This window comes from Helicobacter acinonychis (assembly GCF_900461455.1).
In the GTDB taxonomy this organism is placed as follows: Bacteria; Campylobacterota; Campylobacteria; order Campylobacterales; family Helicobacteraceae; genus Helicobacter; species Helicobacter acinonychis.
Genome location: NZ_UGIA01000001.1, coordinates 1 through 57,671, shown reverse-complemented (window position 1 = coordinate 57,671; position 57,671 = coordinate 1). Strand labels below are relative to the sequence as shown.

Here is a 57,671-nt window from a genome sequence, read left to right as displayed (position 1 = left end):
ACACCTCCCGCTGTTGTGAAACAAGAATGAGTCCATAAAGCGGATAGTTTTGTTCTTAAGTGGGTGGATTCTTGTCTTAATATCTTACTGCTGCGACCTTTAGCGGTTTTAATGAATTCCATCACTCCAAAACTTGGATCAATGCCCGCTAAAATGTGGATATGGTCTTTATCTGTTTGCATTTCTATGATTCCCACTCTTAATCCTTTAGCCACTTCTTGAATAATTTCTTTCAATCTTATTCCCACAGCTCCCACTAACACCTTGCGTCTGTATTTAGGACACCACACGATATGGTATTTGCAAGAATAAACAACATTATGATTGCTTTTGTATCAAACAGCGTTACTCATACTTAATATTATCCATAAAAAATAAGGAATACAATATAGTCATAACATTAAATCATTTTTGCCTGTCATATTAACTTAACGCTGATACGGCTATTTCATATTAACATTTTAACGCCTAAAGGCGTTTCGCCAACTATCCCCATGGCTAAAGCTAGGGGCTTTATGGCGTTAGGCGGTAAATAATTATTTCGCTTTAACGCATTCTTTACAAAACATTACTTTAAGGAACATTTTATGAAAAAAAACGATTCTACTCCCTCTATCCCTTATCGCATCGCTCTTAAACGCTGAAGATGATAGCACTTATATGAGCGTGGGCTATCAAATCGGTGAAGCCGCTCAAAAAGTGAAAAACACCAAAGCGATACAAAATCTTGCGGATAGATACGATCGATTGAACAACTTGCTCACGCAACACAATTACTTGAATTTATTAGTCGCTCAAGCCAACACACCAAGTGCAATCACCGGTGCGATCAATAATTTAAGCACGAGTGCAACAAATCTCACTAACGGCACCACCACTTCTTTGGCCTATCAAGCCGTCTCTTTAGCGCTCAATACTGCAGTGGGCATGCGGCAAGTCATAGCCTTTGGCATTAACTGCGGCCTTGACCCTAATGAGAAAGAAAATGCCGGCGTCCAATCATTCGGTAACACGCCCAACTACTACAACGGCGGAACAACCACCAACACTTGCAACAGTGCAAACACCGTAGGCGTCAATGATATCCTATCCACAGAAAAATACCAAGAACTCAACCAAGCCTATCAAATCATCCAAACCGCTTTAAACCAAAATCAAGGGGGTAGGATGCCTGCCTTAAATGGCTCAAAAGATAGGGTGGCCATCCTACAAGACACCATTATAAAAACGCTCAAAAAAATGGTAGTTGTCAAAATCAAAGTGGGAGCGAGCAATGCTATACAGGCGGATCAAATCTCCCACTCACCCTAAAAATCAAAATAGAAAATAACGCCGAATACCTTCTCAAGCAAGCTAGCATCATCATGGATGTCCTTATCAACCAAAAACCACAAATGGCAAAGTTGCAAACCGGTCACAATTCATGGCATTTAGGCACGAAAGTTGGGAATGTAATGGAGATTTTTGGCGAGAGTCTTAATGCGATTAAAAACATGATCAGTAACGCTCAAGCCGTTTTAGAAAAAACCAAACAACTCAACGCTAATGAACATATCCGAATACAACACCCAGACAATTTCAACCCCTACAACCCTAACAACAACAAGCAATTCGCCAAAGAAATGTTCGCTAGAGCCAACGCTCAAGCAGAGATTTTAAATTTGGCCCAACAAGTGGCGAATAATTTCCACAGCATTCAAGGGTCTATTCAAGGCGACTTGCAAGAATGCAAATCCGGAACCAGCGTGGTCGCTAACAACACTTATGGCACAGGTTGTGCGTTTGTCAAAGAGACTCTCAATCCACACACCTAGGCCACTACGGCAATCAGGTCAATCACACTAAAGATCTCGCAAACACCATTTTGAATTTTAAAGAAACTTTTAGCACTTTAGACAAAAACTCTGAAACGATCAATAAGGATCTCGCTAGTTTGCCTAACACCAAGTCTATCCAAGACATGACTAAAGTGTATCAAGCCAAACAAAGTCTAAACCACCCAGTGGGCTTGCAAAATCTCTGTTCTTTGGATACTAACAAATACGACCAATTCCAAGCTATCAGACAAGAACTAGGCAAAAACCCTTTTAGGCGCTTTGGCGTGATTGACGCAAAAACCAATAACGGCACGATGAATGGCATTGGCGTGCAGGTGGGTTACAAACAATTCTTTGGTAAAAAAAGGAATTGGGGATTAAGGTATTATGGTTTCTTTGACTATAACCACGCCTTTATCAAATCCAACTTTTTTAACTCCGCTTCTGATGTTTGGACTTATGGCGTGGGAACAGATCTCCTCTATAACTTCATCAACGATAAAAACACCAATTTCTTAGGCAAAAACAACAAGCTCTCTGTGGGGCTTTTTGGCGGTATCGCATTAGCTGGGACTTCATGGCTTAATTCTCAATATGTGAATTTAAGCATGATGAATGGCATTTATAACGCTAAAGTCAGCGCCTCCAATTTCCAATTTTTATTTGATGCAGGCATTAGGATGAACCTTGCCAGAGCCAAGAAAAAAGATGGTGATCATAGCACACAGCATGGCATTGAACTAGGCGTGAAAGTCCCCACACTCAACACGAGCTACTATTCTTTCATGGGTGCGAAACTAGACTACTGAAGGATGTATAGCATTTTCTTAAACTATGTGTTTGCTTACTAAAAACCCTCTTTTTAACCCCTCTTTTTTTGGGGGTTTGGCTTGCAAAAACACTAAAAGCGTTTTATAATTTTATCCCATAATCAGCTTGTGTAAAGTCGCTAAAATGCTTAAAGCATAAATGAGGAGCAATAAGACTTTATGCACCTTTTCATTAGCTAAAGCAATGAGTTTGATCCCAATGCCTACGCCTAAAAACGCGCCAATACCGGTGATCACCCCAGCTTGAACGCTTATATCATCAAGAACCCTACCATTATAAAGAGAAATGACCCCAGATAAAGAAGCGAACACCACAAAAAATAGCCCTAAAGGCACGATTTTTTTAGAATCGTATTTCAAAAAATAGCCCAAAAACGGCACCATTAAAATCCCCCCACCCATGCCTAGTGGGATAGAAAAAATGCCGGTAATAAAACCGGCGAGCATCAAAATCCCATGCGTTTTGTCCATAGACACAAAGGGGAGCGTGTGTTTTTTTTCTGGCGTTTTATCATTCGCATGCAAAGCAAAATGCATTTCCTCAAAATGCTTGGGCTGTTTATTGCTAGAAAAAGCGTATTTGATAAAGGTATAACACACCACCACCACAAACACGCTCATTAAAATCTTATCGTCAATGATTTTTAAGATAAAACTCCCTAAAACCGCCCCCATTAGCCCTCCAAGTGCAGCAAACAAGCCTTCTTTCAAATCCAATAAGCCCTTTTTGTAATTGATAACAGAGCCCACCACCGAAGAAAAAAGCATTTGCATGAGCGAAATCCCCACCGCATGGCTATAACTAAAATGAGCAAAAATCGCACTAGGGACGACAATCTCCCCCCCACCAATACCAAAAAACCCAGCGGTAATGCCGGTAAATAGCCCTACAAGAGCCAAAATAAACGCTGTTGATTCTTCCATAAAAAACTCCCTAAATTTTAAATTATTACTTTATCAAAAAAAAGTAAGACTCCTCTCTCGTTGAGTGTTGATCTTAAAAATGCTTTTAGCATTTTTAAAATGATCAAAGAGCTTGATTTTCATCAAGCGATAACCCCTTGAAAAAAGCGGTCTTCTTGGGTTAGGGGGATATTAAGGGGGTTAAAAGGGGGTATTATCGCAAAATACCCCCTAACCTCTTAAGAGAATGAGTTTTACTATAAAAATTGAAGTTAAAAAACCCTATTTTTAAGAAAATTAAAAAGTTTTAAGCATTTTTTCTTTAAAGAACAAATAAAAACCATAAAACTTAAAAAGAGAGAGTTTTTAAATTAAGAGTAAAAAAATGAATAGTTAAGGCAGTTTTTAGCGTTTTTGAGACAATCCAAACGCTTAACTACCCCAAAATTAGAGGGGTTAAGCGTTGCTTCTTAATGCGTTTTTTTATCGTGGATGTATTTTTTCAATTCACCCTTTTTAATGTAGGGGATAAACTCGCCATAGCCCTCTTTTTCCATGTCTTTTAAAGGGATAAATCTTAAAGATGCGCTATTGATACAATACCTTAAACCCCCCAACTCTTTAGGCCCATCATTAAACACATGCCCTAAATGCGCCTTACCAATACGGCTCAACACTTCAGTGCGCCTCATATTAAGACTCTCGTCGTCTTCGTATTTCACCACATCCTTACTGATAGGTTTAGAAAAGCTTGGCCAACCGCAACCAGAGTCGTATTTATCCGCTGAAGAAAATAACGGCTCGCCTGTGGTAATATCCACATAAATGCCCTCTTCTTCTTTGTTGTAATACTCGTTTTCAAAGGGTTTCTCAGTGCGTTTGTTTTGAGTCACTTCATACTGGAGTTGGGTGAGCTTTTTCTTTAAAACTTCATCGCTTGGTTTGGTGTATTTATCGCTATCCACAATCACTTCATCCGCCTTTTTCAAATCAATATGGCAATAGCCGTTAGGATTTTTTTTCAAATAGTCTTGGTGGTATTCTTCAGCCCTCACATAATTTTTTAAAGGCTCTACCTCAATGGCGATCTTACCTTTCACGCTTTTTTGCAATTCTTTTAAGGCGTTGTCTATCACCTTTTTATCCGCATTATCCACATAATAAATCCCTGTGCGATACTGCCTGCCCACATCATTACCCTGCTTATTCACGCTCACCGGATCAACCACTTTAAAATAATAGCGTAGCAATTTGTCCAAACTGATTTTTTTAGGATCATAAACCACTTTCACGCTCTCAGCATGATCACTTTCATGCAACTTTTGATAATTCGTGCTTTGAGTCTTGCCGTTAGCGTAACCAGAGCTTGCGTCTATAACGCCATAAATCCTCTCCATATACGCCTCTAGCCCCCAAAAGCACCCCCCAGCCAAATAAATCACTTTTCCATCGGTTTTAGGGAGTTTAGATCCCATGTTTTCATTCGCTTGCATAATCGCTCCCATTAGTAAAAAAAGATAAAAAATTTTTAAATAATGCAACATTTTCACCAAATAACCTTTATTTTGATTTTAATGATGGCTGTTATTATAACTAAATTTTGTTTTATGGCAAAAACTCATTTTTTAAGGGGATAGAGGGACATTTTGCGATAATGCCCCCCTTAACCCCCTTAAGATCCCCCTAATCCAAGACTGCTTTTTTCAAGGGGTTATCGCTTGATGAAAATCAAGCTCTTTGATATTAGATTGTAAAAAATGCTAAAAATAGAGCTTTAAACCTACATCCACTCAACAATCTTACCCACCACATTGGCTTCATAGCACTTGATAGAAGTTTTTTGACTGGGTTTTTTAGGCAAAATGGCTTTTAAAAACCCATAATTTTCCATTTCTTTCAATCTGGCGTTCAAATTAGGGGCTTCTAAAATCCTACCATTCAAACTCACTTCACCCAAAAAGGCGGTTTTATTGTCAATTTTTCTGTTTTTAAAGCTTGAAAGGATGCTGGCAATGACGGCTAAATCGCAAGCCGGCTCGCTGATTTTAATGCCCCCACTCACATTAATAAACACATCATGGCGATTTAAAGGGATTTCTAGCTTTTTTTCTAACAAAGCGATGAGCATGTTAAGGCGGTTAGTGTCAAACCCATTCGCCAATCGTTTGGGCACTCCAAAACTGCACTCGCTCACTAACGCCTGAATTTCTAAAATCAACGCCCTTGAACCTTCTAAAGTAATGGTAATCGCACTTCCCTCCATAGGCTCTTCTTTAGAAAAAAACAAGCTTGAAGCCTCTTTAGCGCTCACCAAACCCTGCTCTTTCATTTCAAACAACCCAATCTCACTCGTAGGGCCAAAGCGGTTTTTAAAACTCCTTAAAATCCTTAATTCCCTACTCGGATCGCCTTCAAAATACAGCACGCTATCTACCATATGCTCTAACACTCTAGGGCCTGCAATACTCCCTTCTTTAGTGATATGACCGATGATAAAAATAGCGATGTCTCTTGTCTTTGCCAAACGCATGAGCTCAAAAGTGATTTCTCGCACTTGCGAAATAGAACCGGGTGCTGAAGAAATCTCTGGCGAATAAAGCGTTTGAATAGAATCAATCACGCAAGCAAAATAATCCTCGCTTTCAATATTGGATTTAATCACAGGCCAATTGATTTCATTAAGCAAATACAATTCTTTTTCTATGCAATCTAATCGTGTGGCTCGCATTTTAATCTGGCTCAAGCTCTCTTCACCGCTCACATACAAAACCTTTTGCTGGTTTTTGGCTAACCCAGAAGCCACTTTTAAAAGCAAAGTGGATTTCCCCACCCCAGGACTCCCCCCTACTAAATACAGCCCCCCTTTAGCAATCCCCCCACCTAAAACAATGTCTAATTCGCTTTGAGTGGAAGAAAATTTCACCACTTCTTCATGCTCAATTTCCACAATAGAAACGCTTTTTTGTATTTTTGAAAGGGGGTTTTTAAGCGTGTTTAAAACTTCTTTTTGGGTTTGGTTTAATTCAATAAAGCTCTCCCATGAGTTGCATTGAACGCACTTACCCAGCCATTTAGGGCTAGTAAAACCGCAATGCTGACACTCAAATAAAGAAGTTTTTTTAGCCATAGCGATTGCCGTTTAAATCGGTAACACCCTGATATTGCGGTCCAGCAATTCTTGCAGGGCGTTTTCAATGGCAAATAAAGTTCCGGTAGTCGCGCTCATGCACCCATCGCATGCCCCCATGTAGCGGATATACACATCAATGTAATCATCGCTTTCTTTAATGTCTAAAATCTCTAAATCCCCTCCGTCCATCACAAGCATAGGGCGGATATTTTCATCAATGACTTTATCCACGGCCTTAATCTTTTGAACCATTGTCATTTCTCTGAAAACCAACTCCCCACTTTGAGATTTATTCGCTGCGGCTTTAAGTTTTTCAGCTTCCATTTCTTCGCGCACTTCTTTAAGAATATCCACCAAGTAGTAATCTCTTTTCTCATGCCCTCCTGGTTTCACACAGCTTTTACAAAAAGCACCGGCTTTGGTGTAGTTAGTGATTTCTTCAACGCTTTTTAAGTCATTGAGCTTGATCACTTCTTTAATCGTGCCTAAACTCACCCTAGCGCACTCGCACACGATGATTTCTTCTTCAAAATCTTCAGCGTTTTTCCCCAAATACATGCCGGCAGCTTTTTTGATCACATCATACGCCATCACCGAGCAGTGCATTTTTTGCCCAGGGACAGCCGGCGTGTCCGGATCGTCTCTTAAGCCTCTTTCCACATCTAAGTTCGTGATTTTTACCGCATCTTGGACTCTTTTATTCAAGCACAATTCTATCATCATATCCGAGCTTGCGATCGCAGTCCCACAACCAAAGCTTTTAAATTTCGCATCAATAATCGTATCCGTGCTTTCATCTACAAGCCAATACAACCTCACTGCATCTCCGCATGCCTCTGCACCATAATCAGCCACAATAAGCTTAGCGTTTTTGGCTTTAGCCTGCTCTTCTGTGATGACCCCTAAATGCGTAGGGTTATCCATGCGTCTTTGAACTTCTTTAGAATACGCATCCCAAAGGACTGATCCCACTAAATCATGTTTTGCCATTTTGATTCCTTTATTGGTATTTTAATAAGAGCTTGAAATATTTCTCAATCTTGTAGCCGCTTGAGAGAAAACTTCAATCGTTTTGTCAATTTCAGCTTCCGTGTTAAAACGGCTCAATGAAAGCCTGATAGCGGTATGAGCTAACTCCTTACTCGCCCCAATCGCCACCATTACAGGATTAGCCTCCAAATCCTCACTCGCGCACGCGCTCCCTGTGGAAGCGGCGATATTAGCGCGGTTTAAATCCCATAACATAGCCTCCCCTTCAATCCCTCTCACGCTGATTAAAGTCGTGTTAGGCACACGATGGACTCGATCGCCTACCACCATCACATCAGGGATTTTCAAAAGCGCTCCTTCTAATTTGTCGCGCAATTTCCCTACCACTTCTTTTTCATAGTCTAAATGCTCTACGGCTAATCTCATCGCTTCGCCCATGCCCACAATATAAGGCACATTCAAAGTCCCACTGCGCCTGCCATTCATATGCTCCCCACCATGAAAAAGAGGGGTCAATTCCACCCCACTTCTAATATATAACCCCCCAACGCCTTTAGGCCCATGAAACTTATGTGCGCTAAAAGAAAGGAAATCCGCATTCGCTTTTATCACATCTACAGGGATTTTACCAATCGCTTGCACCGCATCGGTATGGAATAACACGCCCTTTTCTTTACAAATAACCCCAATTTCTTCAATAGGGAAAATGAGACCGGTTTCATTATTCGCCCACATCACGCTCACTAAAGCGGTTTTGTCTGTGATCGCTTCTTTGACTTGCTCTGCGGTGATACTCCCATGCTCATTGATAGGTAAGTAAGTTACCTTTACTCCCAAGCTTTCTAAAAAATTACAAGTGGATCGCACCGCCGGATGTTCTGCAACCGTGGTAACAATATGATTCTTGCCTTTTTTCAAGCATTCATCAAAATACACACCCTTTAAAACCCAATTATTGCTCTCCGTTGCACAAGAAGTGATGATCACATCGTCTATATCTCTAGCGTTAATGCCCCTATAAAGCTTGTCTAAAGCTTCAGCAATGGCTGGGTGGGTTTCTGTGCCAAATTGGTGCAAAGAGCTAGGATTCCCATAGTGATCCCTTAAAAAGGGATCCATGATTGCTCTAACTTTAGGGTCAATTTTCGTTGTAGCGTTATTGTCTAAATAAATTCGTTGTAACAAATGAGCGTTCTCCTTAAAAATTTTGCATAGATTTCTTATCCAAGTCGGTTAGTGATATACAAGATATTTTCTTAATTTTAACTTAAAAATAAGATGAATTTTAAAAACATTTTGAGAAAGCCAAACCCTGCTTACTAAAAACCAACCATCTTGTTGATCACAAGAGATTATTTGGATCGTTAGCGTGCGCCAACAAAACCGCTTAAGATCTTTTAAAAGGCCTCCCACGCCTGTCTTTTAAAGCCTCTATCCCCCCTTTTAAATAACGCTTCTCCCACACATAGAGTTTTTGCAATTGTTTAGAGACTTCTTTTTTCGTGGGCTTAATGCCTTTAAGGTTATAAAGAGCGGTGATGATAATGGGCTTTGGGATATTGAATTTTTGGATAAATTCCAAACAATCTTTTTTGAGTTGGGGGTCTTGCTTGTTTTTAGTAATATCCACATGGCTTAAATACTCCAACACGCAAAGGCGTTTTTCTTCATCTTCTTGTGCGATTTCTGAGGCTAACTCCACCTCTTGACTAACGCTTTTAAAAAGCTGGCTTGAAACTTGGGGCGTGGGGTTTAGATAGGTTTCTAATAGCGCAACCATTCTCTCTTGCCGTTCTAACAACGCGTCTATTTTATCCATTAAAGTATCTATTCTATTTTTCATGCCCTAAATGGTAATAGTCCAAAATAAATCGTTGTTTAACCATTAAAAATAATTATTCTCATGCCCACCGCTCCAAATTCGCATGCATTTTAAAACCCACGATATGCTACAATAAGAACATTCAAAATAATTTCAAAAAAAGGGCTTAGAATGAAAACTTTTGAAGTGGTGATTCAAACCGATTCGCAAGGGTATTTAGACGCTAAATTTGGCGGTAACGCCCCTAAAGGGTTTCTCAATCCAAACGGCTTACCCACTTATTCGCCTAAAATCTCATGGCAAAAAATAGAAGGCGCTCAAAGCTATGCGTTAGAACTCATCGATCATGACGCTCAAAAAGTGTGTGGCATGTCGTTTGTCCATTGGGTTGTGGGCAATATTCCTCACAATGTTTTAGAAGAAAACGCTTCCATGATGGATAAAAGGATTATTCAAGGGGTCAATTCGCTCACTCAAGGCTTTATCCGTTCTCCGCTTAATGAAAGCGAAAAACAACGCTCCAACCTCAACAATAGCGTTTATATCGGCCCCATGCCCCCTAATGGTGATCATCATTACCTTATCCAAGTGTATGCCCTAGACATTCCTAAACTCGCCTTAAAAGCCCCCTTTTTCTTAGGCGATTTGCATGACAAAATGCGCAGGCATATTATCGCTATAGGGAGAAAGGAATTTTTATACAAGCAGTTTGTGAGAAAATAAACGGCGTGTTAGGTTTAGTCCAATAAACCCAATAAAAGTTGGTTATTGAGCGTCAAAACAAATTTAAGGCAAACGGAATTTTTGATACATCTCTAAAATTCTCTTTTCATCTAACATGCTTTCTTCAATCCTTGTGCCTATCAAATCAGCACGGCGTTTTTTAAATTCTTCTAAAGGGATCAAATTATCACAAACGATAGCGTTTCGCTCCTTTTTAGCTAAAGGGAAATGCCATTGCACCATTTCTTTATCTTTCACATGGTGTTTGTCTTTAGGCTTTAGGACTTCATAACTCTCATCATTGTCTTGCCAAATCTCAAAAGACCCACAATCGTTATACAATAACCATTGATCTCCATGCGCGTCTAAAAACCCAAAAACCCCATCGTTACGCACAAACACTTCAAAATCCTGCACCACAAAATTGATGCGCGAATACATCACAATCTCTTTGGTGTTTTTGGGGATATAAAAACTTTCATAAAGCTTCTTAGCGTCATAGATGTGATCGGCATCAATTTTAATAACCCACTCATTTTTAGGGATAAAAGAAAGCACATAATTAGAGTAATGATACAATTGGTGCCACAAACTCGGGCAATTTTTTAGAATGACCTCATAAGGATAGCTAATAGGGATGAACGAAGGGAATTTTTTACAAAACTCTAAAATCACTTCTTTAGAGCCATCGTCGCAATCATTGAAACCAATGACCCCCCTTTGAATGGCAGGAAGCATGGAAAACAAACTCTCTTCTAAGGTGGGGATTTCATTTTTGACTCTAATAAAAGCCCATGGGTTTAAAGGGCTTTTAGGGTTTTGGCTTTTTTGATCGTAATCAAAATAGCCTGAATGCGTGGGATGGGGTAAAGTTAAAGTGGGATGGATAACCCTATCGACTAAATCCCCCCCCCCATAATTATAATTAAGAGAACTATTTTTATAAATATCCTTGTTACGCTCAATGAAACTTTCATTATTTAAAGAGGCGATAGTCAAAAACACGCTTTCTTGATGATCATGGTTGAATAAAGCTTTTTGAAGAGAATGAAGTTTTTTAGCCTCTAACATTGCCTTTAACATTCCCTTAATCATTTCCTTGAATTGCGTTTTGGCCCCCCTAAAACTACGAACACACCTGACCACAAAGGGCATTCTCTCTTTAATAAAACCCTTGATTGTATTTTTTAATCCCATAAAAACCCCTAATAAAATAAAACGCTATGACAAGCAAAATCTTAATTATACTACACCTCTACCACACTTCAAGCCAAACGCTCCCTAACTTCTTTGTCTAATTCTAGCACTTCGTCTAAATAAGAGAGCTTGAAAGGCGTTTTAGCATACAATTCCAAGGCTTGAGAGATAATTTTGATAAGGCCTCCAAAGGCGATTTCTTGATTCAAAAACTTCTTTATCGCCACTTCATTGCTCGCATTCAGCACCACGCCAAGCTTTGGGTTTTCTAACAACAAATCTTTATAACGCCACAAAGTGTAACGCTCCAAATCAATTGGTTCAAACTTAATTGCGCCTAAAGCGTATAAATCCAAAGGCTTGATAGAAGCGCTCAAAGAAGCTAACTTGGGGTTAATAGCATAACTTATGGGTAATTTCATGTCTGCACTCGCTAAATGCGCGATCATAGAATTGTCTTCAAACTCCACTAAAGCATGCACGACAGAATTCCTTTCAATGAGCGCATCAATCTTTAAAGACGCGCCAAAAAGCCAATAGGTTTCTAAAACTTCAAAAAGCTTATTGACCATGCTCGCTGAATCAATGGTGATTTTAGATCCCATGCTCCAATTAGGGTGTTTGAGCGCGTTTTGAACGCCTTGAATAGGGATTAATTCTAAAGGCATGTCCCTAAAAGCCCCCCCACTAGCGCTAATGATTAAAGATTTGGGTTTTAAAGCCTTGTTTTGCAACAACGCCCACAAGCCAAAATGCTCGCTATCAACGGGCGTGATTTGTGAAATGTCTAACAAATGCCCCGCGCTCACTAAACTTTCTTTATTCGCTAAGGCTAGTTTTTTATTCCTTTGTAAGCTTTTAAAGCTCGCTCTCAATCCAGCCACGCCCACAATAGCGTTAAGGACTAAATTAGAAGCGCACTCTTCTATCATCGCATCAATGCCGTCTAGTCCCACAAACACTTTCGCGCCCAAAGGCTCTAAAAGATTCAAATCGTTAGGATCTAAAATCGCCACTTTTTTGGGTTTGAATATTTTAATTTGCTCATTGATTAAAGCGATATTCTTTCCGCAACTTAACGCTTCTATTTTTACGCCAAATTTTGTTGCGATATTAAGGGCGTTTTTCCCAACAGAGCCGGTGCTCCCTAAAACAACCATTTAATCCCCTAAAAACACCGCCGTCTCTTTCCAAACTTCTAAAAAATACAACAACACATGCAAGCTCAAAGCCCCAAAAAGCATGGAATCTAATCTGTCTAAAACGCCACCATGCCCAGGTAAAATCTTACCGCTATCCTTGATACCGGCTTTTCTTTTCAAATAGCTTTCATACAAATCCCCAAACACCGCTGCAAGAGCGATTAAAAAACTAAAGAACAGAGCCATAAAAAAGCCCCCACTCAATTTCCCCATGCCTACAAACGACCCAAAAACACTCCCGACAGTAACGCCAATCAATGCACCCTCTAAAGTCTTATTGGGTGAAGTGGGCGTGAAAGGGGTTTTGCCTAAAAGCTTTCCTCCAAAAAACGCCCCCACATCGTTTGCAACCACCACAACTAAAAGCCAGATGATCGCTACCGTGCCAAAATCCTTATAAACACCAAAAAGTGCAAAAAACCCAATGCCCGGATATAAAAAAGGTAAAATGGCTTCACTGCTATGCGTTTTTTGATAAGCGATGACACTAGCCATGACCATTGCACCTATTAAAGTGCATTCTATGGGGCGCCCATTAAAATACACCGCTACCCATGACAACACTAAAATAAGATACAAACTAAAGCTCGCTTTAACTTGAAACAACCTTAACGCTTCAGAAAATCCCACTATATACACCCCCCCTAAAACAGCCCAAAACAACAACAAATTGTCCGCATACAAAATCAAGCCTGACGCAATGATTAAAATAATCCCTGTGATATAGCGAGACTTTTCTTTAAATAACTTTTCTTCCACATTGTTCCTTAATGAATGAATATCAGTGAGACCAAACAATAGCTAAACGCACTGATTAAAACAACCCCTACCAGATTGAGCCACAAACCGGCCTTAATCATATCTGTTATTTTAACATACCCAGAGCCATAAGCTATCGCATTTGGTGGGGTGGCCACAGGGAGCATGAACGCGCAAGTCGCGCTCAAGGCCACAGGAATGGTCAATAACAAGCTTTCGCTATTCCCATAGCCCATGCCTACTGCAACCCCCCCAATCACCGGTAAAAACGCCGCAGCGGTGGCGGTGTTAGAAGTGATTTCGGTTAAGAAAATGACCATTAAAGTTACCAAAACAATAATGAGTAAAATCGGTAAATGCGAAAAGCCAGAGACCAAATGCCCAATCCACAAACTCAACCCAGTTTTAGAAAATTGCGCGCTCAAAGCTAACCCTCCGCCAAATAAGAGCAACACATCCCAAGGGAGTTTTTTAGCAGTGTCCCATTCAATCAGCCTTTCACCCTTATTGTTAGCGGGCAAAATGAATAGAAGTGCAGAAACCCCCATAGCGATCACTGAATCAATTTTATCTATCTTAATGCCCCAAGATTTTAAGATCGCGCCTAAAAAAATCCACCCTAAAGACGCTAAAACAAAAAGAATCCCCACAGAGATTTCCGCTTGACTCAAACGGCCTAATTTTTTCAACTCTAATCTGATGACTTCCTTACCCCCTGGGATTTCTTTGATCTTTAAAGGAAAAATCACATAAGTGAGCAAGAACCACGCTAAAATGAGCATGATAAAGGCTAACGGCGTCCCAAACACCATCCATTGAGCGAAATCAATTTCAATGTTGAAAGCGGTTTTCATATAGCCGGCTAATAAGGCGTTAGGCGGCGTGCCAATGAGAGTGCCTAAAGAACCAATGGAAGCGGCATAAGCGATACCAAGCATCAAGCAAATACTAAAATTCGTGCGATAAATCGTGGTCTTTTCTTGGATCACATTTGCAATATCCTTGCCCTTATGCACAATATTGCCCATAATACCTCCATGCGCTTTGGTGATTTCTTCTTTTTGATACCATGAATTGGGGGTGTTTTCTTTACCCACAAGTTTAGCGACTAGTTGCAACACGCTCATGCCAACAGGGAGCATCATCACCGCCGTTGCAGTATTACTCACCCACATGGACAAAAAGCCTGTGGCGATCATAAAACCTAAAATCAACCTTCTAGGGCTTGTGCCTACCAATAAAATGATGCTTAAAGCGATGCGTGTGTGCAAATTCCATTTTTGCATGCTTAAAGCCAAAATAAACCCTCCCATAAAAAGAAAAATAATCGGCGATGCGTAAGAAGAGCTAACGCTGGCGAATTGATCCACGCTAAAAACACTAAAAATCACCAAAGGTAAAAGCGCGGTTGCGGGCAAGTCAACGGCTTCTGTCATCCACCATATCCCCATTAAAATAGCCACCCCCGCCACAACAGGCATTGCTTTATAATTTAAAGCGCTAAGTTTGGGGATTTCTTCTATTGCATGGGGCATTTGAGCGTTTAAGGCGTAATAAACAATAAACGCGATCAATACCCCCCCTACTAACCCCAATAAGCGCACGATCTTGGTGCTTCTATCATCAGTGTTTGCATCAGTGCATGCATTAGTGTGTGAATAATCTTCCATTATGTTTTGCCCTTTAAAGTTATTGACTTACATGCTACAATAAAACTCATTTAAAAATAGGACTTTAAAAAAATAATATTAAAATAGGAAAAAAAGTGGTAAAAGAAAGTGATATTTTAGTGGTTGGTGGGGGACATGCAGGCATTGAAGCGAGTTTGATTGCTGCCAAAATGGGGGCTAAAACGCATTTAATCACCATGTTGATAGATACGATCGGTTTAGCGAGCTGTAATCCGGCTATTGGGGGCTTGGGTAAAGGGCATTTGACTAAAGAAGTGGATGTTTTAGGGGGGGCTATGGGGATTATTACGGATAATAGCGGTTTGCAATATCGTGTGTTAAACGCTTCTAAAGGGCCGGCGGTTAGGGGGACTAGAGCGCAAATTGATATGGATACTTACCGCATTTTTGCAAGAAATCTTGTTTTAAACACCCCTAATTTGAGCGTCTCTCAAGAAATGACTGAAAGTTTAATCATTGAAAATGATGAGGTAGTGGGCGTAACCACGAACATTAATAACACTTACAGAGCTAAAAAAGTGATCATCACCACAGGCACTTTTTTAAAAGGGGTAGTCCATATTGGCGAGCACCAAAACCAAAACGGGCGCTTTGGGGAAAACGCTTCTAATTCTTTAGCCTTGAATTTAAGAGAGCTTGGCTTTAAGGTGGAGAGGTTAAAAACCGGCACTTGCCCTAGAGTGGCTGGTAAAAGCATTAACTTTGAAGGTTTAGAAGAGCATTTTGGGGACACAAACCCCCCTTATTTTAGCTATAAAACCAAAAATTTTAACCCCACCCAACTCTCTTGTTTCATCACTTACACTAACCCTACCACCCATCAAATCATTAGGGATAATTTCCACCGAGCCCCCCTTTTTAGCGGTCAAATTGAAGGCATAGGCCCTAGGTATTGCCCCAGCATTGAAGATAAAATCAACCGCTTTAGCGAAAAAGAACGCCACCAGCTGTTTTTAGAGCCTCAAACCATTCATAAAAGCGAATATTATATCAACGGCTTAAGCACTTCTTTACCCCTAGATGTGCAAGAAGAGACCATTCATTCTATCAAAGGCTTAGAAAACGCCCTCATCACGCGCTATGGCTATGCGATAGAGTATGATTTTATCCAACCTACGGAATTAACCCACACTTTAGAAACCAAAAAAATCAAGGGGCTTTATTTAGCCGGACAAATCAATGGGACTACGGGCTATGAAGAAGCAGCAGCTCAAGGGCTTATGGCTGGAATTAATGCGGTGTTAGCCCTAAAGAATCAAGCCCCCTTTATTTTAAAGCGTAATGAAGCCTATATCGGCGTTTTAATTGATGATTTAGTCACTAAAGGCACGAATGAGCCTTATAGAATGTTTACAAGCCGAGCCGAATACCGCTTGCTTTTAAGAGAAGATAACACGCTCTTTAGATTAGGCGAACATGCCTATCATTTAGGGCTTATGGAACAGGATTTTTATAAGGAATTGAAAAAAGACAAACAAGAGATACAAGAAAACTTGAAACGCCTTAAAGAATGCGTCCTTACCCCTAGTAAAGAAGCGTTAAAACGCTTAAGCGAATTAGACGAAAACCCTATCAATGACAAGATCAATGGCGTTGACCTTTTAGCGCGCGATAGTTTTAGCTTGGAAAAAATGCGATCCTTTTTTAGCTTTTTAGCCCCTTTGAGTGAGCGGGTTTTAGAGCAAATCAAAATTGAATGCAAGTATAATATTTATATTGAAAAGCAACACGAAAATATCGCTAAAATGGATAGCATGCTCAAGGTTTCTATCCCTAAAGATTTTGTGTTTAAAGGCATTCCAGGCCTTAGTTTAGAAGCGGTAGAAAAGTTAGAAAAATTCCGCCCTAAAAGCCTTTTTGAAGCTTCAGAAATCAGTGGGATCACCCCAGCGAATTTAGATGTTTTGCATCTATACATTCATTTGAGAAAAAACTCTTAAAGGATTTTTAATGAACGCTTTAGGAATCACTCAAAAGCTCATCAGCTACCCTACTATCACGCCCAAAGAGTGCGGTATTTTTGAATACATTAAATCGCTTTTTCCTAGTTTTGAAGTCCTAGAATGTGAAAAAAATGGCGTGAAAAACCTTTTTTTATACCGAGTTTTTAACCCCCCCAAAGAACATACAGAAAAAAAGCATGCAAAAGAAAAAGTCAAGCCCTTGCATTTTTGCTTTGCGGGGCATATTGATGTCGTGCCTGCTGGCAATCATTGGCAAAGCGATCCCTTTAAACCTACCATTAAAGAGGGGTTTTTATACGGTCGTGGGGCGCAAGACATGAAAGGGGGCGTGGGGGCGTTTTTGAGCGCGAGTTTAAAATGTAACCCTAAAACCCCTTTCATGCTTTCTATTTTACTCACAAGCGATGAAGAAGGGCCAGGCGTTTTTGGCACTAATCTTATGCTAGAAAAGCTCAAAGAAAAAGATTTACTGCCTAATATGGTTATTGTCGCTGAACCCACTTGCGAAAAAATCTTAGGCGATAGCATTAAAATAGGCCGAAGAGGTTCTATTAATGGCAAACTCGTTTTAAAAGGCGTTCAAGGGCATGTGGCTTACCCAAAAAAATGTCAAAACCCCATTGATACGCTCGCTTCCATTTTACCCTTAATTTCAGGAATCAATTTAGATGATGGCGATGAATATTTTGACCCTTCAAAATTGGTTATCACCAATTTGCATGCAGGGTTAGGGGCGAATAATGTTACTCCAGGGAGCGTAGAAATTGTATTTAATGCACGCCATTCTTTAAAGACCACCAAAGAAAGTTTGAAAGAGTATTTAGAAAAGGTTTTAAAAGATTTGTCTTACACTTTAGAATTAGAGCCAAGCAGTTCGCCTTTCATCACCTCTTCTCATTCAAAACTCATCAGTGTTTTAAAAGAAAATATTTTAAAAACATGCCACACCACCCCCCTTTTAAACACCAAAGGCGGCACGAGCGATGCACGATTTTTTAGCGCTTATGGTATAGAAGTGGTGGAATTTGGCGTTATCAACGACAGGATCCATGCCATTGATGAAAGGGTGAGCTTGAAAGAATTAGAGCTTTTAGAAAAAGTGTTTTTAGGGGTTTTAGAGGGCTTGAGCAAAAAATAGATGGGACATTGGAGTTAATAAGGTTTTAATCACAAATCAAGGCATAGAAAAAGATGAAAAGCGAGCGATAGAAAACTTTAAAAAAGGTTGCAAGTCAAGAGTTAAAGAAGCATACAACACTCTCAAACCACTAAAAATAAAATTTTAGCCCCAATAAAGTCAAGCTAAACACTGTGTTTAGCTAGCTTTGATGCTTTTTAGTGTTTGAATGAAAGCAACCCCACAAGCTGATCTTTTTAATTAAAGGCTTTTATCACGCTCATTCACCTCAAACGCTAAAGGCGTTTTTAGACTTGTGTTTAAAGGGTTTAAAGCAGTTCTGTTTAAACCCCTAAAAAAGAGTTTTTCCCCCTACAACGCTTTCAATAGCACGCTGTTTAAACGCTCATTAAAGCTTTTGGCATCTTTTAAAGCCCCCTTTTCTAAAAGCTTTGCCCCATCATAAAGCAACCAAATAAAAGCGCTCAACTGCTCTTTATCTTCGCATTTTAAGAGTTTTTGTAAAATCGCATGGTTAGGGTTTAATTCCAAAGTTTTTTTGCTTTCAGGCATATTTTGACCCATTTGACGCATCAAATTAGCCATCATCGCATTTTGTTCATCACCTATTAAAGCCACCGCTGAAGTGAGATGGCTAGAAAGCTCCACGCCCTTAATCTCATCTTTAAGATTTTCTTCAAACGCCTTTATTAAATCTTTAAACTGGTTTTTCACCTCATCATTGATTTCTTCTAAACCAAGCTCTTTCAAGCTCTCGCTATGGCTAGCGTCTCTAAAAGGCATTTTGTCGTATTCATTCACGCTTGGCATCACAAACGCATCAATTTCATCGCTCAATAACAAGACATCATAGCCTTTTTGAGCGTATTTTTCTAAAATCGGGGACGCCTTTAGTAAATCCAATTTTTCGCCTAAAAGGTAGTAAATGCTTTTTTGATTTTCTTTTAGATTCTCTTTGTATTCTTTTAAAGAAATCAATTTTTCTTTGTCTTTAGAATAGAATCTTAACAATTCTAATAGTTTTTCTTTGTTTTCAAAATCCCCATACAAGCCTTCTTTTAACACTTTCCCAAAAGGCTCATAGAATTTATGGTAATTTTCATTATCCTTGCTTAATTTTTCAATCTCGCCTAAAATCTTTTTCACTGAAGCAGAACGGATATTGGCTAAAATCTTGTTTTGCTGTAAGATTTCACGACTCACATTCAAGGGTAAATCTTCGCTATCAATCACGCCTTTAATAAACCTCAAATAAGACGGCAGTAATTCTTTGTCATCATCAGTGATAAACACCCTTTTAACATAGAGTTTGACCCCACTTTTATAATCCACCCTAAACATGTCAAAGGGCGCAACGCTAGGGATGTAAAAAAGCGTTGTGTATTCTAAAGAGCCTTCCACTTTATTGTGGATATAGCTCAAAGGCTCGCTGTTATCATGTGCAAATGATTTATAAAACTCTTTGTAATCTTTGTCTTCCAATTCGCTTTTATTCATTTTCCATAAAGCACTCGCTTGATTGATTTGCTCGCATTTTTCTTCTTTAACTTCTTTTTTATGATCCCCTTCGCCTTCCATTTTCGTATCGGTGTAAGTTAAAAAAATAGGGAAAGGGATATGCTCAGAATACTTTTTAACAATGCTATCAATCTCCCAACGGCTCGCAAAATTAGCGTCTTCATCTTTTAAGAAGAGGGTGATTTCTGTGCCTTGCTCATCTTTGATACATTCATTGATTTCAAACTTACCCTTACCATCGCTCACCCATGCATAAGCTTGCTCGCTAGTTACTTTTTTGGTTTGAACGACAATTTTACTCGCTACCATAAACGCTGAATAAAAGCCCACGCCAAATTGACCAATTAAAGCGCTATCTTTTTTCTTATCCCCACTCAAAGCGCTTAAAAAACTTTTAGTGCCTGATTTAGCGATCGTGCCTAAATGCTCGATCAAATCGTTTTTATCCATGCCTATACCATTATCTTTAATGGTTAAGGTTTTTTTCTGGCTATCAAAACTCAAATGAATGCTAGGCGTGATCTTTAGCCCTTTTAATTTCTCATCGGTTAGCATTAAATAATTAAGCTTATCCAAAGCGTCGCTCGCATTAGAAATCAACTCCCTTAAAAAAATCTCTTTATTAGAATACAAAGAGTGGATCATCAAATCCAAAAGCTGGTTGATTTCAGTTTGAAAGGTGTATTCTTGATTAGACATTGACTTTTCCTTAGATAAAATTTTTAAGATTATACAATAAAAGCGTGTTTAAATAGTTGCTTGCATTTCTGTGGATCTGTCTTTTGCAAAAGCCGGATAATCAGCTAAAATAAGCGTTTTATTTTAAGGAAACAAAGGGATTGAATGGCTTTTAAGGTGGTGCAAATTTGTGGGGGGCTTGGGAATCAAATGTTTCAATACGCTTTTGCGAAAAGTTTGCAAAAACACCTTAAAATACCTGTATTATTAGATGTTACTTCTTTTAATTCTGGTAACCGCAAACTGCAATTAGAACTTTTTCCTATTGATTTACCCTATGCAAGCGCTAAAGAAATCGCTACCGCTAAAATGCAACACCTCCCCAAGCTAGTAAGAGACACGCTCAAACGCTTGGGTTTTGACAGAGTGAGCCAAGAAATCGTGTTTGAATACGAGCCTAAGTTGTTAAAACCAAACCGCTTGACTTATATCCATGGCTATTTCCAAGATCCACGATATTTTGATGATATATCCCCTTTAATCAAGCAAACCTTCACGCTACCCCCAAAAATAATAAAAATAAAAGAAGAAGCATACCAACGCAAGCTTTCTTTGATTTTAGCCTCTAAAAATAGCGTGTTTGTGCATATAAGAAGAGGGGATTATGTGGGGATTGGCTGTCATCTTGGTATTGATTATCAAAAAAAGGCTGTTGAGTATATGGCAAAGCATGTGCCAAACATGGAGCTTTTTGTGTTTTGTGAGGATTTAGAATTCACGCAAAACCTTGATCTTGGCTACCCTTTTATGGACATGACCACTAGAGATAAAGAAGAAGAGGCATACTGGGATATGGCGCTTATGCAATCATGTAAGCATGGCGTCATCGCTAATAGCACTTATAGCTGGTGGGCGGCTTATTTGATAAACAATCCAAAAAAAATCATCATTGGCCCTAAACACTGGCTTTTTGGGCATGAAAATATCCTTTGTGAGGATTGGGTGAAAATAGAATCTCATTTTGAGATAAAATCCGAAAAGTATAACGCTTAAGCCCACTCAAAAAGGGTCTATTGGATTCAAATCTTTGATTTTGGATCGGATTTCTTTATAGCGAGCGTCTAATTCTATTTTTCTATTTATTGATATTTTAATAAATTCGCTTTCTTTTTCTATACCGATAAATTTTCTCTTCAAAAGATTGGCCGCAATGCCTGTGGTGGAACTCCCGCTAAAAGGATCGCCAATGAGAGAATTTTCATTACTCGCCATTAAAAGCAAGCGCACAAGTAACGCAAGCGGTTTTTGAGTGGGGTGCTTGCCGTTTGTTTTTTCCCAAGGTGCGATAGCCGGGAAGCTCCATACATCACGCATTTGTTTATCGCTATTGATCTTTTTTAAAACCTCATAGTTAAAAACATGCTTGTGTTTGTGGCTTTTCCTCGCCCAAATGATTTGCTCGGCTGAATGCGTCAAATAACGGCAACTAAAATTAGGGGGAGGGTTGGTTTTTTGCCAAGTGATGAGGTTTAAAATCTTAAAATCCAATTTTTGTAAAATGCACCCCAAAGAAAAAAGATTGTGGTAAGTCCCGCTGATTAAAAGACTCCCTGTATTTTTTAAAGCTTTTTTAGCGTTGTTTATCCACTGATAATTAAACTCATCCATATCATTAATCCTCTCTTCTTTATCCCAATCGCCTTTATTGACGCTCACAATTTTACCGCTCTGTATACTTAAACCATCATTAGAAAGGAAATAAGGCGGATCGGCAAAAATCAAATCAAAAGCGTTTTCAAATAGGGGCAAAACCTCATTGCAATCCCCATGATAAAGGGTGAAAAGCTTGTCTGCACTTTCAAAAATGGGGTGTGGGGTTTGATTAGAATAAGGCAAATGGCTTTTTACTCCCCCTACTCTGCTTTAATGCCTTTGTCTTCAATGTATTTTTGCATCTTTTCATCACCTTCCACTGTATCAAAACCAAACATCGCCATTGGTTTATTAAATCCTACTTCAATTTGCCCGTTAATCTTTTCCATAAAAGGTTTAAAATCCTCCGGACTTTGTTCTATAAGCATGTTAAGTGTGGGTATATCAATCTCTTTTTCTTTAGCTGGCAACAAGATTTTGGAGTTTGAAACCTCAGATTCTAGCTTGATGATCCCTATACCAAAGCTTTGGTTGAGCCGCCTTAATTCGCCCAAAACTTCATCTTCAATCTCTTCAAAAACCACCAAATACTCCTCATTAGCCCAACTGGAATTGCTCACCGCTTGGAAATAGCTCGGTTTTAGATTGGAAAAATTAAGCTTGATTTTAAGCTCAAACGAAAAAAGCTTGTGTCTTTTTTGCCTAGTATGGTGTAAAAACTCCAAAGTTTCTTTTTCGTATTTATTATAGGGAAAATATTCATCATAGGGAAAATACACGCCCACGATGTCAGGATAATTCCACCGAGTCTTACCTGCAGAGATTTTTTTACATTTTTGATGGCAGATGGTTTTGCATAGGAGATTGAAATCTGGATTTTCGTGAAGGAATTTCACAAGCAATGGGTGCAAGTCTCTCTCCTTAAAAAGAGGTTTTTTGTTTTTCTGTTGCATTTAAACATTCGCTCTCTGTATCATTTTCTTCTTTTACATTTAGGGTTTCTTGTGGGGGAAATTCTCTTTCACGAGATTTGAGCCAATAGAAAAAGGTTCTTCCTTTTTTGTTTGCAACATAAAATTGCTTCTTGTCGTTAGGAATGTCGTGTTCGCCAAGCTGACTTCCAAGTGTGCGATCAGGTGTTTCTCCTATGCTTGAAAGTTCCTTATCCAATCCCATTCCACAAGCTCTCTCCCAAATTTCTTTAGCGCTCAAAGGCCTTTCTGCTTGTTCTAAAACTTTTTTACCTAATTCTTTGTAAGTCATGTTCTTTCTTTTTTATTATTAATGAAAATAATTATACTCAAAATGTTTGAAAATACCACAGCGGATTGATAGGGTTTAGGTTGGGTGTCTCTCTTCACCCAACCTAATATTATATTTGTAAAATCTGTAAAAGGAGTGTCGTAAAAGGAATGCCTAGAAACTATAGTGTCTCATCAATACATTCTAAATAAAAAGTTTTTAAAGGCAAAAAGGCTGGCGGACAGGGAGGGATTCGAACCCTCGGTAACCTTGACGGCTACGCATCCTTAGCAGGGATGTGGTTTCAGCCAACTCACCCACCTGTCCTTGTAAAAAGTAGAATTATAGTAAAAATAAGTTAAAATAAACCTTAAACTTTAATGGTTTCTAAACAAAACTAAGGGCTTTTATATTACAATCTTAATCTGCAAACTAAAATAAACTTTTAAGGATACACATGCAATACGCACTATTATTTCCAGGGCAAGGCTCGCAATGTATAGGAATGGGGAAATCATTCTATGATAGCTACACTCTGGCTAGAGAATTGTTTGAAAAGGCTTCTAACACGCTTAAAGTGGATATGAAAAAAACGCTTTTTGAAGAAAATGATCTTTTAAAAGAGAGTGCTTACACCCAGCCTGCCATTTATTTAGTGAGCTATATCGCTTATCAATTGCTTAACAAACAAATAGAAGGGGGGTTAAAACCCGTTTTTGCTCTGGGGCATTCGCTTGGCGAAGTGAGTGCGGTGTCTTTGAGTGGGGCGTTAGATTTTGAAAAAGCCCTTAAGCTCACGCACCAAAGAGGCAAAATGATGCAAGAAGCGTGCACAAACAAAGATGTGTCCATGATGGTCGTTTTGGGCGTTTCTGAAGAAAGCCTTTTAAGTCTGTGTCAAAGAACCAAGAATGTGTGGTGCGCGAATTTTAATGGTGGCATGCAAGTGGTTTTAGCCGGGATTAAAAACGATCTGAAAGCCTTAGAGCCGACTTTAAAAGACATGGGGGCCAAAAGAGTGGTTTTTTTAGAAATGAGCGTGGCGAGCCATTGCCCTTTTTTAGAACCTATGGTTTTTAAATTCCAGGAATTGCTAGAAAAAAGCTTGAAAGATAAATTTAATTTTGAAATCATCTCCAATGCGATTAACGAAGCGTATCAAAACAAAGCAAAAGCCGTTGAATTATTGAGCTTGCAACTCACTCAGCCGGTGCGTTATCAAGATTGCGTGAAGTCTAATAATGATAGAGTGGATGTGTTTTTTGAATTAGGCTGTGGGAGTGTGTTAAAAGGGCTTAACAAGCGCTTGAGCAACAAGCCCACCATAAGCATAGGGGATAATAAGGGGCTTGATGAAGCGGTTGAATTTTTAGAAGAATATGTGTGATTGAGGAAAAAGTGGTGCAAAAAATTGGCATTTTAGGGGCAATGAGAGAAGAAATAACCCCCATCTTAGAATTGTTTGGCGTGGATTTTGAAGAGATTTCTTTAGGGGGGAATGTTTTCCATAAAGGCGTTTATAATGATAAAGAAATCGTTGTCGCTTATAGCAAAATTGGCAAGGTGCATTCCACTTTAACCACGACGAGCATGATTTTAGCGTTTGGCGTTCAAAAGGTGCTTTTTAGTGGGGTAGCTGGGAGTTTGATTAAGGATTTAAAAATCAATGATTTGTTGGTGGCTCAACAATTAGTCCAGCATGATGTGGATTTGAGCGCGTTTGATCACCCTTTAGGGTTTATCCCAGAAAGCGCGATTTTTATTGAAACGAGTAAAGATTTAAACGCCCTAGCTAAAAAAATCGCTAACGAGCAAAATATTACGCTCAAAGAAGGCATCATCGCATCAGGCGATCAGTTTGTGCATAGCAAGGAAAGAAAAGAGTTTTTAACTAGCGAGTTTAAGGCGAGTGCGGTGGAAATGGAAGGGGCGAGCGTGGCGCTTGTGTGCCAAAAATTTGGCGTGCCATGTTGTGTTTTAAGGAGCATTAGCGATAACGCCGATGAAAAAGCCGATATTAGCTTTGATGCATTTTTAGAAAAAAGCGCTAAAACTTCAGCGAAATTCTTAAAAAGCATGGTAGATGAGCTTTAAGGTTGGTTTTCATCAAACATAAATACTCAAAGCTTTTTAATTTTTTTAAAAATAGGGATTTTTAACTTTATTCTTTATAGTAAAACTCATTTCCTTAAGGGGATAGGGGGTATTTTGAAATAACTCTCCCCCTTAAAACCCCCCCTGACCCAAGAAGACCGCTTTTTTAATAAATTATCGCTTGATTAAAATCAAGCTCTTTATTATTTTATTGTAAAAAATGCTTTTGAGCATTTTTTTAACTCCATTAAATAGAGCCAAATTCCAATAATATAATCAGAATTTAAGCTATTTTTAAATAAAATAACAAAGGAATAGGTGTATCTTATCTTATAGATCTTATAGACCTAGCTTGTTAAAAGCATGGGTTTTATTTTATGGAGTGTTCAATGAAAAAGAAAGCTAACGAAGAAAAAGCCCCCAAAAGAGCTAAAACAGAAGCCAAAGAGGGCAAAATCAAAGAGAACAAACCCAAAGAAACTAGAATTAAAGAAACCAAAGTTAAAGAAACCAAGCCGACTAAAAAGCCCAGCTTCAATGAAGAATTAGAAGAATTATTCGCTAATTCCTTGAGCGATTGCGTTTCCTATGAGTCTATCATTCAAATCAGCACGAAAGTCCCCACTCTAGCCCAAATCAAAAAAATCAAAGAATTGTGCCAAAAATACCAAAAGAAATTAGTCAGCTCTTCAGAATACGCTAAAAAACTCAACGCAATCGATCGGATCAAAAACACCGAAGAAAAGCAAAAAGTTTTAGATGAAGAGTTAGAAGATGGCTATGACTTTTTGAAAGAAAAAGAATTTTTGGAATGGAGCAGGAGCGATAGTCCGGTGCGCGTGTATTTGCGTGAAATGGGGAATATTGATCTTTTGAAAAAAGAAGAAGAAATTGAATTGAGCAAGCAAATCCGCTTAGGTGAAGACATTATTTTAGATGCGATTTGCTCGGTGCCGTATTTGATTGATTTCATTTATGCATATAAAGACGCTTTAATCAATCGCGAAAGAAGAGTCAAAGAGCTTTTTAGGAGCTTTGATGATGACGATGGAAATGATGAAAATAGTGTGAGCGATTCTAAAAAAAATGATGACAATGAAGAGGACGAAGAAAATGAAGAGGAAAAAAAAGTCGTTTCTGAAAGAAATAAAAAGCGCGTAGAAAAAGTTCAAGAGAGTTTTAAAGCCCTAGACAAGGCTAAAAAAGAATGGCTTAAAGCCCTTGAAGCCCCTGTTGATGAAAAAGAAGACGAGCTGGTGCGTTTATTGACTTTAGCGCACAAACGCCAAACGCTTAAAGACAGACTCTATGATTTAGAGCCTACTAGCAAGCTCATTAACGAATTGGTCAAAACGATGGAAACCACTTTAAAAAGCGGCGATGGGTTTGAAAAAGAATTGAAACGCTTGGAATACAAATTGCCTTTATTCAACGACACTTTGATCGCAAACCATCAAAAGATTTTGTCCAATATCACCAACATGACTAAAGAAGACATTATCGCTCAAGTGCCTGAAACGACTATGGTGAGCGTGTATATGGATCTCAAAAAACTCTTTTTGACTAAAGAAGCGAGTGAAGAAGGCTTTGATTTAGACCCTAACAAACTTAAAGAAATTTTAGAGCAAATCAAAAGAGGGAAATTGATTTCCGATCGCGCTAAAAACAAAATGGCTAAATCTAATTTAAGATTAGTAGTGAGCATCGCTAAACGATTCACGAGCAGAGGTTTGCCGTTTTTGGATTTGATCCAAGAGGGTAATATCGGCTTGATGAAAGCGGTGGATAAGTTTGAATATGAAAAGGGCTTTAAGTTTTCCACTTATGCGACTTGGTGGATCAAACAAGCTATCAGCAGAGCCATAGCCGATCAAGCCCGTACCATCCGCATTCCCATCCACATGATTGACACGATCAATCGCATCAATAAAGTCATGCGCAAACACATGCAAGAAAACGGCAAAGAGCCTGATTTGGAAGTGGTGGCTGAAGAAGTGGGGCTTTCGTTAGACAAAGTGAAAAATGTGATCAAAGTGACTAAAGAGCCTATCAGTTTAGAAACCCCAGTCGGCAATGATGATGATGGTAAATTTGGGGATTTTGTAGAAGACAAGAATATCGTAAGCTCCATTGATCACATCATGCGAGAGGATTTAAAAGTGCAGATTGAAGGCGTTTTGGATCAGTTGAACGAGCGAGAAAAAGCGGTGATCCGCATGCGTTTTGGGCTTTTAGACGATGAGAGCGATCGAACTTTAGAAGAAATTGGCAAGGAATTGAATGTCACCAGAGAAAGGGTGCGCCAGATTGAAAGCTCTGCGATTAAAAAATTGAGAAGTCCGCAATATGGACGCATTTTAAGAAACTATTTGCGCATTTGATTTAAGGTTTTTCTAAAGCATGCGTTATTTTGTTTTGGCTTTCTTGTTTTTGTTTACAAGTTGCGTGAATAAGAATTTCACGCTCAAAGATTTATCCTTATCCCAAAACGCTTCAAACTATCTTGCAAACTCTCAAAATGGTAGTAATAATGGCAATAGTGGTAACAATATTGACCCCCAGGCGTTAAGAGAGAGTTTAAAAGAGAGCTATCTCAAGGCGTGGTATTCCCCATGGCAAGATATGGAAGTCAAACGCAATAAAAAAGAAGTGTTTTGGATCCTTAAAGAGATGAATAGATCCACTGGTTATGGCGAAGATCTAAAGCCCAATGCAAAGGCTTTCAACGACGCGCTCATTAAAAGCATGGACATTGTGCATTATCCGAGCGCTAAAATTAAAGCCGTTGTAGTGCGAGATAGCGATGTGAGAGCCGTGCCCACTAACAAGCCTTATTACCGCTCTCAAAAAGGCTATCCCTTTGATAGGTATCAAAATTCCTTGATTTTTCAAGGCACACCGGTTTTGATCACGCATTTCAACACGGATAAAACTTATGCTCACATTCAAAGCAGTTTTGTTTATGGTTGGATTAAAGTTAGCGATTTGGCTTATATGCGTGATAAAGATATAAAATTTTTAACCCAACTTAAAAATTATGTCATGCCTATAAGAGATAAAATCCCCCTTTATACGGAGTATGGGAATTTTTACACGCAAGCGAGAGTGGGCGAATTGTTTCCCATCATCCCTAAAGATCAAAATCTGCCCAAGCGAGAAAAACAAGGGGAGCAAAAAAAACAAAAGAAACAAGAAAAAGAGTCCTTAAAAGTCTATGGCTTTTTAAAAGACTCTCAAGGCTATGCAACCTTACAAAGCGTGATCTTAAATGAAAAAGATTTTTTTGTTTTCCCCAAAGCGTTTAATGGCGAAAACATGGCGTATTTTATAAACACCATGCTAGGGCAAAAATACGGCTGGGGAGGGACATTGGGTAATAGGGATTGCTCGGCTTTCACTAGAGATAGTTTTGCTAATTTTGGCATTTTGCTCCCTAGAAATTCCTATGCACAAAGCCGTTATGCAAACAATTATGTGGATTTAAGCTCCATGAAAGCCAAAGAAAAAGAAGATTATATCCTTAAAAACGCCACGCCTTTTGGCACGCTTTTATATTTAAAAGGGCATATCATGCTTTATTTGGGCGAACGAGACCATCAAGCCATCGTCGCTCACAGCATTTGGTCATTGCAAACCCAAAAGCATTTTAAAACCTTGATCCATAACATAGGGGGCGTGGTGATCACTTCGTTATGGCTAGCTAGAGAGCATAATGGGGCGTTTTCTAAAAAGAAATTATTGATTGACAGAGTGCTTGGAATGAGCGATTTAAAAGATCTCATGCTCAAAACTTCAAGCCCTTTAAACGCGAATTGATTTTCTTATATTATGATTGCAATTTATCAATTTAAAATTTTGGAGAAAGACAATGAGTATGGAATTTGATGCCGTTATTATCGGGGGTGGGGTTTCAGGGTGTGCGACCTTTTATACTTTGAGTGAATACAGCTCCTTAAAGCGCGTGGCTATTGTGGAAAAATGCTCTAAATTAGCTCAAATTAGCTCCAGCGCTAAAGCTAATTCGCAAACCATCCATGATGGTTCTATTGAAACGAACTACACTCCTGAAAAAGCCAAAAAAGTGCGTTTGAGCGCTTATAAAACCAGGCAATACGCTTTGAATAAAGGCTTGCAAAACAAGGCGATTTTTGAAACCCAAAAAATGGCTATTGGCGTGGGCGATGAAGAATGCGAGTTTATGAAAAAACGCTACGAGTCCTTTAAAGAAATTTTTGTGGGGTTAGAGGAATTTGACAAACAAACGATTAAGGAATTAGAACCCAATGTGATTTTGGGGGCTAATGGCATAGACAGGCATGAAAGCATCATTGGGCATGGCTTTAGGAAGGATTGGAGCACGATGAATTACGCGAAGTTGAGCGAAAACTTTGTAGAAGAAGCCTTAAAATTAAAGCCCAACAACCAGGTGTTTTTAAACTTCAAAGTGAAAAAGATTGAAAAACGCAACGACACTTATGCACTCATTTCAGAAGACGCTGAAGAAGTGTATGCTAAATTCGTGTTAGTCAACGCTGGATCTTACGCTTTGCCTTTGGCTCAAAGCATGGGCTATGGCTTGGATTTAGGGTGCTTGCCTGTGGCGGGCAGTTTTTATTTTGTGCCGGATTTATTGAAGGGTAAGGTTTATACCGTTCAAAACCCCAAACTCCCTTTTGCGGCCGTGCATGGCGACCCTGATGCAATCATTAAAGGCAAAACGCGAATCGGACCCACCGCTTTAGCGATGCCTAAATTAGAGCGCAACAAATGTTGGCTTAAGGGCATTAGTCTGGAATTATTGAAAATGGATTTGAATAAAGATGTGTTTAAGATTGCATTTGATTTGATGAGCGATAAAGAAATCCGTAATTATGTGCTTAAAAACATGGTTTTTGAATTGCCTGTTATTGGTAAAAGGGAGTTTTTAAAAGACGCTCAAAAAATCATCCCCTCTCTTAGCCTAGAAGATTTGGAATACGCCCATGGTTTTGGCGAAGTGCGCCCACAAGTTTTAGACAAAACCAAGCGAAAACTAGAATTAGGCGAAAAAAAGATTTGCACCCATAAAGGCATTACTTTTAACATGACCCCTTCTCCAGGCGCGACAAGTTGCTTACAAAACGCCCTTGTGGATTCCCAAGAAATCGTTGCGTATTTGGGCGAAAGCTTTGAATTAGAACGATTTTATAAAGATTTATCTCCAGAAGAGTTGGAAAGTTAAAATGCAAGAAGGACAAGAAGCCCAAGAAATCGCTAGAAAAGCCGTTAAAATTGTCTTTTTTTTAGGGCTTGTGGTGGTGCTTTTGATGATGATAAACCTTTACATGCTTATCAATCAAATCAATGCGAGCGCTCAAATGAGCCAAAAAATCAAAAAAATAGAAGAAAGACTCAATCAAGGGCAACAATAGGGGCTTTGGTTTATTAAGCAGTAACGAAAGTTTTGTTTTAAAATAGGGTTTTTTAAATTTAATTTTTATAGTAAAAACTCATTCCCTTAAGGGGTATTTTGAAATAATTCTCCCTACAACCCCCAACTAAAAACCCCCTAACCCAAGAAGACCGCTTAAGAAACTATCACTTGTTATGCAAACTCTTTATTATACTCAACTTTAAACTTTCCTTAAATTCAGCAATATTTAAGTTTATTTTCTTATAATAGTCGCTTTAATTTTATCAAAGGATTCTTATGACAAAGACTGCTAAAGTCAGTGACATCGTTCGTGATTGGGTCGTTTTGGACGCTAAGGACAAAGTTTTTGGCCGCTTGATCACTGAAATCGCCGTGCTTTTAAGAGGGAAACACCGCCCTTTTTACACCCCAAATGTGGATTGTGGGGATTTTGTAGTCGTTATCAATGCCAATAAGGTTAAATTTTCAGGCATGAAATTAGAAGATAAAGAGTATTTCACCCATTCAGGCTATTTTGGCAGCACCAAGAGTAAAACTCTCCAAGAAATGCTAGAAAAAACCCCTGAAAAGCTCTACCATTTAGCCGTTAGGGGCATGCTCCCTAAAACGAAATTAGGGAAAGCGATGATTAAAAAACTCAAAGTTTATTGTGATGATAAGCACCCTCACACCGCACAAACTAGCAAAAAGGACGCTAAATGAGAAAAATCTATGCTACCGGTAAAAGAAAAACGGCTATCGCTAAAGTGTGGCTCACTCCGGGTAAAGGCGAATTGAGTATCAATGAGCAAAGCCTAAACCAATGGTTAGGTGGGCATGAAGCCATTAAAATGAAAGTCATGCAACCCTTACTTTTAACCAAACAAGAGCAATCCGTGGATATTAAAGCGGTGGTTTTTGGTGGAGGGTATTCTGCACAAGCGGAAGCCTTAAGGCATGGCATTTCTAAAGCCTTGAACGCTTATGATATTGTTTTTAGAGCCATTTTAAAACCTAAAGGCTTGCTCACTAGGGATTCAAGGGTGGTCGAGCGCAAAAAATATGGTAAAAGAAAGGCCAGAAGAAGCCCGCAATTCTCTAAAAGATAATTTCTTTTACTCCCCTTTTTGGGGGGGCTTTGGCTCTCTCTTATTTTATTTATTTTATTCTTTTCTCTTTTCTCATTTTATTAAAGTTTCAAAATAATGTATAATGATCATTCGTTATTGAATCAGTTGTAAAAGGCAAGGGCGATGAAATCTACAAAAATTGGTTTTAAAATTGTCATAATGGTGTGTGCGGTTGTTGTTGCTATTAGTGCTATTATGGGCGTTATTATCAACTACAAGGTTGAAAGCGTGTTGCAACACCAAGCCACGGAATTGTTGCAAAAAGAAGCCCGACTGACTGGTTTTAAAATTCAAGGCATTATGAAGCGCATTTTTATTGGCGTTAATACCCTTGAAAAATTTCTAAGCGATGAAAACGGCTCTGTCAATGACGCTCTAAAAAGGCGCTTGCTCTCTGAATTTTTACTCGCAAACCCTCATGTGCTATTGATTAGCGCTATTTATACGAAGGACAATGAGCGGGTCATCACTGCGATGAATACCCGTTCAAAAATCCTTTATCCTAGCATCGCACTCAATCCAAACATGACCAATCAAGCCAAATCGCTCAAAGAGGCGACCCACTCAGACCCCTATTATAAAGAGATCAACGGCGATAAAATCTATGGCATGGATATTACTCTTCCTTTAATGGATAAAAATCAAAATTCTATGGGCGCGTTAAACCTCTTTTTAAACATTGATGCCTTTTATACAGATATAGTAGGCACAAGTAAAAGTAACACCTTTTTAATGGGGAAAGACGGTAGGCTTTTAATCAACCCCAATCATGAGATCCAAAGTAAAATTTTGAGCGCTATCAATCCGGATAAACGAGTGGCTAAAGCCGTAGAATATTATGACAAAAACGAAGCAGGCACTTTGAGTTACCATTCATTGAGCGGGAATACAGAAACCTTTTTAGCCATACAGCCCTTTGATTTTTTTGAAGAAAAAGGGGATAACAGCCATCATTGGCGTTGGGCTATTGGGAAATACATCAATAAGTCTTTAGTGTTTGAAGAAGCGACAAACACCAGATACATTATTATCACCACTTTGATTTTAGGCGTGTTGGTATTAGCTTTTTTAGTCTTTGTCATTATTTCCAATCTTGTCACCAAACGCATCAATGTGGTCAATAACACCCTAAATGATTTTTTCAACCTGCTCAATAACCCTAAAAATAATCATGCCATAAGCTTAACACCCCCAAACGCCTATGATGAAATCGGTCATATGCAAGCTTCTATCAATGAAAATATCCTTAAAACTCAAGAAAGCATTCAAGCCGATAATGAAGCGATTCAAAACAGCCTTGAAGTGGCTAATTTTGTGGAAAGTGGGGATTTCACCCAAGAAATCGCATGCGTGCCTAAAAACAAAGACTTGCAAGCCTTAAGAAACACGATTAATAGCATTATTCAGTATTTTCGCAACCAAATTGGCGCTAACATAGAAGCTTTAAATAACGCCCTAGAGCATTATAAAAATTTGGATTTTACCCACCATATCCAAGACCCTAAAGCCAACATGGAAAAAGCGCTCAACACTTTAGGGCAAGAAATTTCTAGCATGCTTAAAGCTTCTTTAGGGTTTGCTAACACGCTCAATAATGAATCCAAAGACTTAAAAACTTGCGTGGATAATTTGACCAAAACCGCCCACAAGCAAGAAAGAAGCTTGCAAAACACCACTAAATCCTTAGAAGAAATCACTAATATCATTACAACGATTGATTCTAAAAGCCAAGAGATGATCTCTCAAGGCGAAGACATTAAAAGCGTGGTGGATATGATTAGAGACATCGCCGATCAAACGAATTTATTAGCCCTAAATGCTGCTATTGAAGCCGCAAGAGCCGGCGAGCATGGGAGAGGCTTTGCGGTGGTGGCTGATGAAGTGCGAAAGCTCGCTGAAAGGACGCAAAAATCGCTCAGTGAAATTGAAGCGAATATTAATATTCTTGTTCAAAGCATCGCCGATAACGCTGAATCCATTAAAATGCAAAATAAGGGCGTGGAAAATATCCACCGCTCCATTAACGCCTTGCAACAAGATGTGCAAGATAATTTGACTATCGCTAACCATTCTTTACAAGTCAGCGATAAAATTGATGGGATCTCCCAAGATATTTTAGAAGATGTGGGTAAAAAGAAGTTTTAATTCCAAAAATGGTGGGTTAAGCTTTATTTTATCGTTTTAGATTTATTTTATTATCAAAATCACAAGAGAATATCATTTTAAATTTTATGATAAAAATCATAAGAGAATAAAGGGCGTTTTAAAACTTCTCCCCCTACAGCCCCTTTTTAAAATCCCCCTAACTCCAAAAACCTCTTTTAAAAGCGGTTATCGCTTGGATTCAAATCAAGCCCTTTTATAAGATTATAAAAAACGCTTTTTCTAGCGTTTTTTAAATTTTGTTATCAATTCCCCATATCGCCCATATCGCCCATGTCACCCATATCATCGCTACCACCCATATCATCGCTACCACCCATATCATCGCTACCACCCATATCATCGCTACCACCCATATCATCGCTACCACCCATATCATCGTTGTCCCCCATATCACCAGAATCGCCATTACCCATGTCGTTTGTGCCACTCATGTCGTCATTCATGTCATCGTTCATGTTGCTTGAATCGTCGTTGGTATCATTGGAGCTATCGTTCATGTTATTCGAATCATCAGCGTTATTATCGTTCATGTTATTCGAATCATCAGCGTTATTATCGTTCATGTCGTTCGCATCAGTGTTATTGGTATCGTCGGTATTATCCATGCCGTTGGTGTTTTTATCGTCGGTGTCGTTAGCGTTGCTGTTATCGTTAGCATCAATGTTAGTGTTATCATCTTTATTGTCAGTGTCGCTCCCCTTTGTGTCAGCGGCGCCATCGGTTTTAATATCCGTGGGGTTGTTAGGGTTTATGAGCGCGTTATTTCCCTTGTCTTTGTCATCATCTGTGTGCATATTGTCTGCATCATTGATGGGCGTTTGAATGGGGTTATTCGCCAAATCGTCTGCATTGTCTCTATCATCGCCATCAATTTTCAAACTCCCATCTAAATAGTTTCCTACCACATCGCTGCTATGGCTTAATTGTTGCACACTGTCTAGCGCTTTATCCACTTGAGCTTGTTGCTCGCTTGAAAGCCCTTTTTGAGAGTCTTTTAAGCTGCTATCTAGTTGATTAAGGTTATTATCCAGCTTGTCTCTAACTTCCATAGCTTTATTAACAACTGCATCAATCTTGCTAGGGCTCGCCCCATCTTGCTTCATTTCTCTGATTTGCCCCACTAAATGGTCCAGCTCTTTGGCTTGAGAAGTGATCGCATTGACGCTTTTAGCGGGCATGGCATTAGTTTTAAAAAGCGCGTTGTCTTTGAGCGTATGGCCATTGTCTAAATTGATTAGGGCATGGTTTAAGCGGTTGGTTTGAATATCTTTACTGAATTTAGGATCACGATAAAAGCTCATGAGATCGGTTGGTTGTTGGGATTTATCATCAGTAGGTGCATTCAACTGGTTGTCATCCTCATGCTCCAAGCTTTCTTCGTTGTCTATTGCATACATGTAATCTTCTAACATCAAGTAATCTTGAACCTGTGCCATGAAAAACATGCTAGGGTAAAAGCCATACAATCCATCAAAAAATCCCCCATACAAACCGCCATACATGCCATACATACCCATCCCATACATGCCATAATAAGGGTTATAGTAATTCATGGGGTTGTAGTAATCATTCTTGTAATAAGGACTTTGGACTTTTTGGCTTTCTTGTTGCTTTTTGAGATACGCCGTGACCACACTCAAATTAGCGAGCATTTTTTGAGCCGTTTTTTGATCTTTTAAAGAAACGCCTAAAGGGATATAAATACCGGTGCGGTAACTGTAAAAAGAATCCCTAGCGATGATCTTAAGGTAGTATTGCAAATCTTTTTGCAATTTTAAAGCCTGTTTTAAACGTGCATGCATTCCTAAAGTCCCCAATAAATTAGAGCCAAAACGCATTTTTTCCACCAATGCACTGAATTTTTTCGCATCGCCATTAGCCGCATTAATATAATTTAAAGCGGTAGCCCCCCACTCTTTAGTGTTGCTTTGATACCCCCCAATATCCACCGCTTTAGAGACTAAATCCCCTTTTAATTGCGCATCTTTTAAATCAAACAACGCCTTATTCACGCTTATAGCGTTTAGGCTAATGGTTATCATCAAAAATATTTTTATAATCTTCATCTATAACCTTAAAATATCTCTTATGAGCATTATAGACTATTTTTAGAAACCTAAACGGGATTTTAAAAAAATGGGTTTTTTAACTTTATTTGATTATCTTAGTGGGGATTTTATTCAAACTGGCTTTGAGCATGAGCGATTAAAGGGTTGATCACTTCATCTAAATTCCCTGAAAGCATGATTTCTTCTAAACTATATAAAGTTAAATTGATTCTATGCTCGCTCAAGCGGTTTTGCGGGTAATTGTAGGTACGGATCCTTTCGCTCCTATCCCCACTGCCGACTTGCTCTTTTCTGTCTTTAGCGTTAGCGAGTTGTTGCTCTTCAATTTGTTTTTCATAAAGGCGTGCTTTTAAGATTTTTAGGGCTTTGTCCTTGTTTTTATGCTGCGATTTTTCATCTTGCATGCTCACGCTGATATTAGTGGGGAGATGCGTGATGCGAACCGCAGAGTCTGTGGTATTGACGCATTGCCCCCCATGCCCACCAGCACGAAACACTTCAATCTTTAAATCGCTAGGATTGATAGAAATTTCCACATCATCTACTTCAGGCATGATCGCTACCGTGATAGCGGAAGTGTGGATACGCCCTTGAGATTCTGTCTCAGGGACTCTTTGGACTCTGTGCGTGCCTGCTTCAAATTTGAGCCTTGAATACACGCCCTTGCCCTTAATCAAAGCGATGATTTCTTTATAGCCCCCTACGCTATTTTCACTAGAGCTCACAATCTCTACTTTCCACTTTTTCAAATCTGCATAACGGCAATACGCCTTAAACAAATCCCCTACAAAAATGCCCGCTTCATCGCCCCCTGTACCAGCTCTTAATTCTAAATAGATATTTTTATCGTCATTAGGATCTTTGGGGATAAGGAGTTGCTTAATCGTAGTTTCTAGCTCGCTTTTTTTAATTTCTAAAATTTTCAATTCTTCTTTGGCGAGTTCGCTCAATTCTTTGTCTTCTAAAAGCTCTTTATTTTCTTTGATATTTTCTAAAACGCTCAAATACTCTTTACTCGCCACTGAAATTTCTTCAATAGAGCTTTGCTCTTTGCTCAATTCAGTGAGTTTTTTAATATCATTAATTACTTCAGCACTAGAGAGTAAGGCTGTGAGTTCGTCGTATCGTTTGAGAATGGAAGAAAGCTTTTCGGCTAGAATGGACATGCAAGACTACCTATAAAATTAAAAAAAAAGATGCAACAACCTAAAAAACGCAAAACTTAAAAAGAAGCCCAATAATAAAATTTCATTATGAGCTAAAGGAGTTAAACCACCCTTCAAACTAAGCGAGAGCGATTTTTTTCACTGAAGCGTTAAGCCTTGAAACTTTCCTAGAAGCGGTGTTTTTCTTTAAAATACCCTTGCTGACAAATTTATGCAACTCCTTATTAGCGATCTTCAAACGCTCTTGAGCTTTTTCGACATCATTGACAGCGACCGCTTCACGCACGGCTTTAATGATATTTTTAATTTTGGTTTTATAGAACCTATTTCTTTCGGTTCTTTTAATGGTCTGTCTGATTCGTTTTTCTGCGGACTTATGATTTGCCATAGCCTTGTTTTAATCCCTTTGTAATGTAAAATTTGGCATAATCCTATCTAAAAATTGATTAAAAATAGTTTAAAAGGTCTTTTAATAACGATGAAAATTTTTGGAACTGATGGCGTGAGAGGTAGAGCAGGGGTGAAACTCACCCCCATGTTTGTGATGCGTTTAGGGATTGCTGCAGGATTGTATTTTAAAAAACATTCTAAAACCGATAAAATTTTAATTGGTAAAGACACTAGAAAAAGCGGCTACATGGTAGAAAACGCTCTAGTGAGTGCACTCACTTCCATAGGCTATAATGTGATCCAAATAGGACCTATGCCTACCCCTGCAATTGCGTTTTTAACTGAAGACATGCGCTGTGATGCAGGCATTATGATAAGCGCGAGCCATAACCCTTTTGAAGACAATGGTATTAAGTTTTTCAATTCTTATGGCTATAAACTTAAAGAAGAAGAAGAAAGAGCGATTGAAGAAATCTTTCATAATGAAGAGTTATTGCATTCTAGTTATAAAGTAGGCGAGAGCGTTGGCAACGCTAAAAGGATAGACGATGTCATAGGGCGTTATATCGTGCATTTAAAACACTCTTTCCCTAAACATTTAAACTTACAGAGTTTAAGGATCGTGTTAGATACGGCTAATGGCGCAGCTTATAAGGTGGCTCCGGTCGTCTTTAGCGAGCTTGGGGCTGATGTGTTAGTGATCAATGATGAGCCTAATGGGTGTAATATCAATGAGCAATGCGGAGCTTTACACCCTAACCAATTGAGCCAAGAAGTGAAAAAATACCGCGCGGATCTAGGCTTTGCTTTTGATGGCGATGCTGACAGGCTAGTGGTGGTGGATAATTTAGGGAATATCGTGCATGGGGACAAGCTTTTAGGGGTGTTAGGGGTTTATCAAAAATCTAAAAACGCCCTTTCTTCTCAAGCGATTGTCGCTACTAATATGAGTAATTTAGCCCTTAAAGAATATTTAAAATCCCAAGATTTAGAATTAAAGCATTGCACGATTGGGGATAAATTTGTGAGCGAATGCATGCAATTGAATAAAGCCAATTTTGGAGGCGAGCAAAGCGGGCATATTATTTTTAGCGATTACGCTAAAACCGGCGATGGCTTGGTGTGTGCCTTGCAAGTGAGTGCATTAGTGTTAGAAAGCAAACTTGCAAGCTCTGTCGCTCTAAACCCCTTTGAATTATACCCCCAAAGCTTGGTGAATTTGGATATTCAAAAAAAGCTTCCTTTAGAAAGCTTGAAAGGTTATAGCGCTCTTTTAAAAGAATTAGACAAACTAGAGATCCGCCATTTAATCCGTTATAGCGGCACTGAAAACAAACTGCGAATCCTTTTAGAAGCTAAAGATGAAAAATTACTAGAATTAAAAATGCAAGAATTAAAAGAGTTTTTTGAAGGGCATTTGTGCTAAAAACCACCCAAACAAGCCTGTTTATTTTTATAGGGGTTTTTCTCCTTATTTTTGGCACAGATCAAGCGATCAAATACGCTATTTTAGAGGGGTTTCGCTATGAGAGTTCTATTATAGATATTGTTTTAGTGTTCAATAAGGGCGTGGCATTTTCGCTGCTTAGTTTTTTAGAGGGGAGTTTAAAATACTTGCAAATCCTTTTAATTTTAGGGCTTTTTATCTTTTTAATGCGCCAAATTGAGCTTTTTAAAGCCCATACGATAGAGTTTGGCATGGTGTTTGGTGCTGGGGTTTCTAATATTTTGGATAGGTTTGTGCATGGGGGCGTTGTGGATTATGTGTATTATCATTATGGATTTGATTTTGCTATTTTTAATTTCGCCGATGTGATGATAGATGTGGGCGTGGGCGTTTTATTAATAAGACAATTCTTTTTTAAGCAAAAACAAAACAAAATTAAGGCATAATCGCCCTTTTTAACAAAAGGTCGCGTAGCTCAGTTGGTAGAGCACTACCTTGACATGGTAGTGGTCGCTGGTTCAAGTCCAGTCGTGGCCACCATTATTACATTACTCCAATTTTAATTCTCATTTTGCAAATTTTTGATTGCCTCTAAAATGATATTCAAAAATCGTTAAACACGCTAAAATAACGCCCTTAAAAGATAACACTAATTTGTTACAAATAACATTCAATGATAATCACTTTTGTTAATCTTAGTTAATTGAAAATGGCTACAATCACTCCAACCTTGATGCTTATGTCTTCAAGGAAAACACTTTAAGAATGAGGAGAAGGAGAGATGAAACTCACCCCAAAAGAGTTAGACAAGTTGATGCTCCATTATGCTGGAGAGTTGGCTAAAAAACGCAAAGAAAGAGGTATTAAGCTCAACTATGTAGAAGCGGTAGCTTTGATTAGTGCTCATGTTATGGAAGAAGCGAGAGCTGGTAAAAAAAGTGCGGCTGAATTGATGCAAGAAGGGCGCACTCTTTTAAAACCCGATGATGTGATGGATGGTGTGGCAAGCATGATCCATGAAGTGGGAATTGAAGCGATGTTTCCTGATGGGACAAAACTCGTAACTGTGCACACCCCTATTGAATCCAAAGGTAAGTTAGTGCCTGGTGAATTGTTCTTAAAAAATGAAGACATCACTATCAACGAAGGCAAACAAGCCATTAGCGTGAAAGTTAAAAATGTGGGCGATAGACCCGTTCAAATCGGCTCTCACTTCCATTTCTTTGAAGTGAATAGATGCTTAGACTTTGACAGAGAAAAAGCTTTCGGTAAGCGATTAGATATTGCGAGTGGGACAGCGGTAAGGTTTGAGCCTGGCGAAGAAAAATCCGTAGAATTGATTGACATTGGCGGCAACAGAAGGATCTTTGGATTTAACGCATTGGTTGATAGGCAAGCAGACAATGAAAGCAAAAAAATTGCTTTACACAGAGCGAAAGAGCGTGGTTTTCACGGCGCTAAAAGCGATGACAACTATGTAAAAACCATTAAGGAGTAAGACATGAAAAAGATTAACAGAAAAGAATACGCATCTATGTATGGTCCTACCACAGGCGATAGAGTGAGATTGGGCGATACAGATTTAATCGCTGAAGTAGAACATGACTACACCATTTATGGCGAAGAGCTTAAATTTGGTGGCGGTAAAACTTTAAGAGAAGGCATGAGTCAATCTAACAACCCTAGCAAGGAAGAATTGGATTTGATCATCACTAACGCTTTGATCATTGACTACACCGGTATTTATAAAGCGGATATTGGCATTAAAGATGGCAAAATCGCTGGTATTGGTAAAGGCGGTAACAAAGACATGCAAGATGGCGTTAAAAACAATCTTAGCGTGGGTCCTGCTACTGAAGCGCTAGCCGGTGAAGGCTTGATCGTAACTGCTGGTGGGATTGACACACACATCCACTTCATTTCACCCCAACAAATCCCTACAGCTTTTGCAAGCGGTGTAACCACAATGATTGGTGGAGGAACTGGGCCTGCTGATGGCACTAACGCAACCACTATCACTCCAGGTAGAAGAAATTTAAAATGGATGCTTAGAGCGGCTGAAGAATATTCTATGAATTTAGGTTTCTTAGGTAAAGGTAACGCTTCTAATGACGCAAGCTTGACCGATCAAATTGAAGCCGGTGCGATTGGTTTTAAAATCCACGAAGATTGGGGTACCACTCCATCTGCAATCAACCATGCATTAGATATTGCGGATAAATACGATGTGCAAGTCGCTATCCACACAGACACTTTGAATGAAGCCGGTTGTGTAGAAGACACTATGGCAGCGATTGCTGGGCGCACTATGCACACTTTCCACACTGAAGGTGCTGGTGGCGGACACGCTCCTGATATTATTAAAGTAGCCGGTGAACACAACATTCTACCCGCTTCAACTAACCCTACTATCCCTTTCACCGTGAATACAGAAGCAGAGCATATGGACATGCTTATGGTATGCCACCACTTGGATAAAAGCATTAAAGAAGATGTTCAGTTCGCTGATTCAAGGATCCGCCCTCAAACCATTGCGGCTGAAGACACTTTGCATGACATGGGGATTTTCTCCATCACTAGTTCTGACTCTCAAGCAATGGGTCGTGTGGGCGAAGTTATCACTAGAACTTGGCAAACTGCTGACAAAAACAAAAAAGAATTTGGCCGCTTGAAAGAAGAAAAAGGCGACAATGACAACTTCAGGATCAAACGCTACTTGTCTAAATACACTATTAACCCAGCGATCGCTCATGGGATTAGCGAGTATGTGGGTTCTGTGGAAGTGGGCAAAGTCGCTGACTTGGTTTTATGGAGTCCAGCATTCTTTGGTGTAAAACCTAACATGATCATCAAAGGTGGGTTCATTGCGTTAAGTCAAATGGGTGATGCGAATGCTTCTATCCCTACCCCACAACCGGTTTATTACAGAGAAATGTTTGCCCACCATGGTAAAGCTAAATACGATGCAAATATCACTTTTGTGTCTCAAGCAGCTTATGACAAAGGCATTAAAGAAGAGTTAGGGCTTGAAAGACAAGTATTACCGGTTAAAAATTGCAGAAATATCACTAAAAAAGATATGCAATTCAATGACACTACCGCTCACATTGAAGTCAATCCTGAAACCTACCATGTGTTCGTGGATGGCAAAGAAGTGACTTCTAAACCGGCTAATAAAGTGACTTTGGCGCAACTCTTTAGCATTTTCTAGGATTTTTAATTTTCTAAAGATTTTTGGGAGCATCGCTCCTTAAAGTCTTAGTTTGAAAATCTTAATTTGGCTCTTTGACTTTTTGTTTTCAAAAAGTTAGGAGCTTATTTTTTTGTTTTATTTTTTGCCAATTTACTATTTTTTTTTATGATTAACTCAAGCAACAAAATGCTATTTATAAGGTGTGTTTGTTGTGAAATTTTTGTTTCGGAAGGATAAGGCAATGCTAGGACTTGTATTGTTATATGTTGCGATTGTTTTAATCAGCAATGGGATTTGCGGATTGGCCAAAGTCGATCCTAAAAGCACTGCGGTGATGAACTTTTTTGTGGGTGGGCTCTCCATTATTTGTAATGTGATCGCGATCGTTTATTCCGCGCTCAACCCCTCAGCCCCTATAGAAGGTGCAGAAGACATCGCTCAAGTATCACACCATTTGACCAATTTCTATGGACCAGCTACTGGATTATTGTTTGGTTTCACTTACTTGTATGCGGCTATCAACCACACTTTCAATTTAGATTGGAGGCCCTATTCTTGGTATAGCTTGTTCGTAGCGATCAACACGGTTCCTGCTGCGATTCTATCCCATTACAGCGACATGCTTGATGACCACAAAATGTTAGGCATCACTGAAGGCGATTGGTGGGCGATCATTTGGTTGTCTTGGGGTGTTTTGTGGCTTACTGCTTTCATTGAAAACATCTTGAAAATTCCTTTAGGGAAATTCACTCCATGGCTTGCCATCATTGAAGGTATTTTAACCGCTTGGATTCCTGCTTGGTTGCTCTTTATCCAACACTGGGTGTGAGATGATTATAGAGCGTTTAACAGGCAATTTAAGGGATTTAAACCCCTTAGATTTCAAGGTGGATTATGTGGATTTGGAATGGTTTGAAACGAGGAAAAAAATCGCTCGCTTTAAGACCAGGCAAGGTAAAGACATAGCCATACGCCTTAAAGACGCTCCCAAGCTTGGTCTCTCTCAAGGGGATATTTTATTTAAAGAAGAGAAGGAAATTATCGCCATCAATATCTTGGATTCTGAAGTGATTCACATTCAAGCTAAAAGCGTGGCGGAAGTAGCCAAAATATGCTATGAAATAGGAAACCGCCATGCAACTTTATACTATGGCGAGTCTCAATTTGAATTTAAAACACCATTTGAAAAACCCACACTAGCTTTATTAGAAAAGCTAGGGGTACAAAATCGTGTTTTAAGTTCAAAATTGGATTCGAAAGAACGCTTGACCGTGAGCATGCCCCATAACGAACCTAATTTTAAGGTCTCATTGGCAAGCGATTTTAAAGTGGTAATGAAATAAATAGGATAAGATAAAGGAAAAAGCGTGAAAAGCACTAAAAAAAATGCGAGCGTACCACAGAAAACCCCTACTCTAGAAGTAGATAGTAAGCATGTGGATAATGAATTTTTAATCTTGCAAGTCAATGATGCAGTGTTCCCTATTGGCTCTTACACGCATTCTTTTGGGTTAGAAACTTACATCCAGCAAAAAAAGGTTACCAATAAAGAAAGCGCTTTAGAATATTTAAAAGCCAATCTCTCTAGCCAGTTCCTTTACACTGAAATGCTGAGTTTGAAACTCACCTATGAAAGCGCTCTTCAAAACGATTTAAATAAGATCTTAGAAATTGAAGAGATCATCGCACTATCCACAAGCCCCATGGAATTAAGATTGGCTAATCAAAAACTAGGCAATCGCTTCATTAAAACCTTACAAGCCATGAATGAATTAGACATGGGTGCATTTTTTAATACTTACGCTCAAAAAACCAAAGATCCAATCCATGCCACTAGCTATGGCGTTTTTGTGGCGAGTTTGAATATTGAATTAAAAAAAGCCTTAAGGCATTATCTTTATGCACAAACTTCTAACATGGTGATCAACTGCGTTAAAAGCGTCCCTCTATCCCAAAATGATGGGCAAAAAATCTTATTGAGCTTGCAAAGCCCTTTTAACCGGCTCATAGAAAAAACCCTAGAATTAGACGAAAGCCATCTGTGTGTGGCAAGCATTCAAAACGACATTAAGGCGATGCAGCATGAGAGTTTATACTCGCGCCTATATATGTCTTAAATTTTAACCTCAACATTGAAAGGAAATTTTATGGTAAAAATTGGAGTTTGTGGTCCTGTAGGAAGCGGTAAAACCGCCTTGATTGAAGCCTTAACACGCCATATGTCAAAAGACTATGACATGGCGGTTATCACTAATGATATTTATACTAAAGAAGATGCAGAGTTTATGTGTAAAAATTCGGTGATGCCACGAGATAGGATTATTGGCGTAGAAACAGGGGGTTGTCCTCACACCGCCATTAGAGAAGACGCTTCCATGAATTTAGAAGCCGTAGAAGAAATGCATGACCGTTTCCCTAATTTGGAATTGCTTTTGATTGAAAGCGGAGGCGATAACCTTTCGGCGACTTTTAATCCGGAGTTAGCGGACTTTACGATTTTTGTGATTGATGTGGCTGAAGGCGATAAAATCCCAAGGAAAGGCGGTCCAGGAATCACGCGATCAGACTTGCTTGTCATCAATAAAATTGATTTAGCCCCCTATGTGGGAGCGGACTTGAAAGTCATGGAAAGAGATTCTAAAAAAATGCGCGGCGAAAAGCCCTTTATTTTTACGAATATCCGCTCTAAAGAAGGTTTGGATGATGTGATCGCTTGGATTAAGCGCAACGCTTTATTGGAAGATTGATGACTACTTACGCTCAAGATTCCAAGCTCAGGCTAAAAACCAAAATAGGAGCTGACGGACGGTGCGTGATTGAAGACAATTTCTTCACGCCCCCCTTTAAACTCATGGCACCCTTTTACCCTAAAGACGATTTAGCTGAAATCATGCTTTTAGCGGTAAGCCCTGGCTTAATGAAAGGCGATGCACAAGACATGCAATTAAACATCGGTCAAAATTGCAAGTTAAGGATCACTTCGCAATCCTTTGAGAAAATCCATAACACAGAAGATGGGTTTGCTAGTAGGGATATGCATATTGTTGTGGGAGAAAACGCCTTTTTAGACTTTGCACCTTTTCCCTTGATCCCCTTTGAAAATGCACATTTTAAGGGTAATACCACGATTTCTTTGTATTCTGGCTCCCAATTGCTTTATAGTGAAATCATTGTCGCAGGGCGAGTGGCTCGTAATGAATTGTTCCAATTCAACCGCTTGCACACTAAAATCTCTATTTTACAAGATAATAAACCTATCTATTACGACAACACGATTTTAGATCCAAAAACCACCGACATGACTAACATGTGCATGTTTGATGGCTATACGCATTATTTGAATCTGGTGCTTATCAATTGCCCTTTAGAGCTATTTGGTGCGCGAGAATTGATTGAAGAAGCTGAAGTGGATGGGGCAGTGAGTGAGATCGCTAGTTCTCATTTATGCCTAAAAGCTTTAGCTAAAGGCTCAGAACCCTTATTAGCTTTAAGAGAAAAAATCGCTCGTTTAGTCACGCAAAAGATTCAAAAAGACTAAAACCCTTTTAGTCTTTTTGATCCCCCTTTTTTTTTTCACTCTAACAAAATAAAAGGCCTAAACTCAGTAACGCTGTCTTTAGAAGCATTTATGAAGAGCGCGTTGCGTTTGTTTTTTAATGGTAAATCGTTTTCCATAGCGTTTAAGCTTTTGATAGCCCTTAAGTTTTCCTCATTGCACTCAAAAGCTAGGCATTGCTTGAAGTGGTCTTTCAACAAATCTTTTAAACTACCACCAGGATTGTAATTTGAAGAAATTTGTTTGAGATCATGCACAAAAATGACGCAATACTGCTCGTTGTCTGTGGCTTTTTCTTCCATTCTTTGTTTGCACTTTTGATGTTTTGGGCTAAAAGTCTCATTAAGGTTGCACGAGCTTCTATGTTATTGCTCACCACTAATAAATGCGATTGGTTATTTTCAAACCCAACTATAAAGTCCTTTTGTTCATAATCCACCCCTTTTCCTAGATGCAAGTGCATTACCTTATCCTCAAGCATGTTGGGTATTTTTAAAAGCAATTCGCCATTATAGATTTTATGCTCTATGGGGCAAGATTTCTTTTTCCAAATTCAGTATGAATTTTGTTAATAAAGGCTTTGAAATCATCAGGGGCTTTAGGGATACTCATCTTGGTGTGGTATTTTTATGCCCTCCATTGTTGTTAAAAGTGCCTTCTGATCCCACAAGCTCACAAGCCACACCATCGCCTAAAATACTATCGCTATCTTCTGCATCCATAGTCAAAGCGATGCAGTTAGCGATTTGAACCTTAAGGCTACTACTGATATTATCGCCGTGCATGGTTTGAGTGGCTGAGATTAAATGAATCCCATGGCTACGACCCTTTTTGAGCGAATTGGTTAAATGCCTCTCCACTGCACCTTTTTCTTTACTGGAGCTGTTAAAAAGATCCTGAAATTCATCAACCACTACGATAAATCTAGGCATTTCCTTATGCTTTCTGTAATCTTGTAAATCTTTCACCTCAAATTCTTTGAAACAATTGGCTCTTTCTTGCATTTCTTCACAAAGTCAACTTAAGAAACTCATGCCAAAACTTACCGAACTTTCCACGCTCACTAATCTCGCATGCTTTAAAATCGGATCTGCATACGCGTTAAATTCTACCCTCTCTTTAATAGTCTAATAAAAAGAGTTGGACTTCATCAAGCGCATAGTAGAAGGCTAAATTTTGAATCAACACATGCAAGAAATTGGATTTTCCGTTCCCGTTGCACCCACAAATAAGCGTGTGGTTTTGTTCATTACCAATTTCAAAGCGCACTTCTTTAATGCACTTCTTTATGGTTAATATCCCACCCCACCGGCACAACCATTTCATGCTGAGAGCTTTTAGTCCAAAATTCACTATCTCTTTGTAAGTCTTTCAACTCCCTTTTAATTTCTTTTTTTGCTTGCAATACGCTTTAATTACATCAGCGAAGTCTTGCATGTGTTAGGATTTAATGCTAGAATCACTCACTGCTTCTATGTCAAGGCATTTGAAACGAAAACCATTATCTTTAAAAGGCTCTGCATAGCGTTTCCATTCTTCTATGGACTTATTTTTTTCGCTCTCCAAATAAAGAAATTGAAAGCTTAAAACATTGAAAAAAGATATAATTACGAAAACCCTTTTTAGTGGGTTCAATTTAAAGATTTAAGGGTTGTGTGTGCAAGATAGTGTGATTATCCCTATTGTGGTGGCTTTTGATAACAATTATTGTATCCCAGCTGGTGTGAGCTTATATTCTATGCTAGCGAACGCTAAAACAGAGAGAGAGAGTAAAACTCTTTTATAAAATCCATTGTTTAGTGGATGGTTTAAGCGCTGAAAATATAGAAAAATTAAAAGAAACTCTCGCTCCTTTTAGCGCTTTTTCTAGCGTAGAGTTTTTGGAGATTTCTACTCATAACACGCCCAAAGAAAACCAAGAAATAAAAAAGAACCAAACCATTAAAAGCGATCATTATCAAAACATTGATCCAATAATAGCCAATAAGATTGAAGAGTTATTCACAAAACTCAGCAATTATTCTCAAAAACGCTTTTCTAAAATGATCATGTGCCGCTTGCTTTTGGCTTCCCTTTTCCCTCAATATGACAAGATGATCATGTTTGATGTGGATACTTTGTTTGTGGGCGATATTAGTGAGAGCTTTTTTATCCCCCTTGAAGCGCATTATTTTGGGGCTGTGAGAGAAAAAGATTTGATCGCTATGAATAGGAATTCGGCTAAGGATTTATACGAATTACGCCAAAGGCGAGCAAAATCTATCGGCGTCGCTAACGCTTTCCCTAATTTAGAAGAAGCTCAAATCCTTTTTGACAACTACTTTAATGCAGGGTTTTTAGCCTTAAACTTAAAATTATGGCGTAAAGAAAATCTTGAAAACCAATTGATTGGATTTTTCATTTTGAAAAATGAAAAACTTTTATTTAACGATCAAGATGCTTTGTGTTTTGTGTGCCGTGGCAGGATTTTAGAATTGCCTTACCCCTATAATGCCCACCCTAGCTTCCTTGACACCCCCTCATTCCCTAGCATTAAAGAAGTGTGCATGTTGCATTTTTGGGGCGATAAGCCTTGGAAAATCTTCAGCGTCTTTGGCGCGAAAAAATGGCATGAAGTTTTGATGCAAACGCCTTTTAAAGATAAATATTTTAACACTCCCTTTTTAGATCACCTCTTTAATCATATTCAAAACAAAAACAACAAACTCCGCACTTTCAACAAAGCCCTATCTTTTGTAGACAAACGGCGTTCTTTTGCATTCCTTTTGCCTAGACTTTCTTCTAGACTCCTTATAGAATTTTTGCTTTTTAAAATCAAACAAAAAGTGAAGCGGTTGGTTAAAAAAATGCTAAAAGCATTTTCTATGATCTAATCATAAAAGAGCTTGCTTAAAGCAAGCGGTAGCTTTAAAAAAGCGATCTTTAAAAATCAATGCGAGCAAGCATGCGTTTGCGTGGGTTGGATGTCCTTATTGTCGGCTAATTTTTCCTTTTCTACTTTGTCTAAAAACGTGCTTAAATCCTGCGCCATTTTTTCAAAAATCTTAGCGCTCACGCTAGTAGGGTGAGAGATCACAATCGGTTCGCCCCTATCCCCCCCTAAACGCACTTTAGGCTCTAAAGGGAGCTTGGCTAAAATCTGCGTATTATAAGCTTCTAGTAATTCTTTCATAGAATTTGATCCAAAAATCTCGCTCTCTTTCTTGCAATGCTCACACACAAAATTCCCCATATTTTCTACAATGCCTGCAATAGGAATGTGTAGTTTTTTAAACATATCCAAACTCCGTTTAGCGTCATCTAAACTCACGATTTGGGGCGTAGTAACGGTGATCCCTGCACTTAATGGCACGGCTTGGGCTAGAGTGAGTTGCGCATCGCCTGTTCCTGGGGGCATATCCACCACCAACACATCTAAATCCCCCCAAATAATATCGCTTATCATCTGCTCAATCGCTCGCATGAGCATAGGTCCTCTCCAAATGAGGCTTTGCCCTTCCTCATATAAAAGCCCCATGCTCATTACAGAAACGCCAAAAGCCTTTAAAGGAATGAGTTTTTTACCGCTGGGATCAGTGATCACATCAGCGTTTTGCAAGCCCATCATTCTAGGGATATTAGGCCCATACACATCAGCGTCCAATAACCCCACTTTTTGATTCAAATTCGCTAAAGCGATGCTTAAATTCACGCTAGTTGTACTTTTACCCACACCGCCCTTACCAGAGCTTACCATGACCACATGCTTGATATTTTTAGCCAAATTTTTGGTAGCGGACTTTGGGGCTTGCGGTTTGGGTGGGGTTTTAATATCTAAATTCAAAGCTTTCACGCCCATCTCTTGCATCGCTTTGGAGATATTTTCTCTTAAAATCGCGCTCGTTTCTTCAGAGCTTGAGGGGATTTCTATTAAAAGCCCTAATTGATTGTCATGCAAAGTGATGTTTTTAACAAAACCAAAGCTGACAATATCCTTTTCAAAATTAGGGTAGATAATCGTTTTTAACGCATTTAAGACATCTTCTTGTGTGAGCATTTTAATCCTTAGAATGATTTAAGGCTTCTTTATAGCATGTTTTGTTTAATTTTGCATTATAAATTGATGCATTGTCAAAAATTTGCCTTAAATGAGTTTGTGCTATATTAAGTAGCATGAAAAGAAAGGGGCAAGGCATGAAACTTTATAAGCGTGTTTTGAAATTGTGCAATTTTAGGAATTTGAGTAAAAATTCAGAATTGCTTTTAAATTCAGATTTTGAAAACAAGCATGGGGGGTTAGTGATTTTAGTGGGGGAAAATAATGTCGGCAAAAGCAATGTTTTAGAGGCTTTGAAGTTATTTGATGGTATGGATGTTAAACTTTGTAGTGAGGAAGATGATTTCAAACTCCTTGAAAATAAAGACACTATTTTAAGCTTGGAAGAAGAAACAAGCTTTAATAATAAAACCACAGATTTTTCTTGCGTGGATTTGAAAATCCAATTTAAAGAAATTAACGAAGAAGTAAAGGAATTATCAAAAATATTAATCATCTACCCTTTTAGTGTTTTTATAGGGGGTTTTATAAGTCTCATCATGTCTTATGGTACATTAGATTCGTTTTTAAAATTCTACAAAGAAAAATCAAAATTGAGCGAATTTGCAAAAGAAAAATCAAAATTGAGCGAATTTGCAACTAGACAAGCCAACAATCTGCTTTTCAAAGAATTAATTAAACATTTAAGTGGTAATAATCAATTGGTTAAAAATTTTTGTCAGTGTATAAGAGAAATTATAGAATACAACGCTCCTAATAGAGAATACAAACCCAATCAATTTTTTGTAATAGGGGAAGGCAAACAAAAACAATTAGTAAAAATTTATTCTTATTTAAAAGAACTTAGCGAAAGAGAAATTGAACCAAAAGATATGGGAACCATCTTAAAAAAGATAGAGAGTTTAGATAAATTTTTTAAAACTACTGACTCTAATGAAAAATTTGCACCAAAAATTGAAGTTTTACAAAATGTACAATCTCAAGAAAGATTATCAGAGTTGGTTAAGGATATTATTAAAGAGATAGATAAAAAATACCCTATCAATGAAAATTTTAAGAAACAATTTGAGCGGTTTGAATCAAATATCAATATACATGATAACATACATGATAAAAGAAAAAAGGATTTTGAGCGAAAAAAAGAGCTGTGGATCCAAGAAATTGAACACCACTGCAAAAATCAAAAAACGCTAGATCCTAATTTAAATTATGATGTTTTGCTGAATAATATCCAACAAATATGCAAAAAATATGTAGCAAGTCATGTTACTAATGATATATCTAAAGATATTAAATACATGATGTGTCAGTTTTATTTGAAACAGATAGACTTATTATTCAATTCAGAAATTAAGCGACACAGAGACAGGAATTTTTTTGAATCAGCAAGAAAATCTCTTTGGGAGACTATAAAAACTTTAGATGAAAAAAGCAACGCTCATTTGTTCCCTAAAAATATTGATGAAATCAAAAAAAAATTTGAAGCAAACAAGGAAAAATTCAAACAAAGTAAAAATTATTCTGAGTTCGCAGAGCATTGCCGAGAGTGTAACCCTTATACAGCGTTTCAACACTTACATTTCCCTTTAAGCGGTGGTTTATCTTATGAATTTGATAAACTCGTGCCAATCGTTAAAGAATATAAAGAGCTAAAAATCACAGATAATGACCTTGAGACTACATTATTGACTTGTATTGATTATTCTTCCCCTTCTGAATTTAACCAATCGGATTGGTTCTTTAGAAATTCATTGTTTAGGAAAATGGACTTTCACCCCAATACAATTTGGGATACTTTTGGGAGAATTTTAAATTATAAAAATTTTAATCAAAAAAACTTAAAATATGAGCAAGGGTTAGAAATAATGTTTGATAAAAATAATGATTTAGAAATTTATTCTATTTATAATAAATCGTTCAATATCCCTAAAAAATACTTGCAAGAAATAGACCAAGAATTACTAAAAGAAATTAAACAATCAAAATATCCTTTTCAAATTCAAATAAAAGGTGAGTGTGATAATGATATATGTCAACTTGAATTTTTTAATGATAAAAGCTCTCTTTTATTTAAGGTAAATTTTACAGAAATATTAGAAAATATTGCAGAAATTTTAGAATACAACTTGCAATTAAAAATGGATTCTTTAATCACAAAAGAATTTAACAGACTTTTAGCGATCGCTCAAGACGAGCGTCAAGATAGTTACCCATTAAAAATTCGTGTCGGACACAACAAGAAGCTTTTTAGAGAGAAATATACGGCATATGAAATGAAACTTGAAGTTTATGATTGCAGAAAATCCCACGAGCAAAATAAACCAATCATCTTAAGCCAGCAAAGCACCGGTTTTCAATGAGCGTTTAATTTCATGTTTGGTTTTCTCTATAATGTGGGATCAAGTTTTAGTTTTAACAATAATATTATTTATGTCATGGACGAACCAGCCACTCATTTAAGCGTGCCAGCCAAAAAAGAATTCAGGAAGTTTTTAAAAGAATACGCTCATCAAAATAATGTTACCCTTATCCTAGCCACCCATGACCCCTTTTAGTGGATACAGATCATTTAGATGAAATAAGGATTGTAGAAAAAGAAATAAAAGGCTCTGCGATTAAGAATAACTTTAATTATTCCCTAAATAATGCACGCAGAGACTCCGATGCCCTAGATAAAATCAAGCGCTCTTTAGGGGTGGGTCAGCATGTTTTTTGCGACCCTAAAAAACACCGAATCATCTTTGTGGAAGGCATCACGGATTATTGTTATTTGAGCGCTTTTAAATTGTATTTCAATAAGCGAGAATACAAAAAACGCCCCATTGATTTCACTTTCTTACCCATTTCAGGGCTTAAAAACGATTCAAACGAGATGAAAGAAACCATTCAAAAACTCCTTGAGCTAGATAATAGACCCATTGTTTTGATAGATGATGATAGAAAAGATGATGCTGACCAGCAAGCAACTAGCGAACAATTTAAAGAAGCTAATGAAAGAATGGGAAATTCTATCATAATCCTACAACTCTCACAATGCGATAAAAAATTCAAGCAAATTGAAGATTTGTTCAGTGAACACGATAAAAAAGAATACGCCCAAAGCAAGCGTATGGAATTAGCCATAGCTTTTAAAACAAGGCTTTTGCATAGCAAAAAAGATGCGATAGAAGGCGAAACAAAAGATAATTTTTCATGCTTATTTGAATGGATAAAAGAAAAAACGCAACGACTCAAACGATCAAAAAGGATAATAAAATTTGATTATAATACCCCACAAATATTACTAGCGAAAGGATTTTGATGTTTAAAAAAATGTGTTTGAGCTTGCTGGCTATAAGCGGTGTTTATTTGGGGGCGAAGGATTTGGATTTTAAGTTGGATTATCGCGCGACTGGGGGGAAATTGGTAGGGAAAATGACGGATTCTAGTCTTTTAAGCATCACTTCTATGAATGATGAACCGGTTGTGATTAAAAATCTCATTGTCAATAGAGGAAATTCATGCGAAGCGACTAAAAAAGTGGAGCCAAAATTGAGCAAGAAGTTTAAAAAAGAAAAGCTTTTTAACCATGAATTAAAATATTCGCAACAGATTTTTTATCGCCTGAATTGGCAAGCCTAATCAATTGCTAGAAATTAAAATCATCACGGACAAGGGCGAGTATTACCACAAATTTTCTCAATAAAGCCTATCAAGCGTTTTTAATGTAATGCAAAGCGATTTTGAGTGCATTGGTGGCTGCCCCCACTCTTAGTTGATCTGCCACACAAAAGCCGTGCAAAGTTTTCTTGTCAAACAAATCCTTTCTCAAGCGCCCTATAAAGGTGGTATCAGTGTTACTCGCTTTTAAAGGCGTGGGGTAAAGATTATGGCTAGGGTCATCGCAAACAACCACGCTAGGGGCATTTTTTAGCACTTCATAGACTTCTTTAAGATCAAATTCTTTTTCAAAAGTGATACTCAAACTCTCGCTATGACTCCTTAATACCGGCACGCGCACGCAAGTCGCGCTGATAGGGAAATCCACGCCCATGATCTTATGGGTTTCGTGCACCATTTTTAGCTCTTCTTTAGTGTAGCCATTCTCCTTAAAAGCATCAATATGAGCGATCGCATTAAAAGCAATTGGATAAGCGAAAGCCTCCGCTTGCAAGACTTGGTTTAGATCGATAGTGGGGTCTTTTTCTAAACATTCTAAAGCGGTTTTTAGCTCTCTTTTCAAGCTCTCTATCCCCTTATTCCCTGCCCCACTTACGGCTTGATAAGTGCTAACCACCACGCTTTTTATCTTAAAATGAAGGTGCAAGGGGTTTAAGATTTGCGTCATTTGAATGGTAGAGCAATTGGGGTTAGCGATGATATTTAAGGGAGCGTTAAAAATTTCTTTGGCGTTGATTTCAGGCACGACTAAAGGCACTTTTTTATCCAACCTAAAAAAACTCGTGTTATCGATCACTAAAGAAGTTTTTGAAGCACTTGTGGCAAACTCTTCGCTCACGCTCCCCCCAGCGCTAAAAAAGGCGATGTCTATCTTTTCTTTTCAAAAACCTCATGCATGGTTTCTAAAATTTCATAATCTTTATTGAACGCTTTGATCTTTTTACCGGCACTTCTAACGCTAGCGAGCGGGACAAACTTTTTAATAGGGAAAGAAGAATTTTCTAAACCCTTAATTAACTCTTGCCCTACCGCCCCACTAGCTCCAACAATGGCGATATTATAAGTCTTCATCGTTTTCTCCAATGATTTCAAGGGCTTTTAAAAAGCTCAAACAATTCAGTTGCATGCCTGAATGCATGTTTTTTAAGCTTAAAGTTTCGCTTTTAAATTCTTCTTCGCCAATGATGGCCACAAACTCATGCCCCTTATGGTTAGCATAAGAAAAGGGTTTTTTGATTTTTTGGGCTTCTGGATAGACTTCGCTAAAAATACCGCTTTGTCTTAAAGACTCCGCCAAGCGGTTTGCATAAGAAAAATATTCTTCATTCATGCAAGCGATTAGCACTTTAGCTTGTGTGGAACGCTCATCTAATAATTGCATTCCACTTAAAGCCACAATCAATCTATCAATCCCAATAGAAGCCCCACCCCTTGCAAATCTTCTTTAGAAAAATTTTAGTCAAATGATCATAACGACCCCCTGAACACACGCTCCCTAAAGACTTCATGTCATTAAGCGTGGTTTCATACACAATCCCTGTATAATACCCTAAGCCCCTAGCGATAGAAAAATCAATCTTATACAGGTTTTGAGAAATTTGTAAATCCCCTAGCAATTGGTATAGTTTTTCTAAATCCTGTATGCCCTTTTTTAGATTTTCATTACAGTCTTTCAAATAAGCAATTTTTTCAAAAAATTCCGCATGGCTTAAATCGTCTTGCTTGATTTGAACCATTTCTAAAAGCCCTTTAATGGTGTTTGGATTTAAATCGCACTCTTTTTTTAATTCTTCTTCAACCCCATTTAAGCCAATCTTTTCTAATTTATCCACAATGCGCAACACTCCAGTCACTTGAGAAATGCCAAAATATTCGCATATCCCATTCAAAATTTTCCTGTGATTGATAGAGACGCAAAAATCTTCTAAATCCAAAGCTTTTAAGGAAGCGATAACCACTTGGATGATCTCAGCATCGCACACCAAACTCTCGCTCCCTATAAAATCAAAATCGCATTGCGTGAATTCTCTATAACGCCCTTTTTGTGCCCTCTCACCCCTAAAGACATTGCCTATGGCGTAGCGTTTAAAGGGCATTCCTAACGTTTGATGGTACAAAGAGACAAAGCGCGCTAATGGCACGGTCAAATCAAACCTTAAAGCCACATCCCTACCCCCATGATCTTTAAAGCGATAAATCTCTTTTTGAATATCGCTACTCGCATCAGGTAATAGCGTTTCAGCGTATTCCAAATGAGGGGTTTCAATCGGCACAAAACCAAAACTTTGAAAAACAACTGAAACTTTAGAAAGCAACTGAGCCTTTTGTATCGCATCTTTAGCAAGCGGTCTTTAAACCCACTCAACACTTTAGGGGTAATCATTCCATTTCCTTGTATTTGTATGTTAAAATTTTAGCTTAAAATCTTTAAAAAAGGGGCTATTGATGAGCGTAAGTGCACCCAAACGCATGCGCATTTTATTGCGTTTGCCTAATTGGCTGGGCGATGGGGTTGATGGCAAGCTCGCTTTTTTACACCCTTAAAAACCACTACCCTAACGCGCATTTTATCTTAGTGGGTCCAAAAATCACTTGCGAACTTTTCAAAAAAGATGAGCAAATAGAAGCCGTTTTCATAGACGACACCAAAAAATCCTTTTTTAGGTTATCAGCCACCTACAAACTCGCTCAAAAAATAGGGCGGTTGCGATATGGCCATCGCTTTAAACAACCATTTTTATTCCGCTTTTTTGCTCTATGCGACAAAAACGCCTATTCGCATCGGTTTTGCCCAATTTTTTCGTTCTTTTTTTCCTTAGCCATGCAATAACTGTTGCCCCCAAAGAGTTCATCAAGTGGAAAAATATTGCTTTTTGTTTTCACAATTTTTAAAAAAAGAATTAGATAAAAAAAGCGTTTTACCCTTAAAACTAGCCTTTAACCTTCCCACTCACACCCCAAACACCCCTAAAAAAATCGGCTTCAACCCTAGTGCAAGCTATGGGAGCGCTAAAAGGTGGTTAGCTTCTTATTACGCTGAAGTCGCTGCTATTTTGTTAGAAAAAGGGTATGAAATTTATTTTTTGGGGCTAAAGAAGATGCTATCGTTTCTGAAGAAATTTTAAAGTCCATTAAAGGCTTGTTGAAAAACCCCTTATTATTTCATAACGCTTTATAATCTGTGTGGGAAAACCAGCATTGAAGAATTAATAGAGCGCATCGCTACTTTAGATTTATTCATCACTAATGATAGCGGTCCTATGCATGTGGCTACTGGCACACAAACCCCCTTAATCGCTCTTTTTGGCCCCACTAATGAAAAAGAGACTAGCCCTATAAAGCCCAAAAAGCCATTGTATTAAACCATCATTTAAGCTGTTCGCCTTGCAAAAAACGAGTCTGCCCCTTAAAGAATGGAAGAAACCATTTGTGCATGAAATCCATCACGCCCCTTGAAGTTATTCAAGCCGCCTCTACTCTTTTACAAGAAAGTTAAACGCCTTTTTTAGAAACACAACTATATCGAACAAAAATTAAAAAATCTGTATACGAAAAATTTAAAAAGTAGTAAAAATTGATAGAATTGATAAGTGGGTTTAAAGAAAGCGTTTTTTTAAACGCTCCCCTTAGATTTAAAGCCCTTAAGCTACTGATTTTTTGGGTTTTTTAGTGTCTTCTTTGCCTTTGTGAGCCACTAATTGAGAGCTTAACTCAGGTTTTTTAGTGTCTTCTTTGCCTTTGTGAGCCACTAATTGAGAGCTTAACTCAGGTTTTTTAGTGTCTTCTTTGCCTTTGTGAGCCACTAATTGAGAGCTTAACTCAGGTTTTTTAGTGTCTTCTTTGCCTTTGTGAGCCACTAATTGAGAGCTTAACTCAGGTTTTTAGTGTCTTCTTTGCCTTTGTGAGCCACTAATTGAGAGCTTAACCCAGGTTTTTTAGTGTCTTCTTTGCCTTTGTGAGCGTATGCAGAACTCACCGCTAAAACTGATAACAAAACGCCTGTCAAGATTTGCTTTTTCATACGAAAACTCCTTCTCATGTAAATTTAAAAAGCGAACGAATTATATTTTTCAAAAGTAAATGAATAGAAACCAATCAAATTTTTGACGAGTTTG

At 38.4% G+C, this 57,671-nt stretch carries 41 protein-coding genes, 2 tRNA genes and 10 pseudogenes (1 of these 53 running past the window's edge); 30 read left to right on the top strand and 23 right to left on the bottom strand.

What is annotated here, in order from left to right:
- Window positions 1-293, bottom strand: partial view of an IS200/IS605 family transposase gene (tnpA, locus tag DYI00_RS00260; RefSeq protein WP_225236265.1) — the 5' portion only. It extends 115 nt beyond the left edge of the window; the window shows 293 of its 408 coding nt (coding positions 1-293); it begins with the start codon at window positions 291-293; the stop codon falls past the left edge of the window.
- Window positions 294-600: 307 nt separating this feature from the next.
- Between tnpA and DYI00_RS08195 the strand changes: the two are divergent.
- Window positions 601-2,626 (top strand): annotated as a pseudogene (locus DYI00_RS08195) (outer membrane protein).
- A 111-nt stretch (window positions 2,627-2,737) separates the two neighbouring features.
- Here DYI00_RS08195 and DYI00_RS00250 read toward each other — a convergent pair.
- The 6 genes from DYI00_RS00250 to DYI00_RS00225 form a co-directional block, all read right to left on the bottom strand.
- Entirely contained in the window at window positions 2,738-3,571 is an 834-nt protein-coding gene (locus tag DYI00_RS00250; RefSeq protein ID WP_011578302.1) for a sulfite exporter TauE/SafE family protein, read from the bottom strand.
- A gap of 449 nt (window positions 3,572-4,020) precedes the next feature.
- Window positions 4,021-5,100 (bottom strand): peptide-methionine (R)-S-oxide reductase MsrB, encoded by a 1,080-nt coding sequence (gene msrB, locus DYI00_RS00245; RefSeq protein WP_041600232.1) that lies wholly within the window; start codon window positions 5,098-5,100, stop codon window positions 4,021-4,023.
- Between the two features lie 230 nt (window positions 5,101-5,330).
- Window positions 5,331-6,677: a DNA repair protein RadA gene (gene radA, locus DYI00_RS00240; protein WP_011578304.1), complete on the bottom strand. Its 1,347-nt coding sequence runs from the start codon at window positions 6,675-6,677 to the stop codon at window positions 5,331-5,333.
- Between the two features lie 12 nt (window positions 6,678-6,689).
- Window positions 6,690-7,670: an iron-sulfur cluster assembly scaffold protein gene (locus DYI00_RS00235; protein ID WP_104687682.1), complete on the bottom strand. Its 981-nt coding sequence runs from the start codon at window positions 7,668-7,670 to the stop codon at window positions 6,690-6,692.
- Between the two features lie 21 nt (window positions 7,671-7,691).
- Complete coding sequence (locus tag DYI00_RS00230; protein ID WP_011578306.1) at window positions 7,692-8,855, bottom strand: NifS family cysteine desulfurase; 1,164 nt, start codon at window positions 8,853-8,855, stop codon at window positions 7,692-7,694.
- A gap of 202 nt (window positions 8,856-9,057) precedes the next feature.
- Window positions 9,058-9,513 carry a helix-turn-helix domain-containing protein gene (locus DYI00_RS00225; protein WP_104709238.1) on the bottom strand — a complete coding sequence of 152 codons (456 nt, stop codon included), beginning with the start codon at window positions 9,511-9,513 and terminating at the stop codon, window positions 9,058-9,060.
- 150 nt (window positions 9,514-9,663) lie between these two features.
- On the opposite strand from DYI00_RS00225, the gene DYI00_RS00220 reads away from it, so the two are divergent.
- The gene (locus DYI00_RS00220; RefSeq protein ID WP_233755644.1) at window positions 9,664-10,215 is read left to right on the top strand and encodes a YbhB/YbcL family Raf kinase inhibitor-like protein; all 552 of its coding nucleotides are present in this window, start codon (window positions 9,664-9,666) and stop codon (window positions 10,213-10,215) included.
- Window positions 10,216-10,278: 63 nt separating this feature from the next.
- On the opposite strand, the gene DYI00_RS00215 is transcribed toward DYI00_RS00220, so the two are convergent.
- The 4 genes from DYI00_RS00215 to DYI00_RS00200 all read right to left on the bottom strand — a co-directional run bounded on the left by DYI00_RS00215 (window position 10,279) and on the right by DYI00_RS00200 (window position 15,043).
- Window positions 10,279-11,412 carry a beta-1,4-N-acetylgalactosaminyltransferase gene (locus DYI00_RS00215; protein WP_104709240.1) on the bottom strand — a complete coding sequence of 378 codons (1,134 nt, stop codon included), beginning with the start codon at window positions 11,410-11,412 and terminating at the stop codon, window positions 10,279-10,281.
- Between the two features lie 68 nt (window positions 11,413-11,480).
- Entirely contained in the window at window positions 11,481-12,572 is a 1,092-nt protein-coding gene (gene dxr, locus DYI00_RS00210) for a 1-deoxy-D-xylulose-5-phosphate reductoisomerase (RefSeq protein ID WP_104709241.1), read from the bottom strand.
- The gene (locus tag DYI00_RS00205; protein WP_011578312.1) at window positions 12,573-13,373 is read right to left on the bottom strand and encodes a phosphatidate cytidylyltransferase; all 801 of its coding nucleotides are present in this window, start codon (window positions 13,371-13,373) and stop codon (window positions 12,573-12,575) included. It lies immediately after the preceding gene.
- 8 nt (window positions 13,374-13,381) lie between these two features.
- The gene (locus tag DYI00_RS00200; protein WP_104709242.1) at window positions 13,382-15,043 is read right to left on the bottom strand and encodes an SLC13 family permease; all 1,662 of its coding nucleotides are present in this window, start codon (window positions 15,041-15,043) and stop codon (window positions 13,382-13,384) included.
- A gap of 95 nt (window positions 15,044-15,138) precedes the next feature.
- Between DYI00_RS00200 and mnmG the strand changes: the two genes are divergently transcribed.
- Window positions 15,139-17,004, top strand: coding sequence for a tRNA uridine-5-carboxymethylaminomethyl(34) synthesis enzyme MnmG (mnmG, locus tag DYI00_RS00195; RefSeq protein ID WP_104709243.1), 1,866 nt, complete (start codon window positions 15,139-15,141; stop codon window positions 17,002-17,004).
- A gap of 10 nt (window positions 17,005-17,014) precedes the next feature.
- Window positions 17,015-18,166, top strand: a complete 1,152-nt coding sequence (gene dapE / locus DYI00_RS00190) for a succinyl-diaminopimelate desuccinylase (RefSeq protein WP_104709244.1) — start codon at window positions 17,015-17,017, stop codon at window positions 18,164-18,166.
- Window positions 18,167-18,517: 351 nt separating this feature from the next.
- Here the strand turns inward: dapE and htpG are convergent, their stop codons facing one another.
- Entirely contained in the window at window positions 18,518-20,383 is a 1,866-nt protein-coding gene (htpG, locus tag DYI00_RS00185; protein ID WP_104709245.1) for a molecular chaperone HtpG, read from the bottom strand.
- Between the two features lie 144 nt (window positions 20,384-20,527).
- Here htpG and DYI00_RS00180 point away from each other — a divergent pair, with 144 nt between their 5' ends.
- Complete coding sequence (locus DYI00_RS00180; RefSeq protein WP_104709246.1) at window positions 20,528-21,415, top strand: alpha-1,2-fucosyltransferase; 888 nt, start codon at window positions 20,528-20,530, stop codon at window positions 21,413-21,415.
- Window positions 21,416-21,421: 6 nt separating this feature from the next.
- Here the strand turns inward: DYI00_RS00180 and DYI00_RS00175 are convergent, their stop codons facing one another.
- The 3 genes and pseudogenes from DYI00_RS00175 to DYI00_RS00165 form a co-directional block, all read right to left on the bottom strand.
- Window positions 21,422-22,258 carry a DNA-methyltransferase gene (locus tag DYI00_RS00175; protein WP_104709247.1) on the bottom strand — a complete coding sequence of 279 codons (837 nt, stop codon included), beginning with the start codon at window positions 22,256-22,258 and terminating at the stop codon, window positions 21,422-21,424.
- A 17-nt stretch (window positions 22,259-22,275) separates the two neighbouring features.
- Window positions 22,276-23,278, bottom strand: a pseudogene (locus DYI00_RS00170) (HTH domain-containing protein).
- Window positions 23,279-23,492: 214 nt separating this feature from the next.
- Window positions 23,493-23,584 (bottom strand) — tRNA-Ser (locus DYI00_RS00165).
- A gap of 130 nt (window positions 23,585-23,714) precedes the next feature.
- Here DYI00_RS00165 and fabD point away from each other — a divergent pair.
- The 9 genes from fabD (at window position 23,715) to DYI00_RS00120 (ending at window position 34,018) form a co-directional block, all read left to right on the top strand.
- Entirely contained in the window at window positions 23,715-24,644 is a 930-nt protein-coding gene (gene fabD / locus DYI00_RS00160; protein ID WP_104709248.1) for an ACP S-malonyltransferase, read from the top strand.
- A gap of 11 nt (window positions 24,645-24,655) precedes the next feature.
- Window positions 24,656-25,351 carry a 5'-methylthioadenosine/adenosylhomocysteine nucleosidase gene (locus DYI00_RS00155; RefSeq protein WP_104709253.1) on the top strand — a complete coding sequence of 232 codons (696 nt, stop codon included), beginning with the start codon at window positions 24,656-24,658 and terminating at the stop codon, window positions 25,349-25,351.
- A gap of 389 nt (window positions 25,352-25,740) precedes the next feature.
- Window positions 25,741-27,732, top strand: coding sequence for an RNA polymerase sigma factor RpoD (rpoD, locus tag DYI00_RS00150; RefSeq protein WP_104709249.1), 1,992 nt, complete (start codon window positions 25,741-25,743; stop codon window positions 27,730-27,732).
- A gap of 19 nt (window positions 27,733-27,751) precedes the next feature.
- Window positions 27,752-29,167: a C40 family peptidase gene (locus tag DYI00_RS00145; RefSeq protein WP_011578325.1), complete on the top strand. Its 1,416-nt coding sequence runs from the start codon at window positions 27,752-27,754 to the stop codon at window positions 29,165-29,167.
- Between the two features lie 52 nt (window positions 29,168-29,219).
- Complete coding sequence (locus tag DYI00_RS00140; protein WP_104687692.1) at window positions 29,220-30,572, top strand: FAD-dependent oxidoreductase; 1,353 nt, start codon at window positions 29,220-29,222, stop codon at window positions 30,570-30,572.
- A 1-nt stretch (window position 30,573) separates the two neighbouring features.
- The gene (locus DYI00_RS00135) at window positions 30,574-30,762 is read left to right on the top strand and encodes a DUF5408 family protein (RefSeq protein ID WP_011578327.1); all 189 of its coding nucleotides are present in this window, start codon (window positions 30,574-30,576) and stop codon (window positions 30,760-30,762) included.
- A gap of 278 nt (window positions 30,763-31,040) precedes the next feature.
- The gene (rplM, locus tag DYI00_RS00130; RefSeq protein WP_104687693.1) at window positions 31,041-31,466 is read left to right on the top strand and encodes a 50S ribosomal protein L13; all 426 of its coding nucleotides are present in this window, start codon (window positions 31,041-31,043) and stop codon (window positions 31,464-31,466) included.
- A complete protein-coding gene (rpsI, locus tag DYI00_RS00125; protein ID WP_011578329.1) occupies window positions 31,463-31,852 on the top strand; it encodes a 30S ribosomal protein S9 in 390 nt (129 codons plus the stop codon). Before rplM ends, rpsI begins: the two co-directional genes overlap by 4 nt.
- Window positions 31,853-31,996: 144 nt before the next feature.
- On the top strand, window positions 31,997-34,018 hold the full coding sequence (locus DYI00_RS00120; RefSeq protein WP_104709250.1) for a methyl-accepting chemotaxis protein: 2,022 nt from the start codon (window positions 31,997-31,999) through the stop codon (window positions 34,016-34,018).
- Window positions 34,019-34,281: 263 nt separating this feature from the next.
- Here DYI00_RS00120 and DYI00_RS00115 read toward each other — a convergent pair whose 3' ends face one another.
- The 3 genes from DYI00_RS00115 to rpsT all read right to left on the bottom strand — a co-directional run bounded on the left by DYI00_RS00115 (window position 34,282) and on the right by rpsT (window position 37,662).
- On the bottom strand, window positions 34,282-36,105 hold the full coding sequence (locus DYI00_RS00115) for a dentin sialophosphopreproprotein (protein WP_104709251.1): 1,824 nt from the start codon (window positions 36,103-36,105) through the stop codon (window positions 34,282-34,284).
- A 110-nt stretch (window positions 36,106-36,215) separates the two neighbouring features.
- Window positions 36,216-37,274, bottom strand: a complete 1,059-nt coding sequence (gene prfA, locus DYI00_RS00110) for a peptide chain release factor 1 (protein ID WP_011578332.1) — start codon at window positions 37,272-37,274, stop codon at window positions 36,216-36,218.
- 118 nt (window positions 37,275-37,392) lie between these two features.
- Window positions 37,393-37,662: a 30S ribosomal protein S20 gene (rpsT, locus tag DYI00_RS00105; protein WP_001273618.1), complete on the bottom strand. Its 270-nt coding sequence runs from the start codon at window positions 37,660-37,662 to the stop codon at window positions 37,393-37,395.
- Window positions 37,663-37,752: 90 nt separating this feature from the next.
- Here rpsT and glmM point away from each other — a divergent pair, with 90 nt between their 5' ends.
- From glmM to DYI00_RS00055, 10 genes are all read left to right on the top strand, one after another.
- On the top strand, window positions 37,753-39,090 hold the full coding sequence (gene glmM, locus DYI00_RS00100; RefSeq protein WP_011578333.1) for a phosphoglucosamine mutase: 1,338 nt from the start codon (window positions 37,753-37,755) through the stop codon (window positions 39,088-39,090).
- The gene (lspA, locus tag DYI00_RS00095) at window positions 39,084-39,557 is read left to right on the top strand and encodes a signal peptidase II (protein ID WP_011578334.1); all 474 of its coding nucleotides are present in this window, start codon (window positions 39,084-39,086) and stop codon (window positions 39,555-39,557) included. The genes glmM and lspA overlap by 7 nt, the downstream gene beginning before the upstream one ends.
- A gap of 18 nt (window positions 39,558-39,575) precedes the next feature.
- Window positions 39,576-39,651, top strand: a tRNA-Val gene (locus tag DYI00_RS00090).
- A gap of 241 nt (window positions 39,652-39,892) precedes the next feature.
- Window positions 39,893-40,609 (top strand): urease subunit alpha, encoded by a 717-nt coding sequence (gene ureA, locus DYI00_RS00085; protein WP_011578335.1) that lies wholly within the window; start codon window positions 39,893-39,895, stop codon window positions 40,607-40,609.
- Between the two features lie 3 nt (window positions 40,610-40,612).
- Window positions 40,613-42,322 (top strand): urease subunit beta, encoded by a 1,710-nt coding sequence (ureB, locus tag DYI00_RS00080; RefSeq protein ID WP_011578336.1) that lies wholly within the window; start codon window positions 40,613-40,615, stop codon window positions 42,320-42,322.
- A 223-nt stretch (window positions 42,323-42,545) separates the two neighbouring features.
- Window positions 42,546-43,133, top strand: coding sequence for an AmiS/UreI family transporter (locus tag DYI00_RS00075; protein ID WP_104687699.1), 588 nt, complete (start codon window positions 42,546-42,548; stop codon window positions 43,131-43,133).
- Window position 43,134: 1 nt separating this feature from the next.
- On the top strand, window positions 43,135-43,647 hold the full coding sequence (gene ureE, locus DYI00_RS00070; RefSeq protein ID WP_011578338.1) for an urease accessory protein UreE: 513 nt from the start codon (window positions 43,135-43,137) through the stop codon (window positions 43,645-43,647).
- 24 nt (window positions 43,648-43,671) lie between these two features.
- Window positions 43,672-44,421, top strand: a complete 750-nt coding sequence (locus DYI00_RS00065; RefSeq protein WP_011578339.1) for an urease accessory protein UreF — start codon at window positions 43,672-43,674, stop codon at window positions 44,419-44,421.
- Between the two features lie 30 nt (window positions 44,422-44,451).
- Window positions 44,452-45,051: an urease accessory protein UreG gene (ureG, locus tag DYI00_RS00060; RefSeq protein WP_104687700.1), complete on the top strand. Its 600-nt coding sequence runs from the start codon at window positions 44,452-44,454 to the stop codon at window positions 45,049-45,051.
- Window positions 45,051-45,842 (top strand): urease accessory protein UreD, encoded by a 792-nt coding sequence (locus tag DYI00_RS00055; RefSeq protein WP_104687701.1) that lies wholly within the window; start codon window positions 45,051-45,053, stop codon window positions 45,840-45,842. The genes ureG and DYI00_RS00055 overlap by 1 nt, the downstream gene beginning before the upstream one ends.
- 35 nt (window positions 45,843-45,877) lie before the next feature.
- Here the strand turns inward: DYI00_RS00055 and DYI00_RS08190 are convergent.
- Window positions 45,878-47,495, bottom strand: a pseudogene (locus DYI00_RS08190) (FtsK/SpoIIIE domain-containing protein).
- A 22-nt stretch (window positions 47,496-47,517) separates the two neighbouring features.
- Between DYI00_RS08190 and DYI00_RS08650 the strand changes: the two are divergent.
- Together DYI00_RS08650 and DYI00_RS00040 are read left to right on the top strand one after the other, a co-directional pair.
- Window positions 47,518-47,646, top strand: coding sequence for a glycosyltransferase family 8 protein (locus DYI00_RS08650; RefSeq protein WP_324761479.1), 129 nt, complete (start codon window positions 47,518-47,520; stop codon window positions 47,644-47,646).
- Between the two features lie 13 nt (window positions 47,647-47,659).
- Window positions 47,660-48,733, top strand: coding sequence for a glycosyltransferase family 8 protein (locus DYI00_RS00040; protein WP_324761478.1), 1,074 nt, complete (start codon window positions 47,660-47,662; stop codon window positions 48,731-48,733).
- 56 nt (window positions 48,734-48,789) lie between these two features.
- Here the strand turns inward: DYI00_RS00040 and DYI00_RS00035 are convergent.
- Window positions 48,790-50,030: pseudogene (locus DYI00_RS00035) on the bottom strand (Mrp/NBP35 family ATP-binding protein).
- Window positions 50,031-50,033: 3 nt separating this feature from the next.
- Here DYI00_RS00035 and DYI00_RS00030 point away from each other — a divergent pair.
- Window positions 50,034-53,197, top strand: a pseudogene (locus DYI00_RS00030) (AAA family ATPase).
- A pseudogene (locus DYI00_RS00025) lies at window positions 53,197-53,581 on the top strand (hypothetical protein). Before DYI00_RS00030 ends, DYI00_RS00025 begins: the two co-directional pseudogenes overlap by 1 nt.
- Before the next feature lie 6 nt (window positions 53,582-53,587).
- On the opposite strand, the pseudogene asd reads toward DYI00_RS00025, so the two are convergent.
- Window positions 53,588-54,627: pseudogene (gene asd / locus DYI00_RS00020) on the bottom strand (aspartate-semialdehyde dehydrogenase).
- Window positions 54,614-55,939, bottom strand: a pseudogene (hisS, locus tag DYI00_RS00015) (histidine--tRNA ligase). The pseudogenes asd and hisS overlap by 14 nt, the downstream one beginning before the upstream one ends.
- 132 nt (window positions 55,940-56,071) lie before the next feature.
- Between hisS and DYI00_RS08185 the strand changes: the two are divergent.
- Both DYI00_RS08185 and DYI00_RS08180 read left to right on the top strand, forming a co-directional pair.
- Window positions 56,072-56,386 carry a glycosyltransferase family protein gene (locus DYI00_RS08185; RefSeq protein WP_256594193.1) on the top strand — a complete coding sequence of 105 codons (315 nt, stop codon included), beginning with the start codon at window positions 56,072-56,074 and terminating at the stop codon, window positions 56,384-56,386.
- Window positions 56,387-56,411: 25 nt separating this feature from the next.
- Window positions 56,412-56,918, top strand: a pseudogene (locus DYI00_RS08180) (glycosyltransferase family 9 protein).
- Window positions 56,919-57,197: 279 nt separating this feature from the next.
- On the opposite strand, the pseudogene DYI00_RS00005 reads toward DYI00_RS08180, so the two are convergent.
- Window positions 57,198-57,577, bottom strand: a pseudogene (locus DYI00_RS00005) (flagellar protein).
- Between the last annotated feature and the right edge of the window lie 94 nt (window positions 57,578-57,671).

Bases quoted from the DNA above. Each gene is read 5' to 3' on its own strand.
- DYI00_RS00250 (WP_011578302.1), bottom strand. From the start codon at position 3,571: ATGGAAGAATCAACAGCGTTTATTTTGGCTCTTGTAGGGCTATTTACC.
- radA (WP_011578304.1), bottom strand. From the start codon at position 6,677: ATGGCTAAAAAAACTTCTTTATTTGAGTGTCAGCATTGCGGTTTTACT.
- DYI00_RS00235 (WP_104687682.1), bottom strand. From the start codon at position 7,670: ATGGCAAAACATGATTTAGTGGGATCAGTCCTTTGGGATGCGTATTCT.
- DYI00_RS00225 (WP_104709238.1), bottom strand. From the start codon at position 9,513: ATGAAAAATAGAATAGATACTTTAATGGATAAAATAGACGCGTTGTTA.
- DYI00_RS00220 (WP_233755644.1), top strand. From the start codon at position 9,664: ATGAAAACTTTTGAAGTGGTGATTCAAACCGATTCGCAAGGGTATTTA.
- DYI00_RS00215 (WP_104709240.1), bottom strand. From the start codon at position 11,412: ATGGGATTAAAAAATACAATCAAGGGTTTTATTAAAGAGAGAATGCCC.
- dxr (WP_104709241.1), bottom strand. From the start codon at position 12,572: ATGGTTGTTTTAGGGAGCACCGGCTCTGTTGGGAAAAACGCCCTTAAT.
- DYI00_RS00200 (WP_104709242.1), bottom strand. From the start codon at position 15,043: ATGGAAGATTATTCACACACTAATGCATGCACTGATGCAAACACTGAT.
- dapE (WP_104709244.1), top strand. From the start codon at position 17,015: ATGAACGCTTTAGGAATCACTCAAAAGCTCATCAGCTACCCTACTATC.
- htpG (WP_104709245.1), bottom strand. From the start codon at position 20,383: ATGTCTAATCAAGAATACACCTTTCAAACTGAAATCAACCAGCTTTTG.
- DYI00_RS00180 (WP_104709246.1), top strand. From the start codon at position 20,528: ATGGCTTTTAAGGTGGTGCAAATTTGTGGGGGGCTTGGGAATCAAATG.
- fabD (WP_104709248.1), top strand. From the start codon at position 23,715: ATGCAATACGCACTATTATTTCCAGGGCAAGGCTCGCAATGTATAGGA.
- rpoD (WP_104709249.1), top strand. From the start codon at position 25,741: ATGAAAAAGAAAGCTAACGAAGAAAAAGCCCCCAAAAGAGCTAAAACA.
- DYI00_RS00145 (WP_011578325.1), top strand. From the start codon at position 27,752: ATGCGTTATTTTGTTTTGGCTTTCTTGTTTTTGTTTACAAGTTGCGTG.
- DYI00_RS00140 (WP_104687692.1), top strand. From the start codon at position 29,220: ATGAGTATGGAATTTGATGCCGTTATTATCGGGGGTGGGGTTTCAGGG.
- DYI00_RS00135 (WP_011578327.1), top strand. From the start codon at position 30,574: ATGCAAGAAGGACAAGAAGCCCAAGAAATCGCTAGAAAAGCCGTTAAA.
- rplM (WP_104687693.1), top strand. From the start codon at position 31,041: ATGACAAAGACTGCTAAAGTCAGTGACATCGTTCGTGATTGGGTCGTT.
- rpsI (WP_011578329.1), top strand. From the start codon at position 31,463: ATGAGAAAAATCTATGCTACCGGTAAAAGAAAAACGGCTATCGCTAAA.
- DYI00_RS00120 (WP_104709250.1), top strand. From the start codon at position 31,997: ATGAAATCTACAAAAATTGGTTTTAAAATTGTCATAATGGTGTGTGCG.
- DYI00_RS00115 (WP_104709251.1), bottom strand. From the start codon at position 36,105: ATGAAGATTATAAAAATATTTTTGATGATAACCATTAGCCTAAACGCT.
- prfA (WP_011578332.1), bottom strand. From the start codon at position 37,274: ATGTCCATTCTAGCCGAAAAGCTTTCTTCCATTCTCAAACGATACGAC.
- rpsT (WP_001273618.1), bottom strand. From the start codon at position 37,662: ATGGCAAATCATAAGTCCGCAGAAAAACGAATCAGACAGACCATTAAA.
- glmM (WP_011578333.1), top strand. From the start codon at position 37,753: ATGAAAATTTTTGGAACTGATGGCGTGAGAGGTAGAGCAGGGGTGAAA.
- ureA (WP_011578335.1), top strand. From the start codon at position 39,893: ATGAAACTCACCCCAAAAGAGTTAGACAAGTTGATGCTCCATTATGCT.
- ureB (WP_011578336.1), top strand. From the start codon at position 40,613: ATGAAAAAGATTAACAGAAAAGAATACGCATCTATGTATGGTCCTACC.
- DYI00_RS00075 (WP_104687699.1), top strand. From the start codon at position 42,546: ATGCTAGGACTTGTATTGTTATATGTTGCGATTGTTTTAATCAGCAAT.
- ureE (WP_011578338.1), top strand. From the start codon at position 43,135: ATGATTATAGAGCGTTTAACAGGCAATTTAAGGGATTTAAACCCCTTA.
- ureG (WP_104687700.1), top strand. From the start codon at position 44,452: ATGGTAAAAATTGGAGTTTGTGGTCCTGTAGGAAGCGGTAAAACCGCC.
- DYI00_RS00055 (WP_104687701.1), top strand. From the start codon at position 45,051: ATGACTACTTACGCTCAAGATTCCAAGCTCAGGCTAAAAACCAAAATA.
- DYI00_RS08185 (WP_256594193.1), top strand. From the start codon at position 56,072: ATGGCAAGCTCGCTTTTTTACACCCTTAAAAACCACTACCCTAACGCG.